The organism is Nocardia niigatensis NBRC 100131, from assembly GCF_000308655.1.
GTDB classification, from domain to species: Bacteria; Actinomycetota; Actinomycetes; order Mycobacteriales; family Mycobacteriaceae; genus Nocardia; species Nocardia niigatensis.
Genome location: NZ_BAGC01000049.1, coordinates 1 through 44,903 on the forward strand (window position 1 = coordinate 1; position 44,903 = coordinate 44,903).

A 44,903-nucleotide genomic window follows, 5' to 3' on the forward strand; every position below is an offset into this window, starting at 1 on the left:
GGGCCGTCGTCGCGCCGCGCGCCCGGACCAGTCCGGCGCCGCCACCGGCGAGGGCCGCCGCCGGGCCCAGTACGCCGAGCAGCCGCCCCGCACCGGCGAGCGCCGTGCGACCCCCGGCGATCAGCCCCGCGCGGGCGAGCGTCGTGCCGCCCCGGCCGAGCCGCCCCCGCAATGGTGAGCGTCGCGCCACCCCGCCGCCGGAGGCCGCCCAGGGTGAGGGCCGTCGCCGCCGCGCGCAGAGCCCCGATCAGGCCGCGGGTCGCGGCGCCGAACGCCATGCCGCCCCCGAGCGCAATCCGGCTCCCGCCCCCGAGGGCGGCCGCCGCCGGCGCGCGCAGCCGGCCGAACTGCCGCCGCATCCGCGTCCGAATGTGCGTTACCGCGAGCGTGATTCGGGTCGCATCGAACGCTGAATCCCGGGCCTGGGACAAGCGGCCGTGGGCGCCCGGATTCCGGCATTGACATATGTGGCCGGGAATCCGGCACGGCGACACCCGAGCGACTCGAACCGTACATTTCCGGCTATCGGGAAATTCGGTGCGAAATAAGATCATCCGAAAAGCAATTCGCGCCCGCCACAACGAATGTGGCGGGCGCGAATACGTTTCGGAACGAGTTACGCGCGCGCGGTGCGAAGTTCGCGCGGCAGCGAGAAGACCAGCGTCTCATTGGCGGTCGTCACCGGAACCACCGCGCCGAAACCGTGCTCGGCCAGCAATTCCAGCACGCCCTCGACGAGAATCTCCGGAACCGAGGCGCCCGAGGTGACGCCGACCGTGTGAATGCCCTCCAGCCAGGCGGTATCCACCTCGCGGGCATAGTCGACCAGGTGCGCGGCGCGGGCGCCGGCGCTCAGCGCGACCTCCACCAGCCGGACCGAATTCGACGAGTTCCGGGAGCCGACCACGATCACCAGATCGCATTCGGGCGCCATGGCCTTCACCGCGGTCTGGCGGTTCGAGGTGGCATAGCAGATGTCGTCGCTCGGCGGATCCTGCAGCTTGGGGAACTTCTGGCGCAGGCGGTTGACCGTCTCCATGGTCTCGTCCACCGACAGCGTGGTCTGCGAGAGCCAGATCACCTTGTTCTCGTCGCGCACGGTGACCGAGTCGACGGCGTCGGGGCCGTCCACCAGCTGCACGTGGTCAGGCGCCTCACCGGCGGTGCCCTCGACCTCCTCGTGGCCCTCGTGGCCGATGAGCAGGATGTCGAAGTCGTCGCGGGCGAAGCGCTTGGCCTCCTGGTGCACCTTGGTGACCAGCGGGCAGGTGGCGTCGATGGTGTGCAGGTTGCGGGCGGCCGCGGATTCGTGGACGGCCGGGGAGACGCCGTGCGCGGAGAACACCACCAGCGCGCCCTCCGGCACCTCCTCGGTCTGGTCGACGAAGATCACACCGCGCTCGCGCAGCGTTTCCACCACGTGCCGGTTGTGCACGATTTCCTTGCGGACGTAGATGGGGGCGCCGTGCTTTTCGAGCGCCTTCTCCACCGTTTCGACCGCTCGGTCCACACCGGCGCAGTAGCCGCGCGGTTCGGCGAGCAGTACTCGCTTGTCTTGTGGGCCCCGTGGCGCGTCGGCATCACCCGCCGCGGACCCGACGATTCCGACGTTCAAAGGGATAGCCGAGGACATGGCACCAACAATACTGACCAAAACCCACAGGTTCGCGGCGCGTCTCGATTCTGGAGCGACTGGAGCGGGGGAGCCAAGCGGAGGAGCGGAGGGAGTGAAGAATCGAGACCTCCAGCGCCGCGAACCCGCCCGGAGCGAAGCGGAGGGCAAATAGACACGGCTTTTCGCCTTTGCATCACACGGCGTTTCGGGCAGGCTAGGAGCATGTTCCGACCTCCGTTCCTGGCCCGGGTCGCCGCCGGGGCCGCCGTCTATGCCCTCGAGGAAACTCGTCGGCTACCGACGACCGCGATCAATTTCCCGATCACCGCGATCAGCCAGGTGCTGCAGACCACCATGCACATCCAGCAGTTCGTGACCAGCCTCGCTCTCAAGGGCGACGCCGTTTTCGATCGTCTGCTCAACCAGGCCGAGGAGCAGCCCGCCTGGGCCACCTTCGATGAGGACGAAGTGGACGAGCAAACTCCGAGCTTCGCCGCCGAATCGGTACGGCAGAGCCGTTTCGACCTCTTCACCGAGCCCGAACCGGCCGCATTCACCGAGCCGGAACCGGTCGCGGCCCCTGAACCGGTCGCCGCGGCGACCGAGCCGGTGGTGACCGAGCCCGAACCGGTGCCCGCCGAATCGGCTGCGCAGGAGGCTGCCGAACCGGAGGCCACCGAGACCACCGAGTCCGCTGAGACCACCCAGTCCGCTGAGACCGCCGCGCCCGCGACGGCTTCCAACACGTCCACCAACGGCCACCACGACAGCACCGTCACCGAGCCCGAGGTCGCGATCCGCTTCGACTACTCCGCCATGACGATCGCACAGCTGCGGGCCCGGCTGCGCCAGCTGACCGTCGAGGACCTCGCGGCTCTCCTCGCCTACGAGCAGGAGACTCTCGACCGGGCCCCGTTCGTCACCATGCTGACCAACCGCATCGCGACGGTGCAGGCCAAGTAACCCAGCTGTCGGGAGCTCGCAGGGGTTTCACCCCTGAAACCTCTCGGGAATGAGGGGCTCCGCCCCGGACCCGGCACACGCTTCCGGGCCGGCCCGGACCGCCGGCATCGGCGGACCGCGACCGACACCGGTCGCTCGGGCTCCAGCCCTGGCGGCCGGTGTTTCTGTTCCATCGGATTCTCGCGGCCGGCGGCGCGGGAATTCCGTGTCGGCGGGCGGATTGTGCCCCACGTCGGTGGGCACTGACAGAATCGTGCGGTGAGCACCGATACGACGCCGCGGCCGCCGAGCTCGTCCGCCGATAACCCGATGCCGGTGCGGACGGTCGCCGTGAAGGTAGCGCAGTGGATCGATCGGCTGGGCGCGGTCTGGGTGGAGGGGCAGATCACCCAGATGAACATGCGGCCGGGGACACGGACGGCTTTCCTGGTGCTGCGGGATACGGCGGCGGACATGTCGCTGTCGGTGACCTGTGATCCGGAGCTGCTGCGGAATTCGGCGGTGCCGCTGCAGGAGGGCAGCCGGGTAGTCGTGTACGGCAAGCTGTCGTTCTTCACGGGGCGGGGCACAGTGTCGTTGCGGGTCACCGAGATTCGGCCGGTGGGCATCGGTGAGCTGCTGGCGCGGATCGAGCGGCTGAAGGCGCTGCTGTCGGCGGAGGGTCTGTTCGATCCGCGGCTCAAACGCCCGATCCCGTTCCTGCCCAATCGGATCGGCCTGATCACCGGCCGCGCCAGCGCCGCCGAGCACGATGTGGTGACGGTGGCGACGCAGCGCTGGCCGGCGGTGCGCTTCGAGATCTGCAATACCGCCGTGCAGGGTCCGACCGCGGTACCACAGCTCCTGGCGGCCATCGCGGCGCTGGACGCGAATCCCGAGGTGGATGTGATCGTGCTGGCGCGCGGCGGCGGCAGTGTCGAGGATCTGCTGCCGTTCTCCGATGAAACCCTGTGCCGCGCCATCGTTTCCGCGACCACCCCGATCGTGAGCGCCATCGGCCACGAGCCGGACAATCCGATCTCGGACTATGTCGCCGACCTGCGCGCCGCCACCCCGACCGACGCCGCCAAGCGCATCGTCCCCGATGCCGCCGCCGAAACCGCGCTGCTGCAGGAACTTCGATCCCGCGCGAACGCGGCGCTGCGCGGCTGGGTGGATCGCGAGGCCCGCGCGCTGGCCCAATTGCGTTCGCGCCCGGTCCTGGCCGACCCGCTGCGCCTGCTCGATCAGCGACACGACGAGGTCGAGCGGCTGCGCGCCAACGCCCAGCGGGCCGTCGACCACCTGCTCAGCGGTGAGTCCACCACCACCCGGCATCTGCGTGAAAAACTCTCCGCCGTCGGCCCGGCCGCTACCCTGGCCCGCGGTTACGCGGTGGTGCAGCGGGTGAACGGCAAGGACCGCGAGGTGGTCCGCGCCATCGAGGACTCCCCGCCCGGCACCCAGCTCCGCATCCGGGTGGCCGACGGCGCGATATCCGCCGCCGCTCTCGGCGCCCAATCCCTGGCTCCCCGCCCGATCCGGAAGGACTTCTGATGACCGACGACGAACGCGCCGAGATCGCCACCTTCGGCTACGAGCGCGCCCGCGACGAGCTGGTCAATGTCGTGAAGATGCTCGAGCAGGGCGGCATGGACCTCGACGACTCGCTGGCCCTGTGGGAACGCGGCGAGGCCCTGGCCTCCCGCTGTGAGCAGCATCTCGCCGGCGCCCGCAAGCGCGTCGAGGACGCCCTCGCGCACCGCACCCAGCAGGAGTGACCGCTAGGCGACGACCGTGCCCTGGTGAAAGACGATCTGCCAGTCCGGGCCGACGCGCCGCCAGACGGTCGACCGCCGGCTGACCCGGTCCGGCTGCCGCAGTAGGTAGGTCAGCAGAAAGAGGTCGGGTGCCAGTTCCTGGCACCGGAATTCGCTGGTCTCCCACACGTCCTCGGACGGTATCCGCTGCCGCTCGGCCAGCACTTCGAGCACGAGGTCACGGTCATAACGCTGACCGGAGGCCCCGATCTCCCAGAACTCGTCGGCGACCATGGCGGCGAAGTCCACGCCGTGCTCGGGGCGATGGAAGATCGGCTCCCGCGAGCGCAATTCGTCGAGAACGTTCATGCCCCCATCGCAGCGGATGCCCGCGGCCGGGTCGAGCGATTTACGGAATCAGCTGCGCGGCAGCGGCTGTGCCTGGCCCATGGCGGTGGCGAGGGTGCCGAAGGCGGCGGCATTGCCGGCGCCCTTGATGAGGACGCGGACGTCCCCGAAGTCGCTGATCCACGCGGGCTCGGAGCCGGGTTCGGCGTAGACATTCCACATGTGGTCGCCGTAGCGCTGGGTGCCGGTCCCGGTCTTGGTCGGCGCGTACTTCTTCGCGAGGGCGTCGACGGTCGCGTTCGACTGGGTCAGCTGCATGTACGTGCCCTGCGGGGTGATGAAGCCGACGGTGCTGGTGTCGCCGCCGCCGGTCCCGGCGATGGTGTCGTGGCTGCCCGAGTTCGGAGTCCATTTGTCCGGGTCCGTGTCGGGCAGGGCCGGCAGCCGGATCGGGAAGGACAGGTGGCGCGCGTCGTCGGTGAGCGCGGCCTTGGCATCGAAGTTCGGAATCCTGCCCTGGGTCGGACCGCCGGTGGAGAACGAGCACTGGCTCGCGATCCCGGCGATGACCAGGCAGATCAGCACCAGCGGAGCGAGCGACCAGATCAGGTCCTTGTAGTCGTTCTGACTGCGCGGCTTTTGGTACGACACGCACTCAGTATCCATGGGCCGCAGGTGCGACCGAGCTCACGGTCTCGGGAAACGTAAGTGCGTGCCGAGGGCCGCGAACCGCAATGCGACAATTTACCCAGCTTTAGACAACAAGGAGGCTCTCGTCATGACCGCATCCAGCCGCCGCGAGGCACCGGACCGCAACCTAGCGCTCGAGTTGGTCCGGGTCACCGAGGCCGGCGCCATGGCCGCGGGCCGCTGGGTCGGCCGCGGTGACAAGGAGGGCGGCGACGGCGCGGCCGTGGACGCCATGCGGCAGCTGGTGGCGACGGTTTCCATGCGCGGCATCGTCGTGATCGGTGAGGGCGAGAAGGACGAAGCGCCCATGCTGTACAACGGCGAGCTGGTCGGCGACGGCACCGGCGCGGAGCTGGATTTCGCGGTCGACCCGATCGACGGCACCACCCTGATGTCGAAGGGTTCCCCGGGCGCGATCTCCGTGCTGGCGGTCGCCGAGCGCGGCGCCATGTTCGATCCGTCGGCCGTGTTCTACATGGAGAAGATCGCCGTCGGCCCGGACGCCGCCGATGTCATCGATCTAGCGGCCCCGATCGCGGAGAACCTACGCCGGGTCGCGAAGGCCAAGAACTCCTCGGTCTCCGACCTCACCGTGTGCATCCTGGACCGCCCCCGCCACGCCGAGCACATGAAGGCCGTGCGCGACGCGGGCGCCCGCATCCGTCTCATCTCCGACGGTGACGTGGCCGGCGCCATCGCCTGTGCCCGTCCCGAGTCCGGCGTCGACATGCTGATCGGCATCGGCGGCACCCCCGAGGGCATCATCGCCGCGGCCGCCATGCGCTGCCTGGGCGGTACGCTGCAGGCCAAGCTGGCCCCGAAGGACGAGGCCGAGAAGCAGAAGGCCATCGACGCGGGCCACGACCTGGACCGCATCCTGAGCACCACCGATCTGGTCTCCGGTGAGGACGTCTTCTTCAGCGCCACCGGTGTCACCGACGGCGATCTGCTCAAGGGCGTGCGCTACTACGGCGGTGGCGCCTACACCCAGTCGATCGTCATGCGCGCCAAGTCCGGCACCATCCGCATGATCGACGGCTTCCACCGTCTGACCAAGCTGCGCGAGTACGCGTCGGTGGACTTCGTGGGCGACGAGCACGCCACCCCGCCGCTCCCCTGATCCGAGCGAAACAGCTTGCCGCCCCGGTGGATCCGTCCGCCGGGGCGCTGTCGTCTCCGGGGGTCGGCGGCACCTTCTTCCGGGTTCGGCGGCCCGGCCCTATTCCCGCCCGTGCTGTGCGGATTCCCTCAGGCGTGGCACCCCCACGGGCTCGGCGGCGGGCATAGGGTCGGGTTCATGAGCGAGGAGACGCAGTACCGCATCGAACACGACACCATGGGCGAGGTCCGCGTTCCCGTCGACGCGCTGTGGCGGGCGCAGACCCAGCGGGCGGTGGAGAACTTCCCGATCAGCGGACGGGGCCTGGAGCGCGCGCAGATTCGCGCGCTCGGCCTGCTGAAGGCGGCCTGCGCGGCCGTGAATCGCGATCTGGGTCTGCTGGACAAGGCGAAGGCCGAGGCCATCATCGCGGCGGCGGCGGAGATCGCCGACGGCAAGCACGACGACCAGTTCCCGATCGACGTCTTCCAGACCGGATCGGGCACCAGCTCGAACATGAACGCCAACGAGGTGATCGCGAGCATCGCGGCCCGGAACGGCGTCACCGTGCACCCCAATGACGACGTGAACATGTCGCAGTCGTCCAATGACACCTTCCCCACCGCAACGCATCTCGCGGCCACCGAGGCGGTGATCAAGGATCTGGTCCCGGCCCTGGATCATCTGCGGCTGGCACTGCTGGACAAGTCCCAGGAGTGGAAGTACGTGGTCAAGTCCGGCCGCACCCATCTGATGGACGCGGTCCCGGTGACCCTGGGCCAGGAGTTCGGCGGCTACACCCGTCAGGTGAGCTCGGGCATCGAGCGCCTGCTGGCCACCCTGCCGCGGGTCGGCGAGCTGGCCATCGGCGGCACCGCGGTCGGCACCGGTTTGAACGCGCCGGCCGGTTTCGGCGCGAAAGTCGTTGCGGAGCTGGCCCGGGCGACCGGCCTGGATCCGCTGTCGGAGGCGCGCGATCACTTCGAGGCGCAGGCCGCCCGCGATGGCCTGGTGGAATTGTCCGGTGCGCTGCGCACGGTCGCGATCAGCCTGACCAAGATCGCCAATGACATTCGCTGGATGGGCTCCGGCCCGCTGACCGGCCTGGCCGAACTCCGGCTGCCCGATCTGCAGCCGGGTTCCTCGATCATGCCGGGCAAGGTGAATCCGGTACTGCCGGAGGCGGTTACGCAGGTCGCCGCGCAGGTCATCGGCAATGACGCGGCGATCGCCTGGGGCGGCGGCAACGGCGCGTTCGAGCTGAACGTCTACATCCCGATGATGGCCCGCAATGTGCTGGAGTCGATTCGCCTGCTGGCCAATGTCTCCCGCCTGTTCGCCGACAAGTGCGTCAGCGGCCTGGTCGCCGACGTGGACCGGCTGCGGCAGCTGGCGGAATCCTCGCCGTCGATCGTGACCCCGCTGAATTCCGCGATCGGTTATGAGGAGGCGGCGGCGGTGGCCAAGCAGGCGTTGAAGGAGCACAAGACGATTCGGCAGACGGTGATCGATCGCGGTCTGATCGGCGACAAGCTCTCGGTCGAGGAGCTGGACCGCCGGCTGGATGTGCTCTCCATGGCGCAGGTGGACGAGAAGAACGAGTAGTCCGGCCCGTGGGTGCGGCGGAATCGGCCGCCGTGCCCACGCCACGGGCTTCACGCCACCTCGACCAGGTCCGGGTAGTCCTTCAGATCGATGTCGTTCTTGGCGTTCTCGGCGTACCTCACCATCAGCTTGAAGGCGCGGGAGCGGATGAACCTGTTGCGCAGCCGGATTCCGCGCGCGGTCCGCGGGGCGAGGAACCGTCCCGGGCTGGACGCGTCGGCCTTGCGGATGTGGCGCTTCATGATCTCCTCGTAGCGGGCGAACGCGATCGTGTGATCGCCACCGGCCGCGGCCAATTCGCCGGCCAGCACGTAGGCGCCGACGATGGCCAGCCCGGTGCCGAAACCGTTGAGGGTGTGGCCGTAGGCGGAATCGCCGACGAGGGCGACCCGGCCGCGTACGAAGTTCCTCATCGAAACCTTTGCGATGGCATCCAGATAGAACCCGTCCAGCGACGGCAGTTCGGCGAGCATGCGCGGTACCTCCCATCCCATTCCGGCGAAGGTCTCGGCCACGATGCGGCGTTGCTGATCGAAGTCGTCGCGCGAGTATTCGAGTTCCGGCGCGGCGAACATGTACAGCTGCGCCGCCTTGCTGCCGCCCGACATGGCCAGCCGCCCGGGGGTGTTGCAGCCCAGTGATCGCGACCGCGGCCGGTCGCCCTCCGGCATGTCCTGCCAGATGGATGCGCCCGCGATGGCGTAGTAGTACCCGTCGTGGGTCACGAAGTTCTTTTCCGGCCCGAAGGCGAGCGTGCGCACCCGTGAGTGGATGCCGTCGCAGCCGAGGACCAGGTCGAAGACGCGCTCGGGCGCGTGCTCGAATTCGACGTGCACCCCGTCGGCGGTCTCGCGCAGCACGGTGACCGTGTCGCCGAACAGATATTCGCACTGGCCGGCCGTCCGGCTGCAGAGGATCTCGGCCAGATCCCCGCGCAGGATCTCGATGTCGCCGCCGAGGAATTCGCCGGCGATGACGGCCTGTTCCGTGCCGTTCTCGTCGACCATCACCCAGTCGGTCTTGCCAGTCTGGCGACGCTTGATGTCGTCGAGCACGCCCATCCGCTCGAGCACGGTCATGTGGGTTTCGCCGGTGAAGTCGATGGCCTGGCCGCCGCTGCGCAGTGCGGGCGACTTCTCGACGACGCTCACCCGGAAGCCGTAGTGGTGCAGCCAGTAGGCGAGGGCGGGACCGGCGACGCCGGATCCGGAGATGAGGACGGTGGTGGCGCGCATGGCGGTAACTCCTTCGATAACTGCGTCTATTGGACGCTATTTATATTCAAAAGCGTATGATGGACGCAGTTTTACGTCAAGCCCGCAACCCGGAAGGATGGCGACCATGCCGGCACCGACCACCCTCGACCTGCTCTGGGGCTCCCCCGATCGCCCGCGGCGCGGACCCAAACCGTCCCTCACGCTGGAGCGCATCGTCGGCGAGGCCATCGACCTCGCCGACAGCGAAGGGCTGGCGAACCTGTCCATGGCGCGGCTGGCCGAACGCCTCGGCTGCGCGAAGATGGCGCTCTACCGCTACATCCCCGGCAAGACCGAGCTCATCGCGCTCATGCTGGACACCGCACTCGGCGTGCCGCCGGAGAACACCACCGCCCCAATCGATTCCGATCCGGAACGGTGGCGCGCCTACCTGCGCTCGTGGACCGAGACCTTCTTCACCCGTGTCGTGGCGCACCCCTGGGGGAACGAAGCGGCCACCGGGATCCGGCCCATGGGCCCCAACGAAATGGCCTGGCTCGACGCGGCCGTCGGAGCGCTGGACGGCACCGGCCTGACCGCCGCGGAGTGTTTCGACACCGTCGTGCTCCTGCTCGGCCATGCCCGTGGCATCGCCCAGCAGACGGCCGCGGCGGGCGAGGACCTCGAGGGCGAACTGGCCCGCGAGCTCGGCACCGTGCTCGCGGCGCAGGCACAGCGCTTTCCACACGCCGTCGCGGCCTTCGCCGAGACCATGTCGGGCAGCGCGGCCGAGACCGGCCGCGACAACGCCTTGACCTTCGGCATCGACCGCATCCTGGACGGCCTCGGCGCGCTCATCGCGACACGCCGGTGATCGTCTGATCTCGACGCGATGATCGTTGCCGCGAATATCTGTGCCGCCGCCCGGATTCGGCCTACGCTCGGCTCATGTCCGAGCTACCCGAGCTGAAGCAGGATCCGGTCACCACGGTGCGCGAGTTCTTCGCCGCGCTGGAAATGAAGATCGTGGGCGAGGCCCTCGAACTGGCCGATCCGGGCATCGTCTGGAAGAACACCTCACTGCCCGATGTGCGCGGCCTCGATCGTGTGCGCTGGGTCCTGGGTCTGTTCAACAACCCGCGCTTCGGTTTCCGCGCCGAAATGCACCACATCGCGGCCACCGAGGACGGCACCGTGCTCACCGAGCGCACCGACTACCTGCGCGCGGGCCCGATCGAGATCGCCTTCTGGGTCTGCGGCACCTTCGAGTTCCGTGACGGCCGCATCACCGTCTGGCACGACCACTTCAGCTGGGAGAACTTCCTGCGCGGCACGATCACCGGTGTCGTGCGCTCCGTGCTCCCCCGCTGAGGCGGGGAGAAACACTCTCCGAGGCCGCGGGAAAAGCGCGACGCCCGCCACGTGTGCGCGGCGGGCGTCGGCATCGAACCGCGCACAGGTGCACGGGTCAGGTCGTGGTGCGGATCAGGCCTCGGGGCGCAGGTGGGCCAGTTCGGCGCGCGCCTGCTCGCCTTCCGCGCCGAAGTCGGTGCGGGTGAAGATCTTCCACTGCTCGAGCAGCGGCGCGAAGACCAGTTCGGGTTGGCGCGCGGGGTCGTAGATGCCGGCCTCGGCGAGGACCTCGTCGCTGGAACGGCCGTCGGCGAGTTGCACCACCGGGACGTGGAAGTCGGCGATGCGGTCGGCGATGGCGCGCACGGTCTGGTCGGGAGCCACGTCGAGGGCCGCGCCGACCAGGTTGGCGAAGAAGATGGCCTGCAGTTCGTCGTCGGCGGCGAGCCGGTCGGCGATGGTCGCGACCATGACATTGTCGGCCAGGCGGGCGGTGTTGCGGTGCCGGACGGCGGCCGCGGTCTCCTCCAGGGCCCAGACGGCGAGCACGTCGGGGAGGTGCATGGGGGCGCGGCGGAAGCCGGTGGTCATGTGCGCCATGCGCATCCGCTCCAGCGCGACGGGGTCGACGGCGCGGGTGACCATGAGGTAGTTGCGGATGAGGATCTCGTGCCGGTTCTCTTCGGCGGTCCAGCGGCCGACCCAGCGCCACCACGGTCCGCTGCGCAGGTACTTGCCGACCTCGCGGTGGTAGGCGGGCAGGTTGTCGGCGATCAGCACGCCGACGGTGAGCGCGGTCTTGGCGACCTCGCTGAGCTCTGATTGCGCCGCCTCCCAATCGGTTCCGCCGAGGAAGGCGAAGTTGCGGCCGGCGTCCCACGGCACGTAGTCGTGGGGCTGCCACTCCGGGGCGACGGCGATATGCCGCTCGAGGTTGGTCTCCACCTCCGCCGCGAGTGATTCCAGCAGGTCCCGATCGGCCAAAACGTTCTGCACGCGAACAACCTAGCGGCATCGGGGCAAACATGGGGACCTTCGCCAGGTATTCGAATCGGCTATGTCCGGACCGGAACCGGGAGGCTGTCGCAACCGCTGATTTCGTGAGATGCGGGTAACTTCCCCGGGCACGCCCGCAATAGTTTCGGCACCCGGCCGCCCGCACGCATACGCGATACCGACGGCTCTCAGCTGGGCGCTGAAGTCCCGGTGAGGCGGTACTGCTACTTCTCGGTGACCGTGGTCCTGTTGTCCACCCAGGTGAGCAATTCGGCGAATCGGACAGCGCTCGCAGAATAGGCGGCCGAGCTGGAATTACGCCGAAAAGTACCCTCGCACATCCGGGTCGAAACACTTGCCAAAAAATTGCCCGGCCGGAGGGCGCGTCGCTCTCCGACCGGGCAGATCCCTTCTAGCGGCACTCAGAAACCGCTACCGGGCGTCAGGAATTGGGCCCGAACTCCTCCAGCATCTCGGTGACCAGTGCCGCGATCGGAGACCGCTCACTGCGGGTCAGAGTGACGTGCGCGAACAACGGGTGCCCCTTGAGCTTTTCGATCACGGCGGCCACGCCGTCGTGCCGGCCCACGCGCAGGTTGTCGCGCTGCGCGACATCGTGGGTGAGCACCACCCGCGACCCGCTGCCCAACCGGCTCAGCACCGTGAGCAGCACATTGCGTTCCAGGGACTGCGCCTCGTCCACGATCACGAAGGAGTCGTGCAGCGAGCGCCCGCGAATGTGGGTGAGCGGCAGCACTTCCAACATGCCGCGCGCCTGCACCTCCTCCATCACCTCAGGGCTGGCCAGCCCGTCGAGGGTGTCGAAGACGGCCTGCGCCCACGGCCCCATCTTCTCGCTCTCGGAGCCCGGCAGATAGCCGAGCTCCTGTCCGCCCACCGCGTAGAGCGGCCGGAACACCACCACCTTCCGATGCGAGCGGCGCTCGAGCACCGCCTCGAGTCCCGCGGTGAGCGCCAGCGCGGATTTGCCGGTGCCGGCCCGCCCGCCGAGCGAGATGATGCCGACGCTCTCGTCGAGCAGCAGATCCAGCGCGATGCGCTGTTCGGCCGAGCGCCCGTGCAGCCCGAAGGCCTCGCGATCGCCGCGCACCAGTTGCACCCGCTTGTCCGGCGTCACTCGCGCCAGCGCGCTGCCGCGCGGGCTGAGCATCCGAATTCCGGTGTGGCAGGGCATGTCCCGCGCCTCGTCGAGATCGATGACGCTGTCGGAGTAGAGCTTGTCGACGGTGCCGGTGGCGACCTCCAATTCCACCATGCCGGTCCAGCCGGAGGTGACGACGTCCTGCGCGTGGTACTCGTCGGCCCGCAGGCCGACCGCGCCGGCCTTGACGCGCAGCGGAATGTCCTTGGACACCAGCACGACTCGCTGCCCCTCGGCCGCCAGGTTGAGCGCGCAGGCCAGGATGCGGGAATCGTTGGTGTCGGTACGGAATCCGACGGGCAATACGGTTGGGTCGGTGTGGTTCAACTCCACCTGGAGTGTCCCGCCCTGGGTGCCGACCGACACCCGCTGATCGAGCCGACCGTGTGCCAGACGCATGTCGTCCAGCATGCGCAGTGCCTCGCGAGCGAACCAGCCGAGTTCGTGGTGATGGCGTTTCGCCTCGAGTTCACTGATCACCACCAGCGGCAGCACCACATGGTGCTCGCCGAAGCGGGTCAGTGCCCAGGGGTCGGACAGCAACACCGACGTGTCGACTACGAATGTTTTCGGTCCGGAATCGGACGACTGCGAGGCGCGAACTCCCCGTGTCGTGGTCCGCGGGCCCTGGTCAGAGCCGGCGTCCCTGCTGGGAGCGTTGACGGAGCGTGCATCAGTCACGGTGGGCTCCTTTGCCACTCGCGCGACACCGCGCGAGCGTTCTCGCTGGGCCGGTCAGCCTTGGGGTCGTACGACCCGAGGGCCGGGTGCCGGCCCCCTCGCACTGAGTTGCTCAGTCACGATCAGGACCTCCCGTACGAGCCACACCTACGCAGCCCGCACCCCCGACGCTACCGCCGAAATCGCGATCCGGCTTCCGGACTGTTGGGCGCATTCATGAAGATCGCGTAAACGGCAGTCCACTTAGCGTGTTTCGCCCAATTCATCGAGAAGTATCGGGACCTGGCTGCGCTCCGGCTCTTTCGTGGCCGTGACCAGCGTCAACGAGCCGGATGCGGCCTCTTCCCGCACCCGCGCGAGCCCCTCCCGCGCCACGTCCGCGCCGAGCTCGATTCGATACTTCCGCTCGAACTCGGAACGGCGTGTCTCCGGCGCGGCGTGATACCACTTCCGCGGCTCGTTCGACAGCGTCACGTCCTTGGCCCATTCGTCCATGGCCGCTTGCTGTTTGCTGATCCCGCGCGGCCACAGCCGGTCCACCAGCACCCGGCGGCCGTCGGCCGCATCGGGGTCGTCGTAGACGCGCTTGACCCGGTACCTCGGTTGCTGTGTCATGGCCTCCATTACAGTCGAAGTCATGGCCGAAACTGCGGATCTGGCAACGCTGCCCACCAAGGAATTGCACGACCGTGCCGTGAAGCTGGCAGCCCGGCGCGGCGACATCAAGTTCCTGTGGGAACTGCTGAAGGCGATTCCGGGCGCCGAGGTCGCGGCGGGTAATCAGGGCGAGGGCGAGGTCGACATCTGGAACACCGCCGCCCTGCTCGACGACTACTTCCACGCCGGCGAGGGCAAGGTCGGCGAGGCGCTGCGCCCCATGTACCTGGACTACCTGAAAAAGCACGCCTGACCCGGACACGGACGGGCGGCGCGATCGCCGCCGCCCGTCCGATCCCCTTGGGGCATAGCCGGGTTCGCTGCCTCGGCCCTACACTCCGGTCATGACCGCTGCTGCCGCACCGGAACTGGTCGTGTATCGCCGCCCCGGTTGCCCGTACTGCTCCCGCATGCGCCGCGTGCTCAATCGCCACGGCATCATCCACCGCGAGATCGACATCTGGCAGGACCCGGAGGCAGCGGCCTTCGTGCGCTCGGTGGCGGGCGGCAACGAGACCGTTCCGACGGTGGTCCTCCGCGACGGCTCCTCCGAGCGCAACTGGGTCAACCCCGATCCCAAGCAACTGATCGGCATCGTCTCCGCAGACGCACCCCAGCTCACCGGCGGCCCACGCCGCTTCTGGCCCTTCCAGTCCGTCGCAGTGCCGCCGAAGGCGGCACGACAGAGCCCGCCGCGATCGTGAGATCGCGACGGGCTCTTGGTCTTTCGGCCGGGTGTCAGCCGAGCAGGCCCCAGTTCTCCAGGCCGTCGTACAGCGGGAAGTCCTGGGCCAGCGTGGAAACGCGCTGACGCAGCGAGTCCAGGTCGGCGGAGCCGGTGAGGGCGGCCGCGATGATGTCGGCGACCTCGGTGAACTGCTCGTCGCCGAAGCCGCGGGTGGCCAGCGCCGGGGTGCCGATGCGCAGGCCGGAGGTGACCATCGGCGGGCGCGGGTCGAACGGAACGGCGTTGCGGTTCACGGTGATTCCGATTTCGTGCAGCAGATCCTCGCCCTGCTGGCCGTCCAGCTGCGAGTTGCGCAGGTCCACCAGCACCAGGTGCACATCGGTGCCGCCGGTGAGCACGGTGATGCCCTTGGCCTTGGCGTCGGGCGCGGTCAGGCGCTCGGCGAGGATCTTGGCGCCGGAGATGGTGCGCTCCTGGCGCTCCTTGAACTCCGCGCTCCCGGCGATCTTGAAGGCCACGGCCTTGGCGGCGACGGCGTGCATGAGCGGACCGCCCTGCTGGCCCGGGAAGACCGCGGAGTTCAGCTTCTTGGCGAACTCCTGCTTGGCCAGGATCAGGCCGGAGCGGGGGCCGCCCAGGGTCTTGTGCACGGTCGAGGACACCACGTCCGCGTGCGGCACCGGCGACGGGTGCAGCCCGGCCGCGACCAGACCGGCGAAGTGCGCCATGTCGACCCACAGGTAGGCGCCGACCTCGTCCGCGATCTCGCGGAAGGCGGCGAAGTCCAGGTGCCGCGGGTACGCCGACCAACCGGCGACGATCACCTTCGGGCGGGTGTCGCGGGCGATCTTGCGGACCTCGTCCATGTCGACACGGTGGTCTTCCTTGGACACGCCGTAGGCGTGCACCTCGTACAGCTTGCCCGAGAAGTTCAGGCGCATACCGTGAGTGAGGTGGCCGCCGTGCGCGAGATCCAGGCCCAGCAGCTTCTCGCCGGGGTTCATCAGCGCCATCAGCACCGCGGCATTGGCCTGTGCGCCCGAGTGCGGCTGGACATTGGCGAAGTCCGCGCCGAACAGCTCCTTGACGCGGGCGCGGGCCAGATCCTCGATGATGTCGACGTTCTCGCAGCCGCCGTAGTAGCGGCGACCCGGGTAGCCCTCGGCGTACTTGTTGGTGAGGACGCTGCCCTGCGCCTGCAGGACCGCGCGCGGCACGAAGTTCTCCGAGGCGATCATCTCGAGGGTGTCGCGCTGGCGAGCGAGTTCGCCGCCCATCGCGGACGCGACCTCGGGATCGAGTTCGGCGAGGGACTGGCTGTTGACAGAAGCGCTCGTCTGGGTCACGCCGCCGAGTCTATTGGCCGAATCCGGCGCACCGATCAGGGGGTTCTGTGAGTCGTTCTGGGCGTCCTGGGAATCGCGCATGGCGCACCTCCGTTGTCCGGGTACCCCGAAGGTATTCGGGGATCGCCAGGCACCCAGGCGCGCGGTGCCGGACTTCGGTGCTTCCCGGTGGTTGCTTCCACCTCGAGTGCGCCAGTCGCGGTCCGCCCATCCTATCCGGCGGCCGGCTCGGCCGATCCGCCGCCACGCGCGGCCCAGACCTGCCCCGGAAAGTGGGGGCAGAGGAATCGTCGGCGCAGGGGGACCGGCCTATCTACCGGGAGCGGTGGACATCACTCCGAAATCAGGCTATGGCGGGGCAACAAATCTCGGTAATGTATCGCCGCGCTGGCCCAAATCTGCGCGCCAGTGACATTGTCCCATCTGAGCTTTCGAGGAAATCATTCATGAGCGCTGACGCCACCACCATCCAGACCCTCATTTTCACCCTGCTCAAGACCATGTGCACCATGTCCAGCGGCGGCGCGTCCTGCTCCAGCTGGGGCGCGTAAGCACCGACCACGGACGTCGGGGAGTACCCCTCACATCCGCCGGATCGCGCCGGGTGTGAGGGGTTCGTCCAAGAGCCGGCGAAAGCGCTCGGACCGGTCGTCGGCATCGGCCGCCCGGTCCAGCCACCCTCCCAGCAGTCGATACCCCTCCACATACGTGGAGATATAGGCCCGCCACAGCGGCGATGACAGGAATCGCAGCGACTGCGCGGCCCGCTCCGGGGTGATCAGACTCCAGCGCTGCAGAAACTCCGACACCTCGCCGGCATCGCGCCGGCGATCGTGCAGCAGCAGCGCGGCATCCTGGCGCACGCTCAGCAGATTCGCGGACGCGCTCGAAATCCTTTCGGCGCGTTCGCCATCGAAGCGCAGCCCCAGGTCCGCGTAGATCTCCTGCGCCCAACGGCCCCAGCCCGGGCCGACGATCGACTTCAGGGCCAGATCGGCCAGCCCCTCCGCCATCAGGCACTGCGGGGTGTTGACCACGAACAGCGTCTGCTCGTCCTGGCCCGCGCCCACCAGTCCGGCCTCCTTGCGGCAGTGCTCGGTGTGATGGCCCGGGTAGGCCTCGTGCGCGATCAGGTGCGGCAGCTGCGACATGTGCTGTTTGAGATCGGAGTTGATGGCCACCCGGGACTGGTAGTTGCCCAGGTAGTAGTTGAAGCCGGACCACGGCTTGTCGCCCACCACTTCGTATTCCACGTGCTCGTTGTCGGGCAGCGGGTAGCGGTCGCGGACCAGTTCCCGCAGCGCGCCGGAGAACGCGTCCACACATTCCCGCAGGCGCTCCGGCGGAATCTCGTCGTGGCAGCGGTGCGCGGTGATGCGGTCGAGCAGTTCGCCGTCGCCCGGCAGCGTCTCGTCCAGCAGCCGGTGTGCCTCGCGATAGCGCTCGGTATCGGCGGGCGCGATATCCACGTCGAAGTAGGCGCGGACCTCGTCCACGAAGTTGATGTCCTCGCCGGCGAATTTGCGCCCGGAGCATTCCAGCGCGCGCAGGTGCGCCTCCAGGAATTCGGCGCGTTCGGCGGGCAGGCCCGCGTCGGGCAGTTCCTTGCGCAGGGCGGCGGCCCGGTGCGCGAGATCGCGCGGGTCGGGCGCGGGCGCGTTCTCCACCTCGCGGCGCAGCGCAGGGTCACCGGTGTACGCGTCGACGAATCCGTCTTCGAGCCGGTCGAACGCCAGGCCCAGCCGCAGATAATCGGTCACCAAGGGATGCGCTCTGTTCAATTTGCCCTCCGCTTCACTCCGGGCGGGTTCGCGGCCCCGGAGGTCTCGATTCTTCACCTCCCTCCGCTCCCCCGCTTCGCTCCCCGCTCCACTCGGTCCAGAATCGAGACGGGCCGCGAACCATTATGGCCATCTGAGGCGCGGATCAACCTGTCCGGCAACCTCACCGGGGACACCCGGCAGCCGAGATGTCGCCTATCTCACTCCGGTTACCCACGAGTAGCAACACCTGGTGTTCACCCGAATGTTGGAGCCGAGCACAATTCGGCTATGCGTGGAGTGTTGGCCGGATCGCCGGGCACGGCGACGATGCGGCTTCCCGAGAGCTGTCGTTGTCGGCCGGCCCGAGTGCGGGGACACAGGTAATGGCACGGATGAGCGAGCCCAGCCCCTACGTGGAATTCGACCGCAAGCAGTGGCGCACCCTGCGCAAGTCGACTCCCCTGGTGCTCACCGAGGAAGAACTGATCGGCCTGCGCGGCCTGGGTGAGCAGATCGACCTCGAGGAGGTCGCCGAGGTCTACCTGCCGCTGGCCCGTCTCATCCACCTCCAGGTCGCGGCGCGGCAACGCCTGTTCGCCGCCACCGCCACCTTCCTCGGCGAGACCCATCCGGACCGCCAGGTGCCGTTCGTCATCGGCGTGGCGGGCTCGGTGGCCGTCGGCAAGTCCACCACCGCGCGCGTGCTACAGGCGCTGCTGGCGCGCTGGGACCACCATCCGCGGGTGGATCTGGTCACCACCGACGGATTCCTGTACCCGACAGCCGAACTCACCCGGCGCGGCATCATGCACCGCAAGGGCTTCCCGGAGTCCTACGACCGGCGCAAGCTGCTGCGTTTCGTCACCGAGGTGAAATCCGGTGCGCACGAGGTGTGCGCGCCCGTGTACTCGCACATCGCCTACGACATCGTGCCGGGCGAATACCACTGCGTGCGCCAGCCCGACATCCTGATCGTCGAGGGCCTGAACGTGCTGCAGACCGGGCCGCGGCTGATGGTGTCGGACCTGTTCGACTTCTCGGTCTACGTCGACGCCCGCATCGAGGACATCGAGAACTGGTACGTGCAGCGCTTCCTGTCGCTGCGCAAAACCGCCTTCCAGGATCCGGATTCGCACTTCCACCACTACGCGAACTTCAACGATCAGGAAGCGACCAACCAGGCCAAGGAAATCTGGCACAACACCAACCGGCCGAACCTGGTGGAGAACATCCTGCCGACCCGTCCGCGCGCGACCCTGGTGCTGCGCAAGGACTCCGACCACACCATCAACCGGCTGCGGCTGCGCAAGCTCTAAAGCTTCCAGGCCGCATCGAGTCTGGCGGCCACATCGATGTCGGTGGCGGCCCGAATGTGCGGTTTGCCGATCTCGGCGGCGATGTAGCGCGCCACGAAGCGGCGGATCTCGTGGTCGACGCTGGCCAGGATGCGCAGCAGTTCTCCGCGCCGGGTGGCGCTGGCGACATTGATGCGGACATTGCTGGGCTGGGGCTCGTCGATCTCGATGAGCACCCGCAGCGCTTCGGCGGTGCGGACGGTCAGATGCAGGTGAATGGTGCCGTCCACGCGGAACGGATAGCGGTCCACGGCGAGGTCGATGAGCAGATCGACCTTGAGTGGGATCACCAGGTCGAACGAAATGATGCCGTCGAGTTCGCGATTCAGCCGCGGCTGCCCGAGTCGCACGGCGGCCGAGAGCTTCGCGAGTTTGCCCGGGCCCGCCCCGATCGGCCCGAATTCGAACGCCTCCCCCGTGAGCTTCTCGAACGCTCCGGCAATCCGCTCGGGGGACGCGGCATGCTCCAGGAATCGGCGGCCGAAGTCCTCGTAGCTGATGTAGGGCTCCGCCACGACCTGGTATTCCGCCGCACCGGTTCCCGATTGTCCAGGTAGATCCAGCCCTTCGCGTAGCTCGCTCATACCTCCCGACGGTACGGGAGCGACCGGCCCGCGACCCACGGAAGCCATTGCACTGCAATGGAACCGTTGATTCGCCGTGTTCTACACCCCGAAGCGGCGGTGCCGGGCCGCGTAATCACGCAGGGCGCGCAGGAAATCCACCCGCCGGAATTCCGGCCAGTACGCCTCGGTGAACCAGATCTCCGAATACGCGCTCTGCCACAACAGGAATCCGGACAGCCGCTGCTCGCCGGAGGTGCGGATGACGAGATCGGGATCGGGCTGGCCGGAGGTGTAGAGGTGCTGGCTGATGGCGTCGACCGTGATGGACTGGACCAGATCCTCGCCGGTTTCGCCCGCGTCCATCTCCTGGCGGACCAGTGAGCGCACCGCGTCGGCGATCTCCTGGCGGCCGCCGTAACCGATGGCGACATTCACGTGCACGCCGGTGCGGCCCTCGGTGCTCTTGGCCGCCTCGCTCAGGCGCCGGGCGAACTCGGCGGGCAGTTGATCCAGGGCGCCCACGATGCGGACGCTCCAATCCTGTTCCGGCGCAGAGAGTTCGTCGACGACGTCGGTGATGACCTCGAAGAGGGTCTCGAGTTCGTCGGCGTCGCGGCGCAGATTCTCGGTGGACAGCAGGTAGAGGGTCACCATCTCGATGCCCGCCTCGCCACACCAGCCCACGAGTTCGGCGATCTTCAGCGCACCGACCCGATGGCCGTGCGAGATGTCGCTGAACCCGTTCTCCCGCGCCCACCGCCGGTTGCCGTCGCACATCACGGCGACGTGCCGGGGATGTTGTTTGCCAGCCAACTGCCTGGACAGCCGTGACTCGTATATGCGATATGGGAGTCCACGCACCTGACTCGCAATCTTCACGGCCGCAACCCTACGCTCACCCGCCTCGCTCCTCCGCCTCCCCGTGGATTTTGCCGGTCGTCCGAGCCCACTCGCCTTTTCAACCGGACCGGCGGTAATGAACGGGTCCGGGTTCTGACGTACCCGATGAGTTACCCGCGTCGCAGCGAAATCAGTCGTCATTTCGGGCATCGAAGCTCACAATGGGTACTCGCCATAACCTACGGTACCGTAGGTTACTGAGGAGGAAAATATGGCCGACGCAGTACAGCCTGCCGATGGGGCCCCCAAGCCCGTCGACACGGCAGTGGGGCTCATCGAAACCATCCGCGAGGAGCTGGAACTCATCAAGCCCCGCATGCGCGGATGGATTCATGCCTGGGCCGTGGGTGTGGCCGCTGTAGCGGTGGTCGTGCTGGTGTCGGTGGCGAGCACGGTGTCGGCGAAGGCCGCCTGGTCGACGCTGGTCTACGGGGTCACGGTGTGCGGAGTCTTCGGGATCAGCGCGACCTATCACCGGGTGAACTGGAAGACCGCGCGCGCCCGCATGTGGATGAAGCGGGCGGACCACTCGATGATCTTCCTGTTCATCGCGGGCAGCTACACGCCGTTCGCTCTGCTCGGGGTGCGCGGCAGCGCCGGGACCGTCCTGCTGGCCATCGTGTGGGTGGGAGCGCTCGCCGGGGTTGCGCTGAAGATGCTGTGGCCCACCGCTCCTCGCTGGGTCGGGGTGCCGCTGTATCTGCTGCTGGGGTGGGCCATCGTGCCGGTGGCCGGGACGCTCATCGGGCATGTCGGCTGGACGCCGGTGATCTTGCTGCTCGCAGGCGGTATCGCCTACAGCGTGGGCGGGATCCTGTACGCGTCGCGCTGGCCGGACCCGTGGCCGGAGGTCTTCGGGCACCACGAGTTCTTCCATGCCGCAACGGTGGTCGCGGCGCTCTGCCACTACGTTGCCGTCTGGTACGTCCTGTTGCGCTGATCCGAGCAATTACTCACAAACGTGCAATCTGGGGCGAACGTTCTCTAAAGTCTGCGACGTGACCAGCAGACTCATCCTGTGGGCGCTGCGTGCGCCGGGGGGTCTGTCTGCTGTCGTCATGGCGTGCAATCTCGGTGGCCTCGCGGTGATCACCACCGAACTGTTCCTGAGCGGTTTCCTGAGCCGGCTCGGGCCGGACTGGATGGCCACCTTCATTCAGGTGTCGATCTATCCCGCCATCGGCGCGCTGGTCGGCATCATGCTCGCGGTGCGGGACCGGCACCACTACTTCAGCTGGCTGGACCAGCGCCGGCCACCGACCGAGGTCGAGGCGAAACGGCTGCTGCGGCTGCCGGTCGCGATCACCGGCCGGGCCCTGGCCATCTGGCTGCCGGGCGTGTTCGTGGCCGCCTTCGTCTTCGCGCACGCCACCGGGGACCGCAGCTTCCCGGTCGTGCTGTCGATGTTCACCCTGGGCGGGCTGGAATCGGCGGCGCTGACCTTCCTGATCGTGGACCGGCTCATCCGGCCGACCATTCCGGTGGTGGCCGAGGTGCTGGACGAGACCGCGCACTGGAGCAATACCGTGCTGGCCCGGGTGCTGGTCACCTTCGCGGTGGCCGGGGCGGTGCCGCTGTTCATGTTGATCACCGTGCTCGCCGACCCGTCGACCGCCGCCCAGGACCGCATTCGGACCGGCATCTACATGGCCATCGTCGGCTTGTCCGCGGGCGTGGTGGCGACCGCGGCGCTGGCCCGCGCGGTCGCCACGCCGATGCACACGTTGCGGGCCGCGCTGGATCGGATCGCGCACGGCGATCTCGAGGCTCGGGTGACGATCAACAGCACCAGCGAGATCGGGCGGCTCGAGCATTCGGTGAACGAACTGGCCGCCAATCTCAGTGAGCGCGAGCGCATGCGGACCGTCTTCGGCCGGCACGTGGGCACCGAGGTGGCCGAGCGGGCGCTGTCGGGCAGCCCCAGCCTGACCGGTGACATGCGGGTGGCGACCGCGCTGTTCGTGGACGTGACCGGGTCGGTGGCCATGGCCACCGAGCTCGCCCCGCACGATTTCGTGGCCAAGCTGAACCGGCTGCTGTCCATCGTGGTGGCGGCCACCGAGGACAACCACGGCCTGGTCAACAAGTTCGAAGGCGATGCGGCGCTGTGCATTTTCGGCGCGCCCATCGCGCTCGACGACAACGCCACCCCGGCGTTGCGGGCCGCCCGCCGGATGCGCGACGAGGTAGCCGCGCTGGGCGAACTGGATGTGGGCATCGGCATCGCGCGCGGGCTGGTGTTCGCCGGCGATGTCGGTACCGACAGCCGGCTGGAGTTCACCGTCATCGGTGACGCGGTCAACGAGGCCGCCCGCCTCACCACCGAGGCCAAGCTGGTGCCGCGCCGGATTCTGGCCAGTCAGGCGGTCATAGACGCCGCCTGCCCCGACGAGCGCACGCGGTGGATCCTGCACGACACTCTCCACCTCCGCGGCCGCAGGGAACCCACTCCGGGCTGGACCGACGTGGCGTCCCCCGCAACGCCCCACCGCAACGGCAACGGCCTGACGGCCGCCCCCCGACCGGCCGGACTTCCCGCTTCGGAGTCCGCCGACCGGGCCGCGGATCGCTAATCATCAAGCCGCGCAGAGGTCACCCGGAGGGCGGTGCCGGGCCGCGCGCACCCAGGGGCCGGGACCTGGCGACAGTGCGGTGAAAAACCTGATCTGAACACGATTCCGGACTGTAGGACCGCCCGATGCGCGGGGCAACGGAATATGCGGTGCGCACGCGTGCGGACCGAGGAGTGGACCGGATCGAATCCCACTGTGGTACTGCGGAACCGGACCGATGCCATACCCGCGGGTGATTCGGCGCGGTGTGGGGAACCGGACAGTGGGGTCATGACCGAGATCGGCGCGTTCGAACGGAAGTCGGCGGCGGGGTGGGCGCAGCCCGAGCGGGCGATACTGGCCTACCGGGCGATCGTGGCCGCGCTGGTCGCCGGGGTGGCGGAGACCCTGGGGCACGCCACCCTGGCCCTCTACGATCCCGGCACGCGGGCTTCGGGGCTCGCGGCCGGGCTGGCGGTGCGGGCGGCGATCTACCTGACGGTGTTCGCACTGGCGGCCCGGATGCTGTTCGGAAGTCGTTGGGCGCGCGGGATGCTCGTGCTGGGGCTGGGCACGGTCGGGCTGGCCTCGCTGGTGGTGGAGCCGGTCGGGGCGATCCTCTCGGCCGGGGACCTCGGTGCGCTGTGCACGGGCTGGACTCCGAAGACTGTGGTATTCGGGGTGTTTCGCGCCGTGCACATTGTCGCGGTGCTCGTCGCCGTCCCCGCCGCGGTGCTGGCGGGGCAGCGCGTCGATCAGGCGGTGGGCGGGGGCAGCAGTCCGGCGCGCACATCCTCGACCGTGGTGACCGGGAGGTCGCAGACCGAGCCGCGGCAGATGTAGGCGGCGGAAGTGTCGCGCACCGGGGGCCGGTCGGCCAGCAGCGGCTGGGAGTCGACGGCGCCGGAGACGATGACCGATCCGCCCGGGGCGGCGGTGCGAGCGGCGGCCAGTAATGTGGCGGCCCAGCCGGATTCGCCGTCCGGTCCGTCGACGACGGCCACCTGGATCGGGCCGCGCAGCGCGGCCTCGGCGACGGCGAGCCAGTGGCCGGCCGAGCGGGGTGCGCGGGCCAGCAGCACCGCTCCCCTGGTCAGGGTGTGATCGGCCAGCTGCCGGTAGCGCTCGGACCGCTCCGGGCCGGTGAGGGCGGCGGCGGTGAGCAGCGCCTCGGCGAGCACCGCGGCGCCGGACGGGGTGGCGCCGTCCAGAGGGTCGCGCGGGCGGGTCAGCAGGGTCTCGGCGTCGTCGGCGGTGTCGAACCAGCTGCCGGAGGTTTCCGGATCGGCGAAGTGGGTGATGGCGGCGTCCAGCAGATCCTGCGCCGCGTCCAGCCACTCCCCCTCGGCGCTCTGATGCAGCGCGAGCAACCCGAGTGCGAGCCAGGCGTAATCCTCCAGCACACCCGGGGCGACGCCGGGCACGCCGCCGAGCGAGGCGCGGCACACCCGGCCGTCGGTGACGTGGGCGTCGAGCAGGTAGCGGGCACAGCGGACAGCGGCCGCGATCCACTCCGGATATCCATGCGCCGCACCGGCTTCCGCGAGCGCGACGATGGCCATGCCGTTCCAGGCGGTGACCACCTTGTCGTCGCGCTCCGGCTGCGGACGGCGGGCGCGGGCGGCGGACAGGTTCGCCCGGATCGCCTCGAACCGTTCGTCATCGACCGGTTTCGGATCGGTGTACCGGGTCAGCACGGAGGTGCCGTGCTCGAAGGTGCCCGCCGTGGTGACATCGAAAAACTCTGCGGCCCAAGCGCCGTCGAGCGCACCGAGCGCGCCGTTGAGCTCGGCGGGCGTCCATACGTAGGTGGCGCCCTCCACCCCCGGACCGTCCGGCTCGAGGTGCGTGTCCGCGTCCAGCGCCGAGGCGAACGCCCCCTGCTCGGTGCCGAGATCGGTCAGCAGGAACTGCACGGTCTCGCGCGTCACCCGCAACGCCAGCGATTCCGCCGCACCGGTCACCCGATCCCCCGCGGACCCGTCATACCCCCGTCGCGCGAGATGCGCGTACACCCGCAGCAGCTGCGCATTGTCGTAGAGCATCTTCTCGAAGTGCGGCACCAGCCACGCCGCGTCCACCGAATACCGCGCGAACCCGCCCCGCAGCTGGTCATAGATCCCGCCGCGCGCCATCGCCTCGCAGGTGAACGAAACGGCGTGTAGCACAGTGGGATTGCCGGTCACCTCATAGTGCCGCAGCAGTCCTTCGAGCAGCGCCGACGGCGGAAACTTGGGCGCGCCCCCGAATCCCCCGTGCTTCCCATCCACATCCTTCAACACCGCGTTGACCGCATGCTCGACCAACTCCGGACCGACCCCGATCTCCGCATCCGGCAACCCCGCGGTCTGCTGCCGCAGCGCATCCGCCACCTGCCCCGCCGCCGCGTCCACCTCGTCCCGCCGATTCCGCCACGTCTCGGTCACCGCGGTCAGCACCTGCGTGAACGACGGCATCCCGTGCCGCGGCGTCTTCGGGTAGTAGGTCCCGCAATAGAACGGCTCCCCCTCGGGCGTCAGGAAGCACGTCATCGGCCACCCGCCCTGCCCCGTCATGGCCACGGTGGCATTCATGTACACCGCATCCAGATCAGGCCGCTCCTCCCGGTCCACCTTGATGCACACGAAGTTCTCGTTCATCAGCGCAGCAGTCGCCTCATCCTCGAACGACTCGTGCGCCATCACATGACACCAATGGCAACTCGCGTATCCGATGGACAGCAGGATCGGCACATCCCGCTCCGCCGCCTCGGCCAGCGCCTGCGCGTCCCACTCCCGCCAATCGACCGGATTTCCGGCATGCTGACGCAGGTAAGGTGATGTCGCACCAGCCAATTGGTTCACACCCATCAACCTCCTATACCGAGCAGGCTCACTGCACGCTTCGCCACTTCTCCTCGACCCGCCGGACTCGGATTTGCCGGAATGGCAACATCTGTCCTGCCACCGCACCCGCGCACTCGTGGGCCATCACTTGAAGACTAGTGCGCCGTACCGTGACGACGTACAGGCGAGTTGCGGCGGCCGCACAGTCAGCGCAGCCACTGCGGACACGGTGAGCCCGGGTGTACTCGCGGACCCGGTCTCGATGCTGTTCGGCGTCGAAGACGATTGTGGTGCTGGGATCGCTGAGCACGGCGGCGCGACACCACCGGTCCCGTAAGTCGGCACGTCGCAACGACACGCGCGGGGACTCAGCAATGCGTGGGTGCCGAGGCGGCGGGCACCGCCCATCGTCGGTTACTGCACAGAAGCGGTTGACGAAGGGCGGTGCCCGGTTGCGGATTCTCTATTTGCCTGGCGTGGACGCCTGCGCGGGATCTTTGCAGTAGGCGGTATCGGGCGGGCAGGGCGCGAGGATCGTGGAGAAGTATTGGATCGCGGAGAACAATGTGATGGGCCCGCCGGCGACGACGAGCCCGGCCATGGTTCCGACGGCACCGAGGGTGGCGGCACCCAGGACACAGCCCGCGATGGCGGCGCCGACGAAGGGGACGAGCAGTGCCATGACGGGACTGGTGAGCACGGCACCAGCGGCCGCGCCGACCAGACACCCAGCACCCGCGCCGAGCACCGCGCCCAGGACCGCGCTGACGGCGGCTCCGATGGCCGCACGCTGCGCGAACACGCCGAGGGCCTGAGCGTCGCGGGGAGTGAAGGATTCGGCGATCTGGGTGGCGGCCCGATCGGTGGTGATGACCTGATCGCCGGTGACGGCCTGTGAGGTCGGCACGGGTTGTCCGGTGTTCTTCTCGGGGGTGAGTGTTGCTGTGCCGCCGTCGATTCGGGCGGCGATCGGGTACGCGGTGTTGTCGATGCGATAGGTGAGTGGGACCGCGGCGATCGGTCGGTCGGCGGGGTCGGTGAGGACGAGCTGGTCTCCGGCGAGTTTCAGGCCGCCGCCGCTGATGGTCAGCAGTGCGGCATCGCCCTGACGTGTGACTTCGTAGTGGACAGCGGCGCCGCTGTCGCCGGGTTGTGGGCCGGCGTTGGCGGTCGCGGTGGTGAGCGCGAGGGCCGTCGCGGCGAGCACGGCGGTGGTGGTTTTCCTCATCGATTGTTTCCTCGGGTTATCGGTGTACATCGGTGGTGGAATGGTTTGTGCGCGTGATCAGTTCGGTGAGCGCCCGCCCATCGCGTTGATCGCATCGGTGACCCGGCCGAACGGCGGGGATGCGGCCGTGCGGTCAAGCAGCCGGGCGGCTCGTGTTCACGAGGGCCAGGCGGCGCAGTCCGGCCGGGTAGGTGTATCGGCCCACGGCCAAGGCGGCGATCGCGGCGACGTAGGTCAGCGGCACCAGGCGCAGCGCGGCGGCAAGCCCGTAACGGTCGGCGAGGAAACCCACGACCAGCGGCCCGAGCGCAAGTCCGAAAATGTTGTTGGCCAGGGTGACCGTGGCGAAGGCGGTCGCCCGCAGACTGGGATGGGTCAGGCTGGCCACCATCGAACTCGTCGCTCCCGCAGATCCGGCCGCGGTCAACGCGCCCAGCGCCAGCAGGGTGAGCTGTGCGGGGCCGGTGTGCAGGCTGAAGGCGACGGTGAGCAAGACCAGCGAGATCGCGCAGTAGACCAGCGCGCTGCCCCACTGGCGTGCAGGCTGCCGACGGCCGACGCGGTCGGTGAGAAGGCCGCATACAACCATGCCGGTCCCGATGAGCAGCACATATCCTGCGGCCACGAGGCCGGCGCGGTCGGTGGGCAGGGCATAGGAGCGGTTGAAGAAGCTGGGCAGCCAGGCCATCAGCACGGCCGCGACGAACAGTTGCAGACCGCCGCCGATATAGGCGCACCACACCGACGCTGAGGAGAACAGGCTCGACAGCGGTGCCCGCACGGCGGTGGCGGTCGGTGTGAAGGCGGCGGCATCTGCCGCGACGGATTCGGCGAAAGTATGCCGACGCAAAGCCGATTCGGTGACCAGGACGCGAAACGCGCCGACCAGCACCAGCCCCAGACCGGCCATCAGAGCGAAGGTCCAGCGCCAGCCGACGTGCGCGGCGACGACACCGCCCAGCGCGACACCCAGGACCGACCCGAACGAACCGCCCGCCAGGAACGCCCCGCTCAGAGAGGCGCGTAGATGAGGCGCGAACACCGCCAGCATCACCGCGGCTCCGACGCTGCCGTATGCGGCCTCTCCGACCCCGACCAGGAAACGCGCGCCCAGCAGCTGTGCGTATCCGCTGGCGAAGGCGCACAACAGGGTGGCCAGGCTCCAGACCGTCGCCATGATCAGCATGCTGCGCACACGGCCCCACCGATCCGCGACCAGCGACAGGGGAAACGCCAGCAGTCCCACCATCAGGGCAACGACACTGGTCAGCGAGCCCAGCTGCGAATCCGACAGTCCCCATTCGGATTTCAGCAGCGGGAACACCGCCGCGAGCACTTGGCGGGACATGTAGTCCGACAGCATCAAACTGAAGGTCAACCCGAACACGACCCACGGGAAAACCCGTGAACGTTGATGCGGAGGTGCGGTGGCCCTCGCCGACGAGTCGACGGGGGTGGTGGAGATATCCATGGCGCTTCCTCGAGCCTGGTGGAACTGACGGTCCGGCCGCATGCGGCCGGACCGGTCGACGGACGGACATGCGCGGTGCGCCGATCGCGATGCCCGCGACCGGCTCACTCACCTGCGAAAGATCAAGCGTGGTGCAGGAATCCGACCTGCCCCGGCTGCCGGTTCGGCGGGTACCCGATCTTGGCCAGCGCCTCGTCGGTGCTGGAGTAGACCTCGTCGAACAAGTAAATGTCGCGCGCCTCCTTGCAGGAGGCCACACCGCGGCCGAGCTCGTCGGCGATGCGAACCATCTGCTCAACCTGTTCGACCGAGGTGCGCCGTTCGCCCTTGCGGCCCCACAGGTTGTCCTCGATACCGACCCGGACGTGCTGGCCCAGCGCGATCGCTACGGTGCACATCGGGGTGACGTTGCGCATGATCGTCTCGATCGTCAGCACCGCGCCATCCGGAGTCCGGCGGATGAACTCCACCAGGTCCGCCGGATGCAGCCCCGCCGAGCCACCGCCGATCGCAACATAATTCAGCACCAGCGGGCCGGTGTAGGAGCCGCGGCGAATCAATCGCTCGACCGTCTCCAGCTGATGCACCGAGCCGAGCATGAAATGCGGCTGGATGCCCGCGTCGGTCAGCCTGCGCAGATGCTCGAGGTAGAACTCCGGCCCGGCCTCGACGACCATGTCGCGATATGCCTTCTGCAGCACCGGGTTCTGCAGCGAGGTGCCGGCGATGTCGTCATCGGTCAGCAGCTCGGTGATGTTCATCTGGCTGGTGTTGATAGCGATGGTGACCTGATCCGGCTTCGGATCGAGTTCCGCGAGCAGGTGGCGGGTGTCGTAGTCCAGCCACTTCGCCTGCTCGGCGCCCTCCGGCGGCGCGAAGGAAATCGATCCGCCGACCTGCAGGATCATCTCCGGCACCGCCTCACGCAGGCGGCCCAGCATCTCGTTGAACAGCTCGAACCGCTTCGATCCCCGCCCATCTGCCTCCCGGACGTGGACGTGCAGCACCTGCGCGCCCGCGTTGTAGCAGTCCACCGCCTTCTGGATCTGCTCGTCCATGGTCACCGGAATGTCGTCGGAATCGCCGGGCAGGAACTCCGGGCCGTACGGGGCCACCTGGATGACCAGTTTCTCCTGGTTCTCCGGTAGCAGCGAATCATCGAGGTAGTGCATGATCGTCCTTCCTGATCGTGGATTTGCTTGTTGCGGAGCGGATTTACCGCTGCTCCGCGCGGCGACGCTCGTAGGCGTCGAGTTCTTCGGCGAGCACGGGGACCCCGATGTTGCAGGCATGGATGCCCAGCACACTGGTCAGCTCGAGGACTGCGAGGATCTCCTCGCGTGACACGCCCAGCTCCAACGCGGCGCGAATGTGGCGGCGTACCCCCGGCGAGTACATGTGCGTGCACGCGGCGTCGACCGCGATGCTCAGCAGTTCCACGAACTGCGGGGACAGCACGCCGCGCCGAACCGGCAGCGTGCCCATGGACACGAACTGCTCGGTCCACTCCGGGTCCCAATCCAAAAGCTTGTCCCACAGCGGATTCCAAGCGCCTCGAGCCTGCATGCCGTCGACGACGGGGGTGGGCACGGATTCGGATTCGATGGCCACGGGCAGCTCCTGCGATGCGTTGAACGTGATGGCCGACACGCTATGCGCCTCCGTAGCATCATGCTTGACCATATGAGACCGTGAACTTGACAATTCGGGACATCACGAGGGAGGGTCGTCCTATGGGACCGATGGTTCGAAGCGCCGTCCTGGGCGGCTACGTCGATCTGACGCTGTCACTGGGTGTCGACCCGATGCTCCTGTTGCGATCGGTCGGCATCGGGGCCGCAGCGCTCACCGCCAGCGATACCTGGCTGCCCGCCACCGACGTGGACCAACTGCTGGAACGCACTGCGCACGAGACGAACTGCGAAGAATTCGGGCTACTCCTGGCCGCGCGGCGCGGGTTGACCAACCTCGGGCCGGTCGCGCTGGTCGCCCGTGAGGAACCCGATATTCGCAGTGCGCTGCACATCGTGCTTCGCCACATCGCCCTGCACAACGAGGCATTGCGCACTCGGCTCACCCAGACCGACAGTCTGACCACCATCCACGTCCAGGCCGCACCCGACGCCTCACTCGGACGGCAGTCCACCGAACTCGCCATCGGCGCCACCTGCCGCATCCTGCGCGAATTTCTCGGCCAGGATTGGCATCCGCTGACGGTCTGCTTCACACACGACGGACCGGCACAGCGTGGCCGTGCCTACCAGATCCTCGGCCCCTCAATAGAATTCGAGCAGAGCTTCGACGGAATCGTGTGCTTCACCCACGACCTCGACACCGCCAACCCGCTCTCCGACCCCCTGCTCCGCCCCTACGCCCGCGAATACCTGCGATCCCTGGCCCCCGCCGGCGAATCCACCACCGAGCAGGTACGCGCCATCATCGAAACCCTGCTCCCCACCCAGCAGTGCACAGCCACCACAGTCGCCGACCGCCTCGGCATGGACCGCCGCACCCTGCACCGCCACCTGGCACGCAACGGCGAGACCTTCACCACCGTCCTCAATGCCGCCCGCCTGGACCTCGCCCACCGCTACCTCCCCCACCGCGACCGCAGTCTCAGCGACATCGCCGCCGAACTCGGTTTCTCCGAACTCAGCGCCTTCTCACGCTGGTTCCGCCAGCAGACCGGCCACAGCCCCGGAAGCACCCGCGCCAACTGACGATCGATATCCCCTGACGGATGCGTCGACGGAACGGCACGCATCGTCGACGCAGCCCCAACTCCTGCCGCGGGCCAACAGGTTCAATCCGCCCCACTATCAAGACATTCGGGGCCGGCAGGCGACTCTGTTGTCCTCCGGCGACGGCGGCGCGCTACTGCGGGTGATCGCCGGCGAAGCGGACGGTCATGCCGGCCCCGGAGACACCTTCACGCCCCTCACCCTCGTCCACGCGACAGTGAGTCCCGGTGCCGAATTGAGCCTGCCGTGGAACCGCGACTTCAACGCGCTGGCCTACGTGATGGCCGGAGTGGGAACGGCCGGAGTCGACCGGCAGCCGATCCGCAAGGGACAACTGGCGGTGTTCGGCCCCGGCGACGCGCTGACCGTGGCGGCATCCACCACCACGCCCGCAGCCGAGCCGAACCTCGAACTCCTCCTCGGCGGCGCCCCGATCCGTGAACCGATCGCCCAGTACGGCCAGTTCGTCATGAACACCCGCGCCGAACTGGCCCAAACCTTCGAGGACTTCCAGGCCGGCCGCCTCGGCGTCATCCCGTCGAACCGCCCGCCCCACACCGACGCCGGAGCCGACGCCCCGATCACCACCGAATGACCGCTCCGCGTTTGGATTTCGAAGTCGCCTACCGCGACCGGCCGGACCGCCGGCGGCCGGGCGAAAAACTCTGCCAGAACCCGGTTCGGGGGCCGGGGTGGCGTTGCGGGTCTGTTCGTCTGCGATGGCGGGCGTGCTCGACGACAACCCCCGCCGCCGCGCCCGGGGTCGCCGACAGGTGGGCGGAGTTGCTCGACGAACTCCGCTGACCAACCCCCCACCATCTCCCGAAGGGAGTTACTGCCGCCAGGATTCCCATACCCCTAAGGGGTATGAAAACCATCACATCGAATGAGGGTAGTTGCCTAATACCCCATGGGGGTATCAATGGACGGGTTGGAACTGCCAGTGGCCGACCGGCCGCCCGAGATCTCTATCAGGGAGTGATTACTATGTCCACCCGGAACTCCGCGCCGCCGCCGTCGCGACGCTGGATCGCCCTGGGGCTCATCGCCCTTGCCCAGTTCATGGTCATCATGGATACCTCGATCATCGGGGTCGCGCTGCCCAAAATGCAGGACGATCTCGGGTTCTCGCAGGGGAATCTGTCGTGGGTCTTCAATGCGTACGTCGTCGTCTTCGGCGGGTTGCTGCTGCTCGGCGGCAAGCTGTCCGACATCGTCGGGGCGCGGCGGATATTCCAGATCGGCTGGGGCGTACTGGGTGCCGGTTCGCTGGCGGCGGGGCTCGCCGGGAATGCCGCGGTCGAGTTGATCGGGCGGGGCGTGCAGGGCGCGGGGGCCGCGCTGATCGCGCCGTCGGCGCTGACGCTGCTGATGATGCTGTTCGGCAGCAATCCGGGTGAGCTGACCAAAGCGTTCGCCGTGTACGGGGCGGCCGCGCCGGCCGGTGGCACCGCCGGGGTGTTCCTGGGCGGGCTGATCACCCAATATGCCTCGTGGCCCTGGGTCTTCTACATCAACATCCCGATCGCGGTGGTGGCGCTGCTGGCCGCACCGGCCCTGGTGCCCGATGGCGCGATGGCGCCGCACGCGTCGGTCGACATCCTCGGCGCGGTGACCGCGACCCTGGGGCTCGGCGCGGCGGTATTCGGTGTGGTGCGGGCGGATTGGGCCGCGGGCTCGACGTGGGTGGTGCTGGTCGCGGCCGTGGTGCTGCTGGTCGCGTTCGTCGCCATCCAGGCCCGGCGCCGGGAACCGCTGATGCCGCTGAGCATCTTCCGCGCCCCGGATCTGGGTGCGGCCAATCTCGCGCAGGTACTGCTGGGCGCGGCGTGGGTGCCGATGTGGTTCTTCCTCAACCTGTATCTGCAGCAGGTGCTGGGGTATTCGGCGTTCCCGTCCGGCGCGGCGCTGCTGCCGATGACCGCGCTGATCATGGTCGGCATGATCGCCATCTCGCCGAAACTGTTCGCGCGCTTCGGCGCTCGCACCATGACCGTCGCCGGTTTGGTGCTGCTGGCCGCGGGACTGGTCCGGCTGTCGTTCATCCGTCCGGACGGCAATTTCTGGGTCGACGTCCTGCCCGGCTCGCTGGTGGCCGCGCTCGGCATGTCGCTGGCGTTCATTCCCACGCTGCAGACGGCGATCTCGGCCGCGCCGCCGCAGGAGGGCGGGCTCGCCTCTGGCATCGTGAACACCGGCTATCAGATCGGTTCCGCGCTCGGGCTGGCCGCGGTCACCGCCATCGCCGCGCACGCGGGCGCCGACAGTCTCGGTGACGCGGGCGCGCTCACCGACGGCTTCTCGGCGGCGTTCGTGGCGGCGGCGATCATCGCGCTCGCCGCGGCGGGCCTGGCCCTGGTCACCTTCCGGTCGCCGGCCCGGCGGGCCCGAGCGGTCACCGCCGGAGTGTGACGAATCCGGCCACCCCGGAAACCCGAACGGCCCGATGGGAACCCATCCCGGCCGGGCCGTTCGCCCGCACCGGAGATCGGCCGCCGCCGCGCCGGGTGCATGATGGGGCGCATGCTTCCCACCGATCGCCTGGCTCAGGTCGACCAGCATCGCGCCGTGATCGACACGCCCCTCGGCACCGTCGTGTTCGCCGTCGCGCTCGGCACGGAACAGGTACCTACCGGTCCGGATACCGTGTGGCGCTTGCCGAACGGCTCACACCTGCACCGCTGGCGGCACCGCAGCGCGACGGTCGATCTGCTCCTCGGCAGCATCGAGATGCCGGCCTGGGACGGCGGCGCGGCGGTCCCCATGTGGGCCGGCATCTGGCAGGTGCAGGCACACAGCGCGGTGCCCGCACTGACCGTCTCGGCCGAACTCACCGACCTCCCCGCGGACACCTTCGGTGGTCCCGACTCCGGCGAATGCCTCGCGGCCGTCACCGCCGAGAACGAGCGCTTCACGGTGTCGATCGGCGGACCGGACTCCGAACTGCTGGCCCTGCAGGCCGCCGACGGCCGCCTCATGCCCGCTGACTGGGCCGACCAGCTGCCGGCCGACGGCGACGACGCCGGCTCGGAATACGGTGTGCGCTACCTGGATCCGGCCGGCATCCAGTGGCGGCTGCCCGGCCTCGCCACCACGGAGGTGGCCCGGCTGTGCATCGCGACCGCCTGGAGCCCCCGCGACGACGACCGGCCCGCCGCCTGGTTCGCGGTCGACATCCCCCTCGACACCGCCTACCTCCACCTCATCGCCGACCGGCCCCCGAACGCCGCCGCCTGACCGGTCTCATGCTCGTGCCGGACCGCGCCGGCCTCGGCCCGACCCTGCCCGGCCCGGCGAATTGCCAGGTACGCCTGTGCCGGTGGAGGTGCGGCTGCGGCAGCGCGCGCCCGCGTGCCGGACGGAACTGGCCGCGCTCACCGAGTTGTTCGGCACGCCCCGAATCGATTTCGGGGCGTCCACCAATCGCGTCATCATCCGGAACACCGACCTGTCCCGCCGCTGCGGCGCGCCGACCCGATCCTGAACCGAATCCTGGTGCAGCAGGCCGAGATGACCGCGCCGCCGCGCATCACCACCTGGTCCGACCGGCTGCAGCAGGAACTGGCGGCCATGCTGATCGACGGCGCGGTGACCATCGACGCGGCGGCCCGCCGACTGCTGACCGGCCGCCGCACCCTGCGGCGCCGCCTCGCCGAGGAGAGCACCTCGTGGCGGTGCGAACTCGAAAAGGCCCGCCGGCAGCAGGTTCTCGACCAGCCCCGGGGCCTCACCCGGGCCGAACGCGCCCGCCGCCTCGGCTACGCCGATCCCCGGTCACCGCGCCGCGCCCAGCAGCGCTGGACCGACGTGAGCTGAGCCCGCTCAGTCCGGCTGGTCCCGGCGGAAACTCGCGGGCGACTGCCCGGTCCAACGCCGGAAGGCCCGGGCCGGCACCCGGTGAGCGCGATAGCCGAGCCGTTCCGCGTCGGCGGCGCCGCGAGGTGGCATCCTTCAGGGGGTTCACGCCCTCTCGCCACACCTCGATCAGGAGGCACCATGGCCGGATTGGCCCGCATCCGCCACGTCAAACTGCCGGTCAGCGACCTGGCACGCAGCGTCGCCTGGTACTGCGACCTGCTGGACCTGCGCCTGGCCGGCGAGTTCCGGGAGGAGGGCGAGCTGCGCGGGGCCCAGCTCATGCACCCGTCCGGCTTCGGCGTCGCGCTGCGGGAGCGCGAATACTGCGCGGGCACACCGGATTTCGGCGGCTTCGACGTCTTCGCCCTGGAGGTGGAGTCGGTCGACGACCTGCACGCCTTCGCCGCCCGCGCCGACGAACTGGAATACACCCGTGGCGAAGTCTTCGATCGCGGCCCCTACGGCGCGGCGCTGGACCTGGTCGATCCGGACGACACCGTGGTGCGGCTGCTGGCCAACAATCCCTTCCGCGCGGACCGGTTCCTCGGTTTGGACGCCGACGGCAAGGGCGGGTTCACCGTCTACGACACCCCAACCCTCGGCTAGCACCGACCCCTGGAGGGCACATAGCCCCAGGCAACGACTTCACACATTTGTACTAGACAAATGTTCCATTCCTTTAGTACATTTGTCTTAGACGTTACAGCCAAACCAGAGGGGCCGACACCGTGAACACCACCGCCAACTCGCTGCACATCCTCGTCTCCGGCGGCGGCATCGCCGGCAATGCCGTTGCGCTGCAACTGCTCCGGGCCGGCGCCCGCGTCACCGTCGTGGAACGCGCCACCGCGCCCCGCCCCGGCGGCCAGGCCGTCGACCTGCGCGCCGCCAGCAAGGAGGTCGCCGAGCGCATGGGCCTGATGGCCGGCATCCGCAAGTACCAGCTGGCGGAGCTCGGCATGGCCTGGGTCGACCGCAAGGGCGCCGAATACGCCGCCCTGCCGGTGGAGGCCTTCGATGGCAAGGGCCCGATCGCCGAAATCGAGATCACCCGCGGCGATCTCAACCAGGTGCTGCTCGACCTGCTCGCCGAAACCCCGGGCGGGCTCGACTACCGCTACGGCGAATGGATCGAGAGCCTCGACCAGGACGGGTCCGGCGTGACGGTCGGCTTCGCCTCCGGCGCCACCGAACGCTTCGACCTGGTGGTCGGCGCCGACGGCGTCCACTCGGCCGTGCGCCGCCTCGCCTTCGGCCCCGAGGAACAGTTCTCCACCTACCTCGGCGGCTACGCCTCCTTCTTCACCATCCCCACCCCCGACGGCATGAAGCCGGGCTGGTTCGCCATGCACTCGGTGCCCAGCGCCGCCGTCGGCATCCGCCCCGACCGCGACCCGCGCACCGCCAAGGCCATCCTGACCCTGCGCACCCCCGAGAACCCCGCCCTGCGCCGCGACACCGCCGCCCAGCAGCAGCTCATCACCGGCATGCTGGCCGACGCCGGCTGGCACGCGCCCGCCGTGCTCGAGGCCATGGCCACCACACCCGACTTCTACTTCGACGTGCTGGCCCGCATCGACATGCCGACCCTGGCCGCCGGCCGCGTCACCCTGGCCGGCGACGCGGGCTACTGTGGCTCCCCCATGACCGGCATGGGCACCGCCATGGCCCTGGTCGGCGCGTACCTCCTGGCCGGTGAAATCGCTTCCACCCCAGACGATCTCGCCGACGCGCTGGCCCGCTACCAGGAGCAGGTGACCCCGTTCCTGGACGCGGCCAAGGAACTCCCCGGCGGCGGCATCCAGATGATGCTGCCGAAGTCGAGGTTCGCCACCGCCCTGGCCCGCTTCAACATGCGGCTCATGACCTCGGGCCCGATGCTTCCCCTGACCCGGAAGCTGTTCGAGCCCAAGGCCGAGGCCTACGTGCTCCCTGTCTACGAGACAGCGGCGGTGGCCTGAAGGCCGGCGCCGGATACGACACGACCCCGGTCAGGCCGACCGGGGTCGTGTCATGTCCGGAATGTTCAGAGTTTGCCGTTGCTGGCTTCCGGCTTGGTCTCACTCCGCGGCTCGGACTCGCCGTCCTCGTGCTCCTCCTGAGCCTCGTGCTCCTCGCGGGCCGCGACACCGTGCTCGGTGCCCTCGTCGGCCTCCTGATCCGCCTCCGGATGCTCCGGGGAGAACTCGGCGGGCAGATCCTTGATGTGCTTGTTCATGTTCCGGATCAGCAGGATGGTGCCGGCCAGCAACACCAGCACGATGACCAGGCCGAGCGGGGAGGCCTTGCCGAATTCGGGTCCGGTGGGCGCATTGGTGCCCTGGGCGAGCAGTGTGTACATCATCGGGCGGCGTCCTCGGTCTCGGCGGTGTCGATGCCGAAATCGGCCTCGTCGATTCCCGCGAACAGGTCGGTCTCCGGGATCGCGGTCTTGACCCGCGTCTTGGCCAGCTCGAATTCCTCGGTGGGCCACAGCCGCTGCTGCATCTCCAACGGCACCGCGAAGAAGGCGCCGTTCGGGTCGATCTGGGTGGCGTGGGCGCGCAGGGCGTCATCACGCTGCGGGAAATACTTGGCACACTCGACCTGGGTGGTGACCCGGCCCATGATGTCGCCGCGCTCGGCGGCGTACTTGCGCATCCGGTCCATCCACTCCTGCATGGGGAAGGGCTCGCCGCGCCGCGCGTATTCGTCGGCGAACACCTCCAGCCGGGCGAGGCTGAAACCGTGGTTGTAGTACAGCTTGAGCGGCTGCCAGGGCTCACCCGCGTCGGGGAACCGCGCCGGATCGCCCGCCGCCTCGAAGGCCGCGACCGACACCTTGTGGCACATGATGTGATCCGGGTGCGGGTAACCGCCCATCTCGTCATAGGTGGTCATGACGTGCGGCTTGAACTGACGGACCACGCGCACCAGCGCCTCGGTGGCCTCCTCCAGGGGCACCAGCGCGAAGCTGCCCTCGGGCAGCGGCGGCAGCGGATCGCCTTCCGGCAGACCGGAATCCACGAAACCGAGCCAGGACTGGCGGACGCCGAGCGCCTCGGCGGCGGCGGCCATCTCCTCGCGGCGGACCTCGGTGATGCGGTCCTTGATGCCGGGGGTGTCCATGGCGGGGTTCAGGATGTCGCCGCGTTCCCCACCGGTGAGGGAGACGACCAGCACGTCGTTGCCTTCGGCGGCGTAGCGAGCGGTGGTCGCCGCCCCCTTGCTGGATTCGTCGTCGGGATGCGCGTGCACCGCCATGAGGCGAAGACCACTCACTTCTCGTTCACCTCACCGATCACGTTTTCCACCTCGTAGCTTTATGCCAGGTCCAGGCACGGGCGTCAGATATGCATTCCCTATAGTTCCATCCGATCGTTGTTTGTTCCGACCTACCCCCCGGGAGCGTCCCCGATATGAGTGAAAGACCGGCTGACCGGTACGGGATTGCGCCTCGGAAGAACCGCCGCTGGCTCCCCTACGCCCTCGGAGCGGTCGTCATTCTCGCCGGGCTCGGCGTCTCCTATCTGGGCTACCGCACCTACGGACCGCAGGCCATCGAACCGGACCGGATCGGCTACGCGGTCGTCGACGACTCCACCGTCAGCGTGGATTTCAAAGTGACACGCAAGGACCCGGGCCAGGCGGTCGTCTGCTTCGTGCGCGCCATGGACGGCGACAGCAACGAGGTCGGCCGGCGCGAGGTTCTGGTGCCCGGCTCCGACTCCGGCACCGTTCGCGTGGTCACCACGATCAAAACCAGCCGGCGGGCCGGCGCGGGCAATGTCTACGGCTGCTCCGACCATGTGCCGGCCTACCTGCGCGCCGGGTGAATCGTCCGTTAAGCGACCCGCTTTGACGCTTCTACCTGCACATTTCCGAATCGTGCTAAAATGGCCCAATACACGGTTCCGACGTTCGGAGCCGTGTTTGCTGCATTGACGGCCGGCGCTGTCGGGACTCTCCCCAGGGATCGCTCTGGCTGTCCACTGCTGCTGTGCCCATCTCCGGATGGACACGGTAGCGGGCATCAGGGAATCCCGGCTTGCCGGGGACAACTACTAGGGAGTGATCGAGATGACTGAGACCGTGACTTGGCTGACCCCGGAGTCGCACGAGAGGCTCACGAGCGAACTCGGCGCGCTCATCGCCAACCGTCCCGTCATCGCGGCCGAAATCAATGAGCGCCGTGAAGAGGGCGACCTCAAGGAAAACGGCGGTTACCACGCGGCGCGTGAGGAGCAGGGCCAGCAGGAGGCGCGCATCCGCCAGCTGCAGGAACTGCTGAACAATGCCAAGGTCGGCGTCGCGCCGACCAAGTCCGGCATCGCCCTGCCCGGCTCGGTCGTCAAGGTCTATTACGACGGCGACGAATCCGACACCGAGACCTTCCTCATCGCCACCCGCGAAGAGGGCCTGGGCAGCGCGGACCTCGAGACCTACTCCCCCAACTCCCCGTTGGGCGGCGCCCTCATCGACGCCAAGGTCGGCGAGACCCGCGAATACACCCTGCCCAACGGCAACACGATGAAGGTGACTCTCGTCTCCGCAGAGCCTTACCACAGCTGACCCGCCTCCCCGCGCCTTCAGCGGGCGGCACAGAGCCGCTGTCGGCCCCACACCCGTGCCGGCGGTCGGGAGCCGAAACGATTTTGGTCGTACCCGGTGAGTTACCCGGAACCTTGCGAAATCAGTCGTCGCGTTCCGAGCAAACGACGAAGCGCCGCACCGAATCTCGGTGCGGCGCTCCGCTTTTTGCCCATGGTCAGGCTAGAGCCTGCTCGATGTCGGAGAGGAGGTCGCTGATGTCCTCGATGCCGACGGAGAGGCGGACCAGGTCGGCCGGGACCTCGAGGGCCGAGCCGGCGGTGGACGCGTGGGTCATGGCGCCCGGGTGCTCGATGAGGGACTCCACGCCGCCGAGAGATTCGGCGAGGGTGAAGATCTTGGTCTTCGAGCAGAACTCCAGCGCCGCTTCCTTGCCGCCGTGGACGCGGACCGAGATCATGCCGCCGAAGCGGCGCATCTGCTTCTGCGCGACGGTGTGACCCGGGTGCTCGGGCAGGCCCGGGTAGATGACCTGGGCGATCTTGGGGTGGTTGGCGAGGAATTCGGCGATGGTCTCGGCATTGTCGCAGTGCCGGTCCATGCGCAGAGCCAGCGTTTTGATGCCGCGCATGGTGAGGAAGGCGTCCATCGGGCCGGGCACCGCGCCCGCGCCGTTCTGCAGGAACGCGAACTTGGTGTCCAGCTCCGGGTCATCGGTGATCAGCGCGCCGCCGACCACGTCCGAGTGACCGCCCAGGTACTTGGTGGTCGAGTGCAGCACGATGTCGGCGCCCAGCAGCAGCGGCTGCTGCAGGTACGGCGAGGCGAAAGTGTTGTCCACCACCAGCTTCGCGCCGCCCGCGTGCGCCACCTCGGCCAGGGCCGCGATATCGCCGACGTTCAGCAGCGGATTGGTCGGCGTCTCGACCCACACCAGCTTGGTGTTGGGGCGCATGGCCGCGGCGACCGCGTCCACATCCGAGACCGGCGCGACCGAGTACTCGATGCCCCACTGGGTGAACACCTTGTCGATGAGCCGGAAGGTGCCGCCGTAGGCGTCGTTCGGAATGACCATGTGGTCACCGGGCCGCAGGTTCGCGCGGATCGCGCAGTCGGTGGCCGCCATGCCCGAGGCGAAAGCCCGCCCATAGGTACCGGATTCGAGCGCCGCCAGGTTCGCCTCCAGCGCCGTGCGGGTCGGGTTGCCGGTGCGCGCGTACTCGTACCCGCCGCGCATCCCGCCGACCCCGTCCTGGGCGAAGGTCGAACTCGCGTAGATCGGCACGTTCACCGCACCGGTCTGAGGGTCCGGATCGAACCCGGCGTGTACCGCCCGTGTGGAGAAACCCAGCTGATCGCTCATGCGAACAGCCTAAGGGGCTCCCCCGCCTCCCCGAATATTGGGCGGGCAGCCAAGAGACGCTCACTGTTGACAACCCGTGCCGTCGGCTGAGTGTCGAACCGATTCTGGTCGTCCCCGGCGAGTTACCCTCACCTCGCGAAATCAGCTGTTGCGTTCGCATGGCACCGGTGTAATGCGGTGGGAGAGTGCGGCGCGGCTTTGTCGGTGTGGCGGAGACGGCCTTATCGTGGGGCGCATGGCCTCCGTTGACGAGCTGTTCGCTATCGATTCCCTGCTCAGTGACGAGGAACGGGCGATCCGGGATACCGTGCGCGCGTTCGCGGCGGAGCGGCTGCGGCCGGGTGTCGCGGAGTGGTTCGAGGCGGGGACGTTCCCGGCCCGGGAACTGGCGCCGGAGCTGGGCAAGCTCGGGCTGCTGGGGATGCATCTGGAGGGATACGGCTGCGCGGGGACGTCCGCGACCGCGTACGGCCTGGCCTGCCTCGAGCTGGAGGCCGTGGATTCGGGTGTGCGCAGCATGGTTTCGGTGCAGGGGTCACTGGCCATGACCGCGATCCACAAGTACGGGTCCGAGGAACAGAAGCTGCGGTGGCTGCCGGAGATGGCGGCCGGCCGCGTGCTCGGATGCTTCGGCCTCACCGAACCGGACTTCGGCTCGAATCCCGGCGGCATGCGGACCCGGGCGCGACGGGACGGGGACGACTGGATCCTCGACGGATCCAAGATGTGGATCACCAACGGGTCGGTCGCGGATGTCGCCATCGTGTGGGCGCAGTCGCGCGAAGGTGAGCGGGATGTGATCCGCGGCTTCGTAGTCCCCACGGACACACCGGGTTTCAGCGCTCGCGAAATGAAGCACAAACTGTCCCTGCGCGCTTCGATCACCGCGGAACTGTCCCTCGACGGCGTCCGGCTGCCCGCCGACGCCCAGCTGCCCGAGGCCCGCGGACTCCGCGCACCGCTGGGCTGCCTGTCCGAGGCGCGGTTCGGCATCATCTTCGGCGCGCTCGGCGCGGCCCGCGACTGTCTTTCCGCCACCATCGAATACGCGCGGACCCGCGAGGTGTTCGACAAGCCCCTGGCCGCCTACCAGCTCACCCAGGCCAAGCTCGCCGACATGGCGCTGGAACTCGGCAAGGGCGAACTGCTGGCGCTGCACCTGGGCCGGTTGAAGGACCGGCACGAGATCTCCAACGAGCAGATCAGCGCCGGCAAACTGAACAGCACCCGCGAGGCCATCAAGATCGCGCGCGAATGCCGGACCATCCTGGGCGCGAACGGCATCACCCTCGAGTACCCGGTGCTTCGGCACGCCAACAACCTGGAGTCCGTCCTCACCTACGAGGGCACCGCGGAAGTGCACCAGCTCGTCCTCGGCGAGGCCCTCACAGGCGCGAAAGCGTTCCGCTGACCGGCACTTCCGGGCAATTGCGCGATATCTCACAACCCGACCGCCCAGTACCGGTCGGTTGCTAGCATCACCGGGTGTTTGTGCCCGGCTCCGCATTGCTCGTCGTTTCGGCGCGTAAAACCCTGAACCGCCTGCAGCGCACCCACGGAGCCCCCGCCGCGGAGGCCGCGGCCGTCTTCCCCGGTGTGTCCGCAGCGATCGACCAGCATGCCGCGGCCGTCCGCGACATCCTCGACCTCGGCGTCGAGAACTCCAGCCTGGTCCCCACGAGCGTCCTGCTGGCCGGTTACGCCCGCGGCATCCTCGAGGACCTCCGCGAAGCCGAGGCCATCGTGCCGCACTCCCTGCTGGACTGGCAGGACGCCGACTGGCTCCACCTGCGCCTGGCCGGCGTCTGCGCCCTGGCTCGCGCCGCCTGACCTAGCCCCTGTCCTCGGGGTTTCCCCCGTTCTGATTGCCGGGGGGCATCTGACCACCGGAACGCGGCGGCTGTCCGGGCGGCATCGGCTGACCACCCTGCGGCATCTGACCGGGTTGCGCGGGCATCTGTCCGGATTGGGGTGGCAGCTGGCCGGGCTGCTGCGGCATCTGACCTGATTGCTGCGGCGGCATCTGGCCTCCGCCCGGTCCGTACCCGCCCGGCCGGCCATATCCCGGTTGCCCGTAGCCGGCCTGCCCGCCCCCGGGCTCGGCCCATTTGCCAGGAGGCATCTGGCCCATGCCCTGGCCCGCCATCATGGGCCGGGTGGCCGCGTGCTGCGCCCACATGGCCGCCTCCTGCGCCTGCCGCTGCCGCGCCGCGTCCTCACGACCGCGCTGATAGGCCTGCGCATGCCCCTTCACCTCGGGCATCTCGCCCTCGATGGTGTCGAGCCAGCTCGCCCACCGCTGCTGCATGGGCCGGATCAGGCCGCCGCCGAGACCGACGATGAGGACACCGCCGATCGTCGCCAGCACCGTGATCAGAATCGGCATGGTGACCGAGGTGCCCACCCCGATCTGATTGAGGGCCGCGATGATGCCGATGCCCCAGATGAACACCGCCGCAATGCGTCCCAGCATGCGGCCGTAGTCCAAGCCGCTCAACATGTTCGACACCATGTCCTGCACGACCCGCGCGATCGCGCCCGCGACGCAGACGATGATGATGCCGACCGCCAGCCGCGGCAGCCAGGCCACGATGCCATTGAGCATGGTGCTCACCGGGTTCGGGCCGAAGACGCCGAAGCCGAGCTGCAGGGTGATCAGCAGGATCGCGTAGTACGCCAGTTTGGCGATGATGCCGGTGGCGTCGTAATTACCGCGGGCGAGCATGTCCTTGATGCCGCCGCGTTCCACCAGGCGATCGAACCCGATGCGGTTCAGGATCCGGGTCACCAGCCTCGCGACGAGTTTCGCCACGAACCAGCCGATGAGCAGAATGACCAGGAATCCGATGAATTTGGGCACCCAGGTGGCGATGGAGCTCCACGCGTCCGAGAGCCCCCGCCCGATCTGGATATCGATAGCCGAACTCGAGGTGTGCATCTGACCCCGTCCCTTCGCTATCCGTTCCGGCCGGGTGCCGGAACTGCTTCTCGGGGTCGTTATACGCCTGGTCGAACGTCGAGTTCGCTTGTTTGCGAAATAGTTGCCATATCGGATGCTTGTGATTTGCCATACAGCGGCGCGAACGGCTTATAAGACGCGGAAACCGCGATGGCCCACCCTCATCAGGTAGGCCATCACGGTGTCGTCCGAACTGTCGCCGGAGCGGATCAGCTGCCGCCGGAGCGGATCAGTAGGCGCTCGAGACGTTGTCCATCGAGCCGTAGCGATGGGCCGCGTAGTTGCAGGCGGCCACGATGTTGGCGACCGGGTCCCAGACGTCGAAGGGGGTGCCCTCGACGTGGTACGCGTTGAAGGTCGGGTCGATCACCTGGAGCAGACCCTTGGACGGGATGCCCATGGCCGCGTTGGAGTCGTACAGGTTGATCGCCCGTGGGTTGCCACTGGATTCGCGCATGATGTTGCGCAGAATGCCGTTATAGCTGCCCGGAATGCCGTGCTGGGCCATGATGTCCAGGGCCTGGTGGATCCAGCCGTCGAGGTTGTCCGCGTAGACGGGCGGCGCGGGCACCGGAGCCGGCTCGGGAGCGGGGGCGGGCGCGGGCAGCGGAGCCGGCATGGGCGCCGGAGCCGGGGCGGCGACCGGAGCGGGCT

46 protein-coding genes, 1 pseudogene and 1 riboswitch are annotated in these 44,903 nt (G+C 68.5%); of the genes and pseudogenes, 26 read left to right on the forward strand and 21 right to left on the reverse strand.

The annotated features are described in order from the left end of the window. Positions 1-143: 143 nt before the first annotated feature. The gene (locus ON33_RS23535) at positions 144-413 is read left to right on the forward strand and encodes a single stranded DNA-binding domain-containing protein (RefSeq protein ID WP_040861245.1); all 270 of its coding nucleotides are present in this window, start codon (positions 144-146) and stop codon (positions 411-413) included. A gap of 203 nt (positions 414-616) precedes the next feature. Here ON33_RS23535 and ON33_RS23540 read toward each other — a convergent pair whose 3' ends face one another. Then, positions 617-1,633, reverse strand: coding sequence for a 4-hydroxy-3-methylbut-2-enyl diphosphate reductase (locus tag ON33_RS23540; protein ID WP_040861246.1), 1,017 nt, complete (start codon positions 1,631-1,633; stop codon positions 617-619). A gap of 204 nt (positions 1,634-1,837) precedes the next feature. Here ON33_RS23540 and ON33_RS23545 point away from each other — a divergent pair, with 204 nt between their 5' ends. The 3 genes from ON33_RS23545 to ON33_RS23555 all read left to right on the forward strand — a co-directional run bounded on the left by ON33_RS23545 (position 1,838) and on the right by ON33_RS23555 (position 4,338). Further along, positions 1,838-2,578 carry a lipid droplet-associated protein gene (locus tag ON33_RS23545; RefSeq protein ID WP_040861247.1) on the forward strand — a complete coding sequence of 247 codons (741 nt, stop codon included), beginning with the start codon at positions 1,838-1,840 and terminating at the stop codon, positions 2,576-2,578. 309 nt (positions 2,579-2,887) lie between these two features. Next, complete coding sequence (gene xseA / locus ON33_RS23550) at positions 2,888-4,114, forward strand: exodeoxyribonuclease VII large subunit (protein ID WP_051152701.1); 1,227 nt, start codon at positions 2,888-2,890, stop codon at positions 4,112-4,114. Next, complete coding sequence (locus tag ON33_RS23555) at positions 4,114-4,338, forward strand: exodeoxyribonuclease VII small subunit (RefSeq protein ID WP_040861248.1); 225 nt, start codon at positions 4,114-4,116, stop codon at positions 4,336-4,338. Before xseA ends, ON33_RS23555 begins: the two co-directional genes overlap by 1 nt. Before the next feature lie 3 nt (positions 4,339-4,341). Here the strand turns inward: ON33_RS23555 and ON33_RS23560 are convergent, their stop codons facing one another. Beyond that, complete coding sequence (locus tag ON33_RS23560) at positions 4,342-4,686, reverse strand: nuclear transport factor 2 family protein (RefSeq protein WP_040861249.1); 345 nt, start codon at positions 4,684-4,686, stop codon at positions 4,342-4,344. A 48-nt stretch (positions 4,687-4,734) separates the two neighbouring features. Continuing rightward, on the reverse strand, positions 4,735-5,316 hold the full coding sequence (locus ON33_RS23565; protein ID WP_040861250.1) for a DUF4245 domain-containing protein: 582 nt from the start codon (positions 5,314-5,316) through the stop codon (positions 4,735-4,737). 127 nt (positions 5,317-5,443) lie between these two features. Here ON33_RS23565 and glpX point away from each other — a divergent pair, with 127 nt between their 5' ends. Further along, on the forward strand, positions 5,444-6,475 hold the full coding sequence (gene glpX / locus ON33_RS23570; RefSeq protein WP_040861251.1) for a class II fructose-bisphosphatase: 1,032 nt from the start codon (positions 5,444-5,446) through the stop codon (positions 6,473-6,475). 177 nt (positions 6,476-6,652) lie between these two features. Then, a complete protein-coding gene (locus ON33_RS23575; protein ID WP_040861252.1) occupies positions 6,653-8,059 on the forward strand; it encodes a class II fumarate hydratase in 1,407 nt (468 codons plus the stop codon). Between the two features lie 50 nt (positions 8,060-8,109). Here the strand turns inward: ON33_RS23575 and ON33_RS23580 are convergent, their stop codons facing one another. Beyond that, positions 8,110-9,294: an FAD-dependent monooxygenase gene (locus ON33_RS23580; protein ID WP_040861253.1), complete on the reverse strand. Its 1,185-nt coding sequence runs from the start codon at positions 9,292-9,294 to the stop codon at positions 8,110-8,112. 106 nt (positions 9,295-9,400) lie between these two features. Between ON33_RS23580 and ON33_RS23585 the strand changes: the two genes are divergently transcribed. After that, complete coding sequence (locus tag ON33_RS23585) at positions 9,401-10,129, forward strand: TetR/AcrR family transcriptional regulator (protein ID WP_040861276.1); 729 nt, start codon at positions 9,401-9,403, stop codon at positions 10,127-10,129. 74 nt (positions 10,130-10,203) lie between these two features. Then, a complete protein-coding gene (locus ON33_RS23590) occupies positions 10,204-10,626 on the forward strand; it encodes a limonene-1,2-epoxide hydrolase family protein (protein ID WP_040861254.1) in 423 nt (140 codons plus the stop codon). Between the two features lie 114 nt (positions 10,627-10,740). Here the strand turns inward: ON33_RS23590 and ON33_RS23595 are convergent, their stop codons facing one another. The 3 genes from ON33_RS23595 to ON33_RS23605 form a co-directional block, all read right to left on the reverse strand. After that, positions 10,741-11,604: an acyl-ACP desaturase gene (locus ON33_RS23595; protein WP_040861255.1), complete on the reverse strand. Its 864-nt coding sequence runs from the start codon at positions 11,602-11,604 to the stop codon at positions 10,741-10,743. Positions 11,605-12,046: 442 nt separating this feature from the next. After that, a complete protein-coding gene (phoH2, locus tag ON33_RS23600) occupies positions 12,047-13,447 on the reverse strand; it encodes an RNA 5'-3' helicase PhoH2 (protein WP_083869241.1) in 1,401 nt (466 codons plus the stop codon). A gap of 243 nt (positions 13,448-13,690) precedes the next feature. After that, complete coding sequence (locus ON33_RS23605) at positions 13,691-14,086, reverse strand: DUF488 domain-containing protein (RefSeq protein WP_245550679.1); 396 nt, start codon at positions 14,084-14,086, stop codon at positions 13,691-13,693. On the opposite strand from ON33_RS23605, the gene ON33_RS23610 reads away from it, so the two are divergent. Both ON33_RS23610 and ON33_RS23615 read left to right on the forward strand, forming a co-directional pair. Then, positions 14,085-14,357, forward strand: a complete 273-nt coding sequence (locus tag ON33_RS23610) for a hypothetical protein (protein WP_040861257.1) — start codon at positions 14,085-14,087, stop codon at positions 14,355-14,357. The genes ON33_RS23605 and ON33_RS23610 overlap by 2 nt on opposite strands. 91 nt (positions 14,358-14,448) lie before the next feature. Continuing rightward, the gene (locus ON33_RS23615; protein ID WP_063711064.1) at positions 14,449-14,808 is read left to right on the forward strand and encodes a glutaredoxin family protein; all 360 of its coding nucleotides are present in this window, start codon (positions 14,449-14,451) and stop codon (positions 14,806-14,808) included. A gap of 34 nt (positions 14,809-14,842) precedes the next feature. Here ON33_RS23615 and glyA read toward each other — a convergent pair whose 3' ends face one another. Further along, positions 14,843-16,138 (reverse strand): serine hydroxymethyltransferase, encoded by a 1,296-nt coding sequence (glyA, locus tag ON33_RS23620; protein ID WP_040861279.1) that lies wholly within the window; start codon positions 16,136-16,138, stop codon positions 14,843-14,845. A gap of 125 nt (positions 16,139-16,263) precedes the next feature. Continuing rightward, a riboswitch (ZMP/ZTP riboswitch) is annotated at positions 16,264-16,348 on the reverse strand. A gap of 371 nt (positions 16,349-16,719) precedes the next feature. Beyond that, positions 16,720-17,901, reverse strand: a complete 1,182-nt coding sequence (locus tag ON33_RS23625) for a hypothetical protein (RefSeq protein ID WP_040861258.1) — start codon at positions 17,899-17,901, stop codon at positions 16,720-16,722. 383 nt (positions 17,902-18,284) lie between these two features. On the opposite strand from ON33_RS23625, the gene coaA reads away from it, so the two are divergent. Then, positions 18,285-19,217, forward strand: a complete 933-nt coding sequence (gene coaA / locus ON33_RS23630; protein WP_040861259.1) for a type I pantothenate kinase — start codon at positions 18,285-18,287, stop codon at positions 19,215-19,217. Here coaA and ON33_RS23635 read toward each other — a convergent pair. After that, positions 19,214-19,840: a hypothetical protein gene (locus tag ON33_RS23635; protein ID WP_245550680.1), complete on the reverse strand. Its 627-nt coding sequence runs from the start codon at positions 19,838-19,840 to the stop codon at positions 19,214-19,216. The two genes, coaA and ON33_RS23635, sit on opposite strands and share 4 nt — an antisense overlap. Before the next feature lie 81 nt (positions 19,841-19,921). Next, a complete protein-coding gene (locus tag ON33_RS23640) occupies positions 19,922-20,701 on the reverse strand; it encodes an isoprenyl transferase (protein ID WP_040861261.1) in 780 nt (259 codons plus the stop codon). 232 nt (positions 20,702-20,933) lie between these two features. Here ON33_RS23640 and trhA point away from each other — a divergent pair, with 232 nt between their 5' ends. The 3 genes from trhA to ON33_RS38475 all read left to right on the forward strand — a co-directional run bounded on the left by trhA (position 20,934) and on the right by ON33_RS38475 (position 24,117). After that, entirely contained in the window at positions 20,934-21,662 is a 729-nt protein-coding gene (trhA, locus tag ON33_RS23645; RefSeq protein ID WP_083869235.1) for a PAQR family membrane homeostasis protein TrhA, read from the forward strand. A 58-nt stretch (positions 21,663-21,720) separates the two neighbouring features. Beyond that, a complete protein-coding gene (locus tag ON33_RS23650; RefSeq protein ID WP_245550681.1) occupies positions 21,721-23,295 on the forward strand; it encodes an adenylate/guanylate cyclase domain-containing protein in 1,575 nt (524 codons plus the stop codon). 270 nt (positions 23,296-23,565) lie between these two features. After that, positions 23,566-24,117, forward strand: a complete 552-nt coding sequence (locus ON33_RS38475) for a hypothetical protein (RefSeq protein WP_157184686.1) — start codon at positions 23,566-23,568, stop codon at positions 24,115-24,117. Here ON33_RS38475 and ON33_RS23660 read toward each other — a convergent pair. From ON33_RS23660 to ON33_RS23680, 5 genes are all read right to left on the reverse strand, one after another. Continuing rightward, positions 24,030-26,117, reverse strand: a complete 2,088-nt coding sequence (locus tag ON33_RS23660) for a thioredoxin domain-containing protein (RefSeq protein ID WP_245550682.1) — start codon at positions 26,115-26,117, stop codon at positions 24,030-24,032. The genes ON33_RS38475 and ON33_RS23660 overlap by 88 nt on opposite strands. Before the next feature lie 445 nt (positions 26,118-26,562). Next, positions 26,563-27,327: a DUF8020 domain-containing protein gene (locus ON33_RS40630; RefSeq protein WP_051152703.1), complete on the reverse strand. Its 765-nt coding sequence runs from the start codon at positions 27,325-27,327 to the stop codon at positions 26,563-26,565. A 133-nt stretch (positions 27,328-27,460) separates the two neighbouring features. After that, entirely contained in the window at positions 27,461-28,798 is a 1,338-nt protein-coding gene (locus tag ON33_RS23670) for an MFS transporter (protein ID WP_040861263.1), read from the reverse strand. A gap of 122 nt (positions 28,799-28,920) precedes the next feature. Continuing rightward, entirely contained in the window at positions 28,921-29,970 is a 1,050-nt protein-coding gene (locus ON33_RS23675) for a beta-keto acid cleavage family enzyme (protein ID WP_040861264.1), read from the reverse strand. A gap of 43 nt (positions 29,971-30,013) precedes the next feature. After that, positions 30,014-30,364, reverse strand: a complete 351-nt coding sequence (locus tag ON33_RS23680; protein WP_051152710.1) for a carboxymuconolactone decarboxylase family protein — start codon at positions 30,362-30,364, stop codon at positions 30,014-30,016. A 176-nt stretch (positions 30,365-30,540) separates the two neighbouring features. Here ON33_RS23680 and ON33_RS23685 point away from each other — a divergent pair, with 176 nt between their 5' ends. From ON33_RS23685 to ON33_RS23715, 8 genes and pseudogenes are all read left to right on the forward strand, one after another. Beyond that, the gene (locus ON33_RS23685; RefSeq protein ID WP_245550683.1) at positions 30,541-31,518 is read left to right on the forward strand and encodes an AraC family transcriptional regulator; all 978 of its coding nucleotides are present in this window, start codon (positions 30,541-30,543) and stop codon (positions 31,516-31,518) included. 64 nt (positions 31,519-31,582) lie between these two features. Continuing rightward, positions 31,583-32,134: pseudogene (locus ON33_RS23690) on the forward strand (pirin family protein); the annotation flags it as partial. Positions 32,135-32,526: 392 nt separating this feature from the next. Further along, on the forward strand, positions 32,527-33,951 hold the full coding sequence (locus ON33_RS23695; protein ID WP_040861266.1) for an MFS transporter: 1,425 nt from the start codon (positions 32,527-32,529) through the stop codon (positions 33,949-33,951). A gap of 111 nt (positions 33,952-34,062) precedes the next feature. Continuing rightward, the gene (locus ON33_RS23700; RefSeq protein ID WP_040861267.1) at positions 34,063-34,776 is read left to right on the forward strand and encodes a hypothetical protein; all 714 of its coding nucleotides are present in this window, start codon (positions 34,063-34,065) and stop codon (positions 34,774-34,776) included. Between the two features lie 76 nt (positions 34,777-34,852). Further along, positions 34,853-35,023, forward strand: coding sequence for a hypothetical protein (locus tag ON33_RS41540; RefSeq protein WP_157184687.1), 171 nt, complete (start codon positions 34,853-34,855; stop codon positions 35,021-35,023). An 11-nt stretch (positions 35,024-35,034) separates the two neighbouring features. Continuing rightward, positions 35,035-35,355: a hypothetical protein gene (locus tag ON33_RS23705; protein ID WP_051152705.1), complete on the forward strand. Its 321-nt coding sequence runs from the start codon at positions 35,035-35,037 to the stop codon at positions 35,353-35,355. A 180-nt stretch (positions 35,356-35,535) separates the two neighbouring features. Continuing rightward, positions 35,536-36,003, forward strand: coding sequence for a VOC family protein (locus ON33_RS38485; protein WP_051152706.1), 468 nt, complete (start codon positions 35,536-35,538; stop codon positions 36,001-36,003). A 122-nt stretch (positions 36,004-36,125) separates the two neighbouring features. Further along, positions 36,126-37,358, forward strand: a complete 1,233-nt coding sequence (locus tag ON33_RS23715) for an FAD-dependent monooxygenase (protein ID WP_040861268.1) — start codon at positions 36,126-36,128, stop codon at positions 37,356-37,358. Positions 37,359-37,423: 65 nt separating this feature from the next. On the opposite strand, the gene ON33_RS23720 is transcribed toward ON33_RS23715, so the two are convergent. Both ON33_RS23720 and mca read right to left on the reverse strand, forming a co-directional pair. Beyond that, positions 37,424-37,738, reverse strand: a complete 315-nt coding sequence (locus ON33_RS23720) for a hypothetical protein (protein WP_051152707.1) — start codon at positions 37,736-37,738, stop codon at positions 37,424-37,426. Next, positions 37,738-38,640, reverse strand: a complete 903-nt coding sequence (mca, locus tag ON33_RS23725; protein ID WP_051152708.1) for a mycothiol conjugate amidase Mca — start codon at positions 38,638-38,640, stop codon at positions 37,738-37,740. The genes ON33_RS23720 and mca overlap by 1 nt, the downstream gene beginning before the upstream one ends. A gap of 155 nt (positions 38,641-38,795) precedes the next feature. On the opposite strand from mca, the gene ON33_RS23730 reads away from it, so the two are divergent. Then, a complete protein-coding gene (locus tag ON33_RS23730; protein ID WP_040861270.1) occupies positions 38,796-39,212 on the forward strand; it encodes a DUF4307 domain-containing protein in 417 nt (138 codons plus the stop codon). A gap of 244 nt (positions 39,213-39,456) precedes the next feature. After that, positions 39,457-39,948 carry a transcription elongation factor GreA gene (gene greA, locus ON33_RS23735; RefSeq protein ID WP_040861271.1) on the forward strand — a complete coding sequence of 164 codons (492 nt, stop codon included), beginning with the start codon at positions 39,457-39,459 and terminating at the stop codon, positions 39,946-39,948. Positions 39,949-40,144: 196 nt separating this feature from the next. Here greA and ON33_RS23740 read toward each other — a convergent pair whose 3' ends face one another. Continuing rightward, positions 40,145-41,290, reverse strand: a complete 1,146-nt coding sequence (locus tag ON33_RS23740; RefSeq protein WP_040861272.1) for a cystathionine gamma-synthase — start codon at positions 41,288-41,290, stop codon at positions 40,145-40,147. Positions 41,291-41,525: 235 nt separating this feature from the next. On the opposite strand from ON33_RS23740, the gene ON33_RS23745 reads away from it, so the two are divergent. Further along, entirely contained in the window at positions 41,526-42,701 is a 1,176-nt protein-coding gene (locus ON33_RS23745) for an acyl-CoA dehydrogenase family protein (protein ID WP_040861273.1), read from the forward strand. 74 nt (positions 42,702-42,775) lie between these two features. Next, positions 42,776-43,120 (forward strand): DUF6401 family natural product biosynthesis protein, encoded by a 345-nt coding sequence (locus ON33_RS23750; RefSeq protein ID WP_040861274.1) that lies wholly within the window; start codon positions 42,776-42,778, stop codon positions 43,118-43,120. Position 43,121: 1 nt separating this feature from the next. Here the strand turns inward: ON33_RS23750 and ON33_RS44065 are convergent, their stop codons facing one another. Together ON33_RS44065 and ON33_RS23760 are read right to left on the reverse strand one after the other, a co-directional pair. Next, complete coding sequence (locus ON33_RS44065) at positions 43,122-44,228, reverse strand: mechanosensitive ion channel family protein (protein WP_083869239.1); 1,107 nt, start codon at positions 44,226-44,228, stop codon at positions 43,122-43,124. A 250-nt stretch (positions 44,229-44,478) separates the two neighbouring features. Next, positions 44,479-44,903, reverse strand: a 425-nt coding sequence (locus tag ON33_RS23760; protein WP_051152712.1) for a transglycosylase SLT domain-containing protein, incomplete at its 5' end; no start/stop codon positions are given.

Coding starts and splice junctions, on each gene's coding strand:
- ON33_RS38475 (WP_157184686.1), top strand. CDS start 23,566: ATGACCGAGATCGGCGCGTTCGAACGGAAGTCGGCGGCGGGGTGGGCG.
- ON33_RS23720 (WP_051152707.1), bottom strand. CDS start 37,738: ATGTACACACTGCTCGCCCAGGGCACCAATGCGCCCACCGGACCCGAA.
- xseA (WP_051152701.1), top strand. CDS start 2,888: ATGCCGGTGCGGACGGTCGCCGTGAAGGTAGCGCAGTGGATCGATCGG.
- ON33_RS23585 (WP_040861276.1), top strand. CDS start 9,401: ATGCCGGCACCGACCACCCTCGACCTGCTCTGGGGCTCCCCCGATCGC.
- mca (WP_051152708.1), bottom strand. CDS start 38,640: ATGGCGGTGCACGCGCATCCCGACGACGAATCCAGCAAGGGGGCGGCG.
- ON33_RS23610 (WP_040861257.1), top strand. CDS start 14,085: ATGGCCGAAACTGCGGATCTGGCAACGCTGCCCACCAAGGAATTGCAC.
- coaA (WP_040861259.1), top strand. CDS start 18,285: ATGGCACGGATGAGCGAGCCCAGCCCCTACGTGGAATTCGACCGCAAG.
- ON33_RS23615 (WP_063711064.1), top strand. CDS start 14,449: ATGACCGCTGCTGCCGCACCGGAACTGGTCGTGTATCGCCGCCCCGGT.
- trhA (WP_083869235.1), top strand. CDS start 20,934: ATGGCCGACGCAGTACAGCCTGCCGATGGGGCCCCCAAGCCCGTCGAC.
- greA (WP_040861271.1), top strand. CDS start 39,457: ATGACTGAGACCGTGACTTGGCTGACCCCGGAGTCGCACGAGAGGCTC.
- ON33_RS23575 (WP_040861252.1), top strand. CDS start 6,653: ATGAGCGAGGAGACGCAGTACCGCATCGAACACGACACCATGGGCGAG.
- ON33_RS23580 (WP_040861253.1), bottom strand. CDS start 9,294: ATGCGCGCCACCACCGTCCTCATCTCCGGATCCGGCGTCGCCGGTCCC.
- ON33_RS44065 (WP_083869239.1), bottom strand. CDS start 44,228: ATGCACACCTCGAGTTCGGCTATCGATATCCAGATCGGGCGGGGGCTC.
- ON33_RS23680 (WP_051152710.1), bottom strand. CDS start 30,364: ATGCAGGCTCGAGGCGCTTGGAATCCGCTGTGGGACAAGCTTTTGGAT.
- ON33_RS23605 (WP_245550679.1), bottom strand. CDS start 14,086: ATGACTTCGACTGTAATGGAGGCCATGACACAGCAACCGAGGTACCGG.
- ON33_RS23745 (WP_040861273.1), top strand. CDS start 41,526: ATGGCCTCCGTTGACGAGCTGTTCGCTATCGATTCCCTGCTCAGTGAC.
- ON33_RS23590 (WP_040861254.1), top strand. CDS start 10,204: ATGTCCGAGCTACCCGAGCTGAAGCAGGATCCGGTCACCACGGTGCGC.
- ON33_RS23730 (WP_040861270.1), top strand. CDS start 38,796: ATGAGTGAAAGACCGGCTGACCGGTACGGGATTGCGCCTCGGAAGAAC.
- ON33_RS23685 (WP_245550683.1), top strand. CDS start 30,541: ATGGTTCGAAGCGCCGTCCTGGGCGGCTACGTCGATCTGACGCTGTCA.
- ON33_RS23555 (WP_040861248.1), top strand. CDS start 4,114: ATGACCGACGACGAACGCGCCGAGATCGCCACCTTCGGCTACGAGCGC.
- ON33_RS23700 (WP_040861267.1), top strand. CDS start 34,063: ATGCTTCCCACCGATCGCCTGGCTCAGGTCGACCAGCATCGCGCCGTG.
- ON33_RS23675 (WP_040861264.1), bottom strand. CDS start 29,970: ATGCACTACCTCGATGATTCGCTGCTACCGGAGAACCAGGAGAAACTG.
- ON33_RS40630 (WP_051152703.1), bottom strand. CDS start 27,327: ATGAGGAAAACCACCACCGCCGTGCTCGCCGCGACGGCCCTCGCGCTC.
- ON33_RS23670 (WP_040861263.1), bottom strand. CDS start 28,798: ATGGATATCTCCACCACCCCCGTCGACTCGTCGGCGAGGGCCACCGCA.
- ON33_RS38485 (WP_051152706.1), top strand. CDS start 35,536: ATGGCCGGATTGGCCCGCATCCGCCACGTCAAACTGCCGGTCAGCGAC.
- ON33_RS23540 (WP_040861246.1), bottom strand. CDS start 1,633: ATGTCCTCGGCTATCCCTTTGAACGTCGGAATCGTCGGGTCCGCGGCG.
- ON33_RS23635 (WP_245550680.1), bottom strand. CDS start 19,840: ATGAGCGAGCTACGCGAAGGGCTGGATCTACCTGGACAATCGGGAACC.
- ON33_RS23695 (WP_040861266.1), top strand. CDS start 32,527: ATGTCCACCCGGAACTCCGCGCCGCCGCCGTCGCGACGCTGGATCGCC.
- ON33_RS23560 (WP_040861249.1), bottom strand. CDS start 4,686: ATGAACGTTCTCGACGAATTGCGCTCGCGGGAGCCGATCTTCCATCGC.
- glpX (WP_040861251.1), top strand. CDS start 5,444: ATGACCGCATCCAGCCGCCGCGAGGCACCGGACCGCAACCTAGCGCTC.
- ON33_RS23740 (WP_040861272.1), bottom strand. CDS start 41,290: ATGAGCGATCAGCTGGGTTTCTCCACACGGGCGGTACACGCCGGGTTC.
- ON33_RS23545 (WP_040861247.1), top strand. CDS start 1,838: ATGTTCCGACCTCCGTTCCTGGCCCGGGTCGCCGCCGGGGCCGCCGTC.